Below are 54785 nucleotides of genomic sequence, written 5' to 3'. Positions count from 1 at the left end.
AGCGCCGCGCTAAGCAGTGCGGCGCAACCACACCCCTAGCACCAACCCGGCCACCAGTAACGCAGTCAGCGGTACGGTGCGCGCCGCGGCCCAGCCGCGCTCGCTGCGCAACATGGCCAGGCCGCGGCGGTAGATGGCGCGTTCGCGTACCCTGCCCAGCAGCGCCAACAACACTGCCGCGCCCGCCACAGCCTCCATGCCGCCGCGCCAGGCCAGGCAAGCCAGCACCAGTAAAGACAACTGTGTTCGTCGCCAGGCCAACACCGTACGCTCGGCCTGCAAACCGGCGTCGACAGTGCCGTCAGCCATGCCAACGCCCCCATAACAGCGGCACCAGTGCCGCGCAGGCCAGCGCGCAGGCCACGCTCAGCAGCGGTACCAGCCGTGGCAGCGGCAATGGCGCATCGCGACGCAGTGCGCGTTCCACCACCAGCCAGCGCCACCCAGCCCCAAGGCTTACCAGCAGGCTCGCCAGCAGCAACGCGAACTCCATGGCCAGGCGCCCGGACTGTGGCCAGGCATGCGCGGCAAAGGTTTCAAGGGCAATGGCACCACCCAGCAGTGCCAGGGCGGTGCGTAGCCATGCCAGAAAGGTGCGTTCATTGGCCAGGGTGAAGCGCGGGTCAGGTGGCTTGCCAGGCCCCAGCAACCAGCGCTCCCAGGCGCTGTAATGGTGATCGGAACTCATCGGCTGTCCTGTGTGTGGCCCTGGGTGCTCAACGCAGCCCTTGGCTGCGCAGCGCCCCAGGTGAGAAGTACGAAGCGCTGGTGCGCAGATCGAAGGTGAACGGCTTGGGTTGCTCGTTGGTCAGGCCCGACAGTTGGTAACGCCCGCTGCGCAGGTCGTAGATCACCTCCATGGCGTTGACCAGTGCCTGCCCGGTGACATGGTAGTAACTGTGCGCCTGGGCCGTGCGCCACAGCCGCCCTTGGTGGTCGAAGAAGTCTGCCTCGACGATAGCCCAGCTGTCCTCGTCCAGGTAATAGCGGCGGCTGGCATAGATGTGCTCGGCCCCAGGCTTGAGGGTACCGACCAGCTCCCATACCCGGTGCAATTCGTAGCGTGTTGGCTGCGGGTTGACGTGGCCTTGGCCGATCAGCGCGGTGTAGCTGAGCTGTGGCGAAGCCAGGCGATAACTGTTGTAGGGTACGTGCAGGGTTTTCTTGCCGACCAGGGTCCAGTGGTAAAGGTCGGGGGCACCGTTGAACATGTCGCGGCTGTCGGCGGTGCGCAGCCCGGCAGTGCCCGGGCTGATGTTGTCATAGGCCACTGCAGGCGCGCGCCTGACGCGCCGCTGGCTGCTGCTGTACAACCACGACAGGCGCGGCTGGGCGACCTGGTCGAGGGTTTCGTGCAACACCAAGGCATCACCTGCCAGGCGCGATGGCGCGGTCATGCGGTAGCTCAGGTAATACAGTACGTTGCTTGCCTGGCCGCCGGGCAGCACATCGGGCCGGGCGAAGGTTTGCTGCGCGCTGAACATGACGAAGCGACCATCACGACGCGGGGTGATGCTGTCCGACGCCAAGCTGTAACTGCCGTTGCGTGGCCGCGTCAGGTGGTTCCACAGTACCTGCAGGCCATTGCGTGGCAGCGGAAACGCCAGTACCCCGGCAAAACCCTGCACGCCGTTGCCGTCATTGACCAGATGGGCGCTGGCGGCGTTGTGCCTGGCCCACTCGCTCACCCGAGCGGGCACCGCGACACTGCGGTGCGACGGGTAGACCGGCAGGCGAAAAGAGCTGGGGTAACGCTCGAACAGCGCCACCTGGCCTGCCGTGAGCTGCTCGCGATAGTGCGGGTAGTTCTGCGCAGTGATGGTGTACAGCGGCTGCTCATCGGCGTAGGGGTCCAGTGGCGTGCCGTTGACCGCCAGCGAGACCTGCCCCGGTTGCAGCCCCCCGCTCCAGGCCGGTATGCGGCCATCACTGCTGGGTGCACGCTCGGCACCCACGGGTGTCAGCTGCGGGGGCAGTGGCGCGAGTGGCGTGGCGCCAAGGTGAAGGGCCAGCAGGCTGGCATTGACGAACAGAATGCTTCGCAGCAGGGCGACAGGTTTCATGGGTTTGGCCTCTTGTTGTTGTTGGCTGACCTGGCCGGGCGGGCTTGCCTTGGCACGCCCTTTCCGGGTGATACTAGGAGCCACGCTTCGAACCCCACAAATAACGTGTTCGGATACGTGCCATATCAGTTCGGCATACCCTTGGAACCGCTGCGATGACCCTCAAACAGCTCCGCTACCTGATCGCAATCGTCGAAGCCGGCAGTTTCTCCTCGGCCGCGCGTCGCGCCTACATCGCCCAGCCGGCGCTGAGCAGGCAGATCGGCCTGCTGGAGAGTGAACTGGAAATGCAGTTGCTCGACCGCCAGCACGACGGCATCGTTCTGACCGACGCCGGGCGGCAGCTTTACGAGGTGGCCCGCCAGGTGGTGCAGAAACTCGATTCGGTGAAGGACGAGCTCAAATCAAGCCGCGGTGACCCCAAGGGGCATGTCGCCATTTCCATTCCGGCCACTGCCGCAGACCTGCTGCTGCCGGAAATCCTCAAGCGTGCCGAACAGCGCTTCCCCGGTGTGACCTTGACCGTGTGGGATGGCCTGAGCCGCAACGGTGGCCAGGCCATCGAACTGGGCAAGGTTGACTTCGGCGTGGTGCCCAACGCCGAGGAGCTTGAACATGTCGAAGCCGAGGCGATCTTTACCGAGGCGCTGTACTGGGTCGGCCCTTCAGCAGCCGGCGCCGCCGACACCATTACCCTGGCTGAAGCCGCCGCCACGCGGCTGGTGCTGCCACCAAAGGCACTGCACCTGCGCCGGCGCATCGAACAGGCGGCCATGGAAGCCGGCGTGCCGTTGGCGGCCGCCTACGAGCAGCAGTCGGCACCCGGCATCGCCAGCCTGGTGCGCGCAGGGCTAGCGGCGACCATCAGCAACTGGCCGCCGCTGTGCGAGCTGCTGGAACCTACGCAGGCACGGCTCATCGTCGAGCCACGCATCAGCCGCACCATTGCCCTGGCGCACTCACGGCACAAGCCCCTGTCGTTTGCCGCAGGCTGCTTGCACGACCTGGTGCGCGGGCTGCTGATCGAACTGGTACTCGGCGGCCGTTGGCGTGGTGAGCTGATCGGCGGCGATGACGCGCCGCTCGGGTCGGTGCCGGGGGTTCAGCTGGCTGTCTGAGAGCGCGCCGGCACGCCATGCTCGACCGCAACCGGTTCACCCAGGCGCTTCAGGGTGCGCTGCGGGTTCAAGGTCACCAGGCCCGCCAGCCCGGCCACGACCAGTACGGCGCCACAGACCAGAAAGCCCTGGGCATACCCTGCAGGGTGCTCGGCGCCTGCGCCTTGCACCAGCACCCCGGTTATCACTGGCGCAGCCAGGCCGGCCAGCGAAGCGATACCGTTACCGATCGCAAGCACCCCGCCCCGCTGGGCCGTCGGGGTGAACTCGGCGAGCATGGCCGGCCCCACGGAGTACATGACCAGTGCCAGCCCGCCACTTAAAGTCAGTGCGCCAACCCGCACGGCGGTGCTCAGGCCTGGCAACATCAGCGACGCAGACAGCAGCCCGGCAAGTATCAGGCACAGCGAGACGAATACGCCGCGCGCCACGCGCGACGATACGCCACGGCGCATCAGGCGTTGTGACAACCAGGCCATCAACAGGCTCAACGGCGTGGTCACCACCACGAACATCACAAAGATCCGCCCCGTCTGCAGCGGGTCGATGCCCATACCGACCTGCAGATAACTGGGCACCCAGGTCAGCGTCAGGGCCAGCGACCAGTTGGCGGCGAAGTGGCAGAGGTAGTTGCCCATCACGCTGGGGTCACTCAGCAGCTTGCGATACGGTATGGCCGGCTCATCGCTCTTGAGCTGGCTGGCGCGCAGGCGCTCAAGGGTGCCCTCCTGCCCCAGCCGCCACCACAGCAGGCACCACACCAGGCCGATCAGCGAAAGGATGATGAAGTTGGTGCGCCAGCCGTAGTGCAGGCTGACCCAGGGGATCATCGCGCCAGCCACCAGCAGCCCCATGGCGCTACCGGCATGCAGCAGCGCCACAGGCAGGTTGCGACGGTCATTGGGGAACCACTTGTACAGCGCATGAGTGGCGACCGGCGATGCCGGCCCCTCACCGATGCCCAGCAGCACGCGGCAGGCAACGATGGCCCACAGTGAAGTGGCGAACAGCATCGGCAACTGGATCACCGCCCAGAACAGGCCCATGCCCAATAGCAGTGTGCGAGTGGGGCGCCGGTTGGCCATGAAGCCTCCGACCACGGCGGACAGGGCGAAAAACCAGTGCAAAGCACCGCCAATGAGCCCGAACTCGGTCGCCGTCAGGCCCAGTTCGGCACTCATCGGCACCGCGACCAGGCCGATCACCACCTTATCGAGAAAATTGACCAGCATCAGCAGGGCCAGCAGCACGGCCACCATCCAGGCCGTACGGGGGTTGGGCAGGGAAGCATCCACAGTCATGGCGATTACTCTTGTTATTGTTGTGGAATGTAACAAAAGGCCGCCGCAGAGGCGGCCCGAGGGTCACGCGGGCATCAGCACGCCTTTGGCGATGGTGTTGCGCTGAATTTCACTGGTACCGGTCAGGATGCGCATCATTCGGGTGGCACGGAAAATCCATTCCACCGGGTGGCCCTGCATCAACCCGGCACCGCCATGCACCTGCACGGCCTTGTCGGCAATGCGGAATGCGGCCTCGGAGACGAACAGCTTGCACATCGGCGCCTGGGTCCGGATATCGCCGCCGGCATCGTTCACCTGCGCCGTGGCGTAGACCATACTGCGTGCTGCATGCAGCTCGGTGGCAATGTCGGCGATCATATGGTTGACCGCCTGGAACATGGCGATCGGCTGGCCGAACTGCTTGCGGCTACGGGCATGCTCGATCGACAGGTTCAGGGCCAGGCCGGCCATACCCAGCAAGGTCGGGCAATGCAGCAGCCGGTTGAGGGTAATGCGCCCCATGGCCAGCTTGAACCCTTGGCCCTCCTCGCCAATCAGGTTGGCCGCTGGCACGCGCACCTCATCCAGCACGATGTCGCCATGAGCCCCACCACCGGACATCACCGCATAGTCGCTTTCGACACGCACGCCCGGCGCCTTGAGGTCGACGAAGAACGCCGAAATGCCCTGCGCGCCCTGCCCGGGCCCGGTCACGGCCAGCAACACCGCCAGGTCGGCGTAAGTGGCACCAGAGATGTAACGCTTGCTGCCGCTCAGCACGTAGTGATCACCGTCGCGGCGCGCCTGGGTGCGGATGGCAGTGGCGTCCGAACCTGCCTCGGCCTCGGTCAGGGCGAAGCACACGGCTTTCTCGGCGCGGCACACCGGCTGCAGGAAATGCTCCACCTGATAGGGGCTGGCCACTTTGAGCAGGTGGCCCACCCGCGGCGGCCCGGACAGCTCACCCAATACATGCGGGGCCAGCATCGAGCCGGTCAGTACCGTGGCTTCCTTCACGGCGCACAGGTCAGCCACGCTCAAACCTGCACCACCCATGGCCTCAGGCAGCATGAGGGTGTAAAGGCCCTGCTCGCTGGAGCGTTTCCATACTTGCCGTAAGACCGCCTGAGGGTGTGGGCGCGCCCAGTCCAGCTGCATTTCCTGCTCCAGCGGGCGAACCTGGTCGCGGACGAACCCTTCGATGGCTTCGATGATCTGCGCAGCTTTTGCACTCGGTTGATACATGGTCATGCTCCCTGATCAGATACGACGATCGCTGTGTTGCCAGTAGGCTTCCCGGACCAGGCGGCGGACCACCTTGCCATTGGGGTTTTTCGGCAGTTCGGTGACAAAATCCACGCCGCGCGGCTTCTTGAAACCGGCCAGTGCACGGCCGCAGCGCTCGATGAGCTCTGCAGCGTCAAGCTGTGCGCCAGGCTTGAGCACCACCACGGCGCGCACCGCTTCACCCCACTGCTCGTCAGGCACGCCGACCACTGCCACCTCGAACACTTCAGGGAAGCCGTAGATCACCTGCTCCACTTCGCTGGGGTACACGTTGAAGCCCCCGGAAATGATCATTTCCTTCTTGCGGTCGACGATGAACACGTAACCCTGCTCATCGACCGTGGCCAGGTCGCCGGTCAGGTAGTAGCCGTCGCGCATGACTTCGGCGGTGAGCGCCGGCGCGCGCCAGTAGCCCTGCATGATGTCCGGCCCCTTGACCACGATTTCGCCGATCTCGCCCGGTGCCACATCCTCGAATGCCTCGTTCACCACCCGCAGGTCGGTTTCGAAATAGCAGCGCCCGCAAGAGGCCAGGCGCTGGTAGTTGCCGTCTTCGATCAGGTGGTCCTGCTCGGTCAGTACCGTGACCAGCGAACAGGTTTCGCCGGCACCATAACCTTGCACGAGAATCGGCCCGAACAGTTCGATGGCCTTTTTTACCAGGGCCGGCGCCATGGGCGCGGCGCCATACATGACCAGCTTGAGGCTGGACAGGTCGAAGCGCTCGACGTCGGGGTAATTGACCAGCCGGTTGATCATGGCCGGCACCAGGAACAACCGCGTCACCCGCTCACGTTCGATGGCCTCCAGCAACAGGCGATCGTCGTAACGGTCGAGCAGCAGGTTGCAGGCGCCCACCGCCAGCAGCGGCATGATCTGCATGCCGCTGGCATGGGTGATCGGCCCCACATGGGCCATCACATCGTCAGGGCCTGAACGCCGCGTGGGGCTGGCGATGCTCTTGCGGACCAGCGCCTTGCGGTTGCCAAACGACAACATGGCCGCCTTGAGTACACCGGAGCTGCCGGAGGTGTAATGCAGCACTGCCAAGGCGTCGTCGGCAGGGTCCAGGCTACACGGTGCCTCGCTGCCGCGCTCAAGCAGCGCGGCATAACCCAGGTCACCGCCCTCGCCTTCCAGCGCGATCACCTGGCGCAACATCGGCAAGGCCGCGCGTCGTTCAGCCAGCGCCTGAGCGAAGGTGGCATCGGTGATCAGCGCAACGCTGCAGGAGTCTTCCAGCACCCGTACCACTTCATCCAGCGACAACCGCGCGTTGATCGGCACCTTGACCATCGCCGCCTTGTACAGCGCCACCTCTGCCTCTACCAGTTCCACGCGGTTGGCAGCCAGGATCGCCACATGTTCACCGGTGGCCACGCCCAATCCGCCCAGCCCCGAGGCCAGGCGGTTGCTGCGCTGCTCCAGCTCGGCATAGGTCAGGCGCGTCTGGCTGTCCGCCACGGCAGTGTGGTCCGGCCAGTAGCGGGCACTGCGGGTAATGATCTTTCCAAGGTTCACGTTGTTGTTCTCGTCGACAGGAAGACATCGACGATGCTAAACAGCCAGGCGCGGGCGGATGTAATACCAGTTTCCGATGCCGGCCATAACGAATTTGGCTGGCATCGGACAAACGCCTGAAACCGTTGGCGCATTGCCCTAGGCACTGGCGTTTACAGGCCAGTTTCACCAGATAGCAATGTCATAGGTCAGGTAGAGGCGATTGCTGTCCCTTCCGCGGGAATAGTCAGACCTGTAGACATAGTTGCGCAGCCGTACCCCCAGCCCTTTGAGTGCCCCGCCCTGCACCACATACGCAAGCTCGGCGTCACGCTCCCATTCACTCAACCCCTGCGCCCCGGAGCGGCCGTTGTCGCCGCTCAGGTAGCGTGTCATGAAGGTCAGCCCAGGCACGCCTGCGGCGGCAAAGTTGTAGGCATAGCTTGCCATCCAGGTCTTTTCTTCTTCCTCGATGAACTTGCCGATGCCAACGTTGCTGAACGAATACACCGTGGCACCACTGATGTACGGCAGGCCGGCTTCACCGTCCAGCACCTGATACCCGGCGCCGAAGGTGTGCCCTGAATGGGCGTAGGACACCTGTGCGCTGAACATGTCGTTGTCGATGCTGCCGCCGTACGCCGCGCCGCTGTCACGGCTGGTGAAATACCGCAGGTCGGTGGTCAGCACCCCGCCGGCCAGCGCAAGGTCATGTACCAGGCCGGCAAAGTCCTGGCGGTAGAAATGCTCGAGCTGACCGTGGAAGTAGCTCAAGCGCAAGTGCTTGCTGAACGCGTAGTCGGCGCCGGCGAAGCTGAAGTCGCCAGACTCGGCGCCGCCATAACCGTCCAGGTACAAGCCGGTACTGTTGGACGAGTCGCGTTGCTTGAACCGGTCCAGATGCCCGGCTGTGAGCGTCAGCCCATCGATATCGGTACTCGTCAGCTGCGTACCCTGGTAGGTCTGCGGCAGTACTCGGGCATCGTTGTAGACCAATACGGGGGTCTTGGGCAGCAAGGTACCGTGCTTGACCACCGTACTACCCAGGCGGGCCTTGGCCGTTACCCCGGCACTGGCGAACTCTTGGGCGGCGCGACCGTCGTCATGCACCGGCAACAGGCCCGTACCGCTGCGGCCACGGCCGGAGTCCAGCCTGACCCCCAAGAGCCCCATCGCATCGAGCCCCAGGCCCAGCGTGCCTTGGGTAAAGCCCGACTGATAGTCGAGCAGGAAGCCTTGCGCCCACTCGGTTCGCTCGCTTTTGGCGGTGGCGGCGGCGCGGGTGCTCATACCCTGCTCGTCGCGGAAATTCTCGTTGAAATAAACGTTGCGCAGTTGCAGTTTGAGCTTGCCGTCATCGACAAAACCGGCAGCGCCGGCAACAGGCAGGCAGCCGCAGAGCAGGCCACAGGCGGCCGCCGCACGCAGAGCAGTTGGGGACATGTTCGGTACTCTGTTGTTGTTTTTGAATGAGTAGAAAGCGGGCGCCCCGCGGCGCCCTGGGCGGATCAAACGAAGAAGGACAAGGCACCGGTGGCCAGGGCCAGCGCGGTGATCACCAGCGAGGTGAGCACCGCCCATTTGACGGTGGCCTTCTGAAAGTCGCCGATATCGCGGTCGACCATGCCCACCAGCAACAGGGTCGAGGCCACCAGAGGGCTCATCAGGTGCACCGGCTGGCCGAGCACCGAAGCGCGGGCGATCTCGACCGGGTCGATGCCGTAGGCGGCAGCCGCGTTGGCCAGGATAGGGACCACGCCAAAGTAGTAGGCATCATTGGACAGGACGAACGTCAGCGGCATGCTGGTGATCGCCACCACCAGCGGGAACCAGTGGCCCCAGGACTGCGGAATCCAGTCCACCAGTGTCTGCGCCAGCGCATCGACCATCTTCGTGCCGGAGAAGATGCCGGCGAAAATCCCTGCGGCAAACACCAGCAGCACGACCGTCATGGCGTTGCCGGAGTGGGCCAGGATGCGCTCTTTCTGCACCTCGAGTTGCGGGTAGTTGATCATCAAGGCAGCGACAAAACCGATCATGAACAGGATCGCTGCGTGCATCACGCCCAGGACCAGCGCGATCATCACCGCCACCACCAGCAACAGGTTGACGTAGGCAAGCCGCGGACGCTTGTGCGGCGTGTCCTCGAGAATCGCCTTGATGTAGCAATTGCCGCCACCGGATTCGAGCTTGATGTTGCCGATGCGTTTGCGTTCGGCACGGCCCAGCAGGAACGCGGTGAAGACTACCCAGGCAGCCCCACCGATCATGGTCGGCAACATCGGGATGAAGTACTCGGTCGCATCGAGCCCCAGCGCGGCGATGGCCCGTGTCGCCGGCCCGCCCCATGGGCTCAGGCCACTCATGATGCTCAGCGAAAGCATCGCCACCGTTGCCAGGATCATCGGGTTCATGCCGATGCGCTTGTACAGCGGCAACATGGCCGCACAGGTGATCATGTAGGTGGTAGTGCCATCACCATCGAGCGCCACCAGCAGCGAAAGCAGTGCAGTGCCGATGGCGATCTTGATCGGGTCGCCATTGACGCGTTTGAGAATCTTGCGGATCAGCGGATCGAACAGCCCTGCGTCGATCATCAGGCCAAAGAACAGAATGGCGAACAACAGCAGTGCAGCCGACGGGGCAACCATCTTCAGGCCGTCGAGCATCATCTTGCCGGTTGTCGGCGCAAACCCGCCGATCACGGCGAACACGATGGGGACTACGGTGAGCGCAACGATCGGCGACAGCCGTTTGCTCATGATGAGGTAGGTGAAGGTCACCACCATGATCAGGCCAAGCAATGCGAGCATGATTGGGTTCTCTTGTTTTTATTCTAAGGCGTGGCCATCTGGCGCGCAGGCGGCCCCCTGCCCCACTCGGCATCACAGTGATGCTGAGCGGGGTTCAAGTCAACGAAGGGTGTTAGGGGTGATGATCAGCCGTGATGACGGGGCTCTGCAGGCCAACTGGGCGCTGTTGGCGCGGCCTGCCCGGCGAGCGGCTCACGCTCTCCGTTCAGGGTGCGCATCAAGGTATCCCGCTCACAGGCATTTTCCGAAAGCGAGACCACCACGGTGGCAACTGCATTGCTGGCCAGGCTGGTCAGGGCGCGCGCCTCGGACATGAAACGATCGACGCCGATCAGCAGCGCCAAGCCTGCCAACGGGATGTCGTGGATGACGGTCAGGGTCGAGGCCAGGGCTACGAAGCCACTCCCGGTCACACCGGCAGCGCCCTTGGAAGACAGCAGCATGATGGCGAGCATGGTGATGGTCTGCCCCAAGGTCAGGTCGATGTTGCACGCCTGGGCGATGAAGATGGCCGCCAGTGACAGGTAGATCGCCGTGCCGTCCAGGTTGAAGGAGTAACCGGTGGGCAGCACCAACCCCACCACCCCTTTTTTGCAGCCCAGTTTTTCCAGTTTCTCCAGCATGCGCGGCAACACCGGCTCGGTAGAAGAAGTACCGAGCACCACCAGAAACTCCTCACGGAAATAACGCAGCAGTTTCCACAGGCTGAAACCATGCGCGCGGCAGATACCACCGAGTACGACGATGACGAAGAAGGCGCAGGCGATGTACAAGGTGCCTACCAGCTTCGCCAGGGCGCCAAGCGAGCTGATGCCGTACTGGCCTACGGTAAAGGCCAGTGCACCGAACGCACCGATCGGCGCGAAGCGCATCAGGTAGCCGAAAATGCGAAACACCATGGCCGAAGCGGATTCGAGCACATCCAGCACCGGCTTGCCCTTCTCACCCATCGACGACAGGGCAAAACCGCTGAGTACCGCGATGAACAGCACCGGCAGCACTTCGCCTTTGTTGAATGCGCCGATGAAGGTATCGGGAATGATCTGCATGAAAAAGTCGACCACGCTCAGTTTCGCCGCAGACGCCGCATACTGGCTGAGCCCCTCGGTGCTGAGGGTGGCGGGGTCGATGTTCATGCCCTCGCCGGGACGGAAGAGGTAGACCGCCGCAAGGCCGATGATCAGGCTGACAACGGTCAACCCCAGGAACAGGAGCAAGGTCTTGCTCATCAAGCGCCCCAGCGAGCGCTTGTCGGTCATGCCGGCAATCCCGGTGACGATGGTGCAGAATACGACAGGCGCGATCATCATCTTGATCAGCTTGATGAAGGCATCGCCCAGCGGTTTGAGCGCAACGGCCTGTTGCGCCCAGAAATGCCCGACCACTACGCCCAGCACGACGGCGCAGAGAATCTGGAAGTACAGTGATTTTGCGATCTTCATGAGGCATCACCCATTGTTGAAATTGTGCGGATGCGCTTTGTTGCCTGGGTTACCACGGTTTGACGCCAGGCCGGGTTTCAACCGGCCATACGCTGAAAACCAGGGGCGTATACAAAACCGGAGAACAGCCTGCGGGCAGTTCGTACCACCGAGGCCTGAATGGTCTGGCCATCAGGGCCACCGCGCGAAAGCGCGACATCGATACCGCCGCTGGGATGTTCCAGGCGTACTTGGGTGAGTGCTTCGGCAGCATCACCGAGCATGTCCATCACTACAGTGCCTGGGCTGACGCAGGCAGTTGCCAGCCCGATGGACCCTGTGATGGCCAGCGCCCGGTGGCAGTTGTGCGGCATGAAATACCGGACCTGCAGCGTACCGTCAAAGCGTGGTGCCGATATCAGCACGGGCTTTGGGATCACCATGCCGCTGACGTCGCCCAGGCCCATGGCCTTGCCCGCTTTCAGGCGCAGGGCTTCCAGGCGCTGCAGCAGGGCCGTGTTCGCATCCAGTTGCGCTGGGGTTTCCGACCCCGTTACACCCAGTTGCGCGGCATCGACGATCATCATGGGCATGGCCATGTCGATGCAGGTCACGAGAAGACCGTCGATCACATCCTTGGCCTGCCCCGTCGGGAACAGCTTGCCGGTCTTGCTACCCACGGCATCGAGGAAAGTCAGGTGAACCGGGGCGGCAGTGCCCGGCACGCCGTCGATCGCCGTACGCCCTTCGTAGCGCACGATGCCGCCGGGTGTCTCCACCAGCGAATTGACGAAAGTGTTGGTGTTGAGGTTGCGGATACGCACCAGGGTCTTGCCGTCATTGCCCTTGACCAGCCCTTGCTCGATGGCGAAAGGGCCCACGGCACACAGCATGTTGCCGCAGTTGGGGGCGGTATCGACGCGGCGCTGGGCAACCATCACTTGCACGAACAGGTAGTCGACGTCGGCGTCGGCATGCAGCGAAGGGCTGATGATGGCTACCTTGCTCGTCTGCGGGCTGCCACCGCCGATGCCGTCGATCTCAAGCTCGTGACCGGAGCCCATCAGGTTGATCAGCAGCTCGTCGCGCTCGACCACATTGGCTGGCAGATCCCACGCATGAAAGAACGGGCCTTTGGAGGTACCGCCGCGCATGAGCACACAAGGAATTCGTTGCATGACTACTGACTCTTGTTGATCAATTGGGGAAATTGATGTTCTGGACACAAGAGTGACAAAGATTGATAAATCGATCCAATGCAAATATCGTAGCTATTATTGCGTTTAACAAAACAATAAAGCGGTGAATCCCCTTAGGAACGCATCATGGAATATGAGCTGCAAGACATAAGATCTTTCGTGAAAATCGCCGAACTTGGCAGCTTTCACGAGGCGGCTGAGGTGCTGCACCTCTCACAACCTGCGTTGAGCCGGCGGATAAAAAAGCTCGAAGAGGGTCTGGGAACACCCCTGCTCGAGCGAACCACCCGTCGCGTGAGCCTGACCACCGTCGGCCGCGATTTTCTGCCCAAGGCCAGGCGCCTGCTGGATGATTTTGAAGATTCGATCCTGAGCATTCGTGAACTTGCAGAGCGCCAGACAGGCCAGGTGACCCTGGCCTGCATCCCAACCGCCGCGTTCTACTTCTTGCCCTCGGTGATTCGTGACTACAACGAGCAGTACCCGAAAATCCGTATTCGGCTGCTGGACCTCAGTGCCAACGAGGGGCTGGAGGCGGTGCTGCGCGGCGAAGCCGATTTCGGCATCAACATGATGAGCGGCCAGCATCCGGATATCGAGTTCGTGTCGCTGGTGCAGGAGCGTTTCGTGCTGGCATGCCGGCGCGACCACGAGCTGGCCGACCGCGCGTCGGTCACCTGGACAGAGCTTGCCGATTACCGGCTCATCGGCGTCGGCCGCCTCAGTGGCAACCGTATGTTGCTGGACCATGCGCTGTCCGGGCTTAGCTGGCGGCCGAAGTGGTTCTATGAGGTGCAGCACCTTTCCACCTCGCTGGGCATGGTCGAAGCCGGGCTGGGGGTGTCGGCCATGCCAAGCCTGGCCATGCCGGCTGCCGACCATCCAACGCTGGTGAGCATTCCGCTGATGGAGCCCGAGGTGACACGCACGCTCGGGCTGGTGTATCGACGTGGGGCCTCGCTTTCACCAGCGGCAGAGAAGTTTGTTTCCATTTTGCTGGAGAAGTGGCCGAACCGTTGATCGGTTGGGGTTACTCAAGAGTCAGGTTTTTAACGGATTGTCCGGGGGCGGGATATCGGGAGGTGGACGCCACAGCAATCCCCAAAGGCCAAAAATCAGAACGCCGGCACAACATCGCCGTGGTAGCGATCCAGGATGAACTGCTTCACCTGAGGCGAATTCAACAATGCCCCAAGCTTCTGTACAGCCGGGTCGTTAGCCTTGTCCCTGCGTACATACAGGTAGTTGGCGTACGGCGATTCCGAGCTTTCGATGAACAACGCATCCTTGTGCGGCTCAAGCTTGGCCTCCAGCGCGTAGTTGGCATTGATCAGCGCCAGGTCCACCTGACCAAGGACGCGCGGCAGCATGGCGGCTTCAAGTTCCTTGAACTTCAGATGCTTCGGATTGCTGGTGATGTCAGCGGCGGTCGCCATGATATTGCCAGGGTCCTTGAGCGTGATCAGCCCCTGCTTGGCAATCAGTAGCAGTGCGCGCCCGGAGTTGGTGGGGTCGTTGGGAATTGCAACGATGGCGCCGTCCTGCAACTCGGCCACAGATTTGACCTTGCTTGAGTAGGCCCCGAACGGTTCGATGTGTACAGCAACAACCGGTACCTGGTCGCTATTGGGCCGGTCTTTCTTGTACGCCTCGTAGTAGGGCTTGCTCTGGAAGTAGTTGGCATCCAGCCGGCCCTCGTCTACCTGGCGGTCAGGCTGGATATAGTCAGTGAAGACCTTTATATCCAGCTCGACCCCCTGCTTGGCCAGCTCAGGTTTGAGGAACTCCAGAATCTCGGCGTGAGGCACAGGCACCACAGCGATCTTGAGCGTTTCAGCCTGTGCAGTACCGAGCGTGGCAGCCAGCAGAGCCAGCGAAAGTGCAATGCGCTTCACGAGAGTTTTCCTTGGAATCGTTGGAGGGTGAACGATGAAAGATCGAGGTCGGTCGAGCCCCGGATGCACCACTGGGCGAATGCCTCGCCCAAGGCGGCGGAGTGTTTGAAACCATGGCCAGAGCACGCTGACACCACCAAGGTGTGCTTCAGCGCAGGGTGTTCGTCGATAATGAAGTGGCGATCTGCAGTGACGGTGTAGGCACAAACGGCAGACTTGACGACCTTGTCGGTCACCCCGGCGATACGGCCTTGTACTTGCAACTCGTACATCTCGCGCTCTTCTGCCACGCTCACGGTCCGGTCCAGCAGGTCGGGCAGCGACGCCGTGTGGTATTGGGCCGTGGCGATTTTCAGGCTGCCCTCACCCGGCAGCGCAGGGAAACCGTAATTGATTTTGTCGTCCCCGCGCCCATGGGTCAGGATGAACGTTGGCGATGCACCCTCAAGGCCCGCCTCGGCTTCGAGCTCGAACCAGAAAAGCTTCTGCCGGTAGACACGCAGCAAACGGTCGAACGGCTCGCCCAACAAACCACCCGCCCAGTTGCCGGCACTGAACACCAGTTTGCGGGCCTTTAACGTACGCAGGTTGGTGCAGACCGTGACGCCGCTTTCATCCGAGCTGATCTGAGTAACCGTTTCACCTGTGTGCAGCGTTGCCCCGTGTTGCACTGCCAGGCGCAACTGCGCGTCGATGCACCGTTCGGGGCGCACGAAGCCGCCACCGGGCTCGAAGTAGCCGATCGCATCGTCGCGCACGTTGGCAAATTGCGGGAAGCGCTGACGGATCTGTGCAGCGCCAAGCACTTCGTGCTCGATTCCGTAGGCTTGGGCCAGGCCTATGGTGCGCAGGGTGAAATCGCTTATATCGTCCGGATCGAAGTCGGGACTGGAGGTCAGTGCCAGCAAACCGGACTGCTCGAACAACGATTCGCCAGACAGCGCCTCAAGTTCACGCCAGATTTGCTGGGCCCTCTTCACGATGGGCACATACTGGGCACCCTCGCCAACGGAAAGCCGGGTAATGCGCGTATCACCATGGCTCGAGCCAAGGGTATGCGGTGGGTGGTAGCGATCGATCCCCACCACATCCACGCCCGCCTTGGCCAATTGATAAACGGTGGCGGCCCCCATGGCACCAAGCCCGATGACGACTACTTCGCAGTGCTCCACTGAGTATCGCTCGCTCAAAAAGGCGTTAGTTGAAAGCAGGCGGGCTCAGTAAACAAAGAATTAAAGGGTATATCGATATGCCCTTGAGTAGACCGTGTTCAACCTCAGCTTTCTTTCACTGGCTCGGGTGCCGTTGCGCGAGCGCGTTTAGCAGCATTACCGGACCGATCGCTTGCCATCCACAACAGCAGTGACAAGCCCACCGCCAGCACTGCAATCAGCGCACCCACCCAGCCCAGCGCCGCCAGCCCCAACTGCTCAATGGTGACGCCGCCAATCACAGCGCCCAACCCGATGCCCGCGTTCGCCGCAGAGACGTTCAGCGTGCCGGCAAGGGCCTGCGCTTTGGCGCCTGCGATCATCACGCGCACCTGGCAAACAGGGAACAACGCGGTATACGCAATACCCCACGCGGCCAGGGCCACAACCAGCAGCCACAGCGTATCGACCGCGGGTGGTGCACCCGCCATGCCGGCGCCCAGCACCGTCAACAACACGATGGTCGCGCCAAGCGGGCTGCGGTCGACCAGCCGCCCGCCGATGGCGTTGCCGATCATGCCCACCGCACCGAAGCCCATCAGCCACCAGCCGACCTGCGCGCTGGGCACATGGGCAAGGCGCTCGAGCATGTCAGCCAGGTAGGTGTATGCGCTGAACATGGCAGTAAACACCACCACCGAGAGCGCGACGTGGAAGACGAACTTCGGATCCCGCAGGATGACCGTCTGGCGTTCGCCGCCCGCCCTTTTGGGGGCCTCTGGCAACTGTGGCAGGAACACCCACATCAGCAGCGCAATGACCAGGCAAAGGCCCGAGATCAACCAGAAGGTGCCCCGCCAGCCGAGCGCATCGGCTGCCAGTGTGCCCAAGGGAATGCCGAACACGAACGCCGCCGTGATGCCCAGATAGACCCGGGCGACCGCCTTGCCTTCATTGCCTTTACCCGCCAGTTGGGCTGCCGATTCACTGGCGGTGCCCCAGAACACGGGAAGCGTCGCAGCAGCCAGGATGCGCGACAATGCCATGGTCCAAAAGTCAGTAGCGACCGCCGACAGCGCATTGGATGCGGCGAAGATCAGCAGGACCCCGAGAAACACCTTTTTGCGATCCCAGTGGGATATCGCAGCGGTGAGAAACGGCCCGACAAGCATCACGGTAAAGGCGAACACGGTGACCAACTGACCCGCTTTGGGCACAGTAATACCCAGATCCCGGGCGAGCCCGGGCAAGATGCCGAGAATGATGAATTCGGTGGTCAGCACCGCGAACGCCGCCATCGTGAGGATCAGAATGCTGGTGCCTGCACGGGCATCTGCTGCCCCCGACAGGGACGCAGGGTTGGCATGCATGAGCGAATACTCCAGAACAGGAAAATGGAGCAGGAGGTTATACTGGAATAAAATTATCATCTTGGGTATTTAAGCAAGGATACTTAAGAAATTTATTCAACAGTTGGAGGCGCCATTGCTCAGTGAACAACGCTTGAAGGGCATTGCGGTTTTCATTTGCGTGGCAGAGGCCGGAAGCTTCACTGCTGCGGCCGAACGCATGAGCCTGACCACCTCCGCAGTCAGCAAAAGCGTGGCGCGGCTGGAGCAGCGCCTGAACATGAAGCTCTTCGCACGCACCACACGGCGCCTGGCACTGACCGATACGGGGGCCAATTACTACCAGACCTGCAAGCAGATCCTGGCCAGCCTGGAAGAGGCCGAAATGCAAATGCACAGTGCCCAGACCGAGCCCTGCGGCCGGGTGCGCATTGACCTGCCGGCGTCATACGGCAAACTGCGGGTACTACCGCTACTCATCGAGTTCATTGCCGAGCATGAACTGCTGATGCCACACATCACGCTCACGGACCGCTTCGTCGATCCCATCGAGCATGACATCGACATCCTGGTGCGCATTGGCGGGCCGCAGACCTGGCCCCAGGGTGTAGAGCGGCGGCTGATTGGCATCCAGCAGCACATCTTTTGCGCAGCACCGGGTTATCTGCAACGACGGGGAGTGCCTGAAACGGAGCGCGACCTTCATGAGCACGGGTGCGTGCTTTACGGCAGGACCGACGGCGGTGTGTATCCGCTGCACTTCCCGGGCGCTCATGCCAGTGACAGCGAGCAGCGCGTGGTCTCGGGCCGTATTGCAATCGGCAACGCAGAAGGCCAGCTTGCCATGGTGCTGGCCGGGCTGGGGGTGGCCCAATTGCCCTCCTGGCTGGTGCAGGAACATCTTGACGCTGGCACGCTGGTCCAGATCCTGCCTGAGCTGAGCACCATCGGCCTGCCTATCAACGTTGCATGGCTGAAAAGCCGGCAGTCGCTTCCTAAAGTAGCCGCATTGGTCGATGTGATCTGCGCCAGGCTGAGCCAGCAAGCAGCAGCCAAAGCCGGCTAGAGGGGTTGCTCAGCGCTTTGCTCCCCTTCTGCAGGCTGGGTGGTCGAGAGCTCCAGCGCCCCCCTGAGCAAGGCATTGAGCATCGCGCCTGCCTCGCCACCCCGCCCATCCAACAGCCTCAGCGGAATTCCCTTCAGTGCAGTGGACGACTCGGCCAGGCCATCACCCAGCAGCGCCAATGGGCAGGCGATATCCATCTGCAAGGCGCGCAGACGATCTGCCAGGCCACTGCTCACTGGGGGCTGCACCAGAACCACCAGCGCGGCAGGCGCAATGGCTGCACACAGCAGTGGCAACTCCTCAAGTGGTTGTTCGCTGCTCAGCACGTCGATACGCTGCTGCTCACCGCTCAGCAGCAAGCCGTGGCACAGCAGTTCAAGCTCAGCACTGCCCCCGGTACCGGCCAACAGCACGCGCGGGGCGCTGGCCTGGTTCAACTGCAGGCGCAACAGCAACCGGGCGCGCAGAAAGGCATCGAGAAACAGCCACTGGCTACGCTGGCCGTAAGAGCTGCCCGACTGTAATGTGCGCCACACAGGCATCAGTACGTCGAGCAACACCGTGGTTTTGGGGAACAGGGTGAACAGCTGCCCGTGAATACCCTCGAGCGCCTGGCCATCGAACGTCTGGGTTGCACGTAGCACGGCAGCACGCCACGCGGCAAAGCCATCAGCAGCCGGTTCAACCGTTTGCTCGTATGCGTCTCGCCGTCTGGCCAGCATTTCGCTGACTTTGCCGATCGGCAGGCCACTGGCGGTCCAGCGCAGTATGTCGCGGATGTGCTGGACATCCTGTGCGGTGTACAGGCGATGGCCGCCCTCGGTGCGCTGCGGGCGGATCAGGCCATGACGACGCTCCCAGGCACGCAAGGTCACCGGGTTGACCCCGGTCAGGCTGACAACGTCACGCATTGGCAACAGGTCGGTGAAGGTCGCTTCGTTCATTGCGGCGGGTCATCAGGACGGTTACACATACTAAACCTATAGCTGCATGCAGGCTAAGCTGCGCATAAGCATACGCAACCACTTCGAGGAGGCCCCATGATCGACGCAAAACTCCTGCAATTGATGGTCGAGGCGTCCAACGACGGCATCGTCATTGCCGAGCAGGAAGGAAACGACAGCATCCTCATCTACGTCAACCCCGCCTTCGAGCGCCTGACCGGCTACGCGGCCGATGACATCCTCTATCAGGATTGCCGCTTCCTGCAGGGCCAGGACCATGACCAGGAAGCGCTGGATGCCATTCGCCAGGCCATCCTGGACGGGCGCCCGTGCTGCCAGGTGCTGCGCAATTACCGCAAGGACGGCAGCCTGTTCTGGAATGAACTGTCGATTTCGCCGATACGAAACGAGGCCGATCAATTGACGTATTACATTGGCATACAGCGTGATGTCACGGCCCAGGTGTTCGCCGAGGAGAGAGTACGAGAGCTGGAAGCGGAGGTCGCCCAATTGCGGCGACAACTGGATGACAGGGACAGCTGACACCCCCGCGCAAAACTGTACAAAATTATGACCCTGTATAGCTTTATGCAGCGGGATCGACTATACCTGTACAAGAAACCATTTTTGTACAGGGCCGCGCATGTCCAGCTACCTGCAAACCTTCGCCGAACGCTTTGCCAGCCTCGATGCGGACAACCTCGACCGCCTGGGTGACTTGTACAGCGAGGATGTCACCTTCCGCGACCCACTGCACAAGATCGACGGGCTGAGCGACCTGCGTGCCTACTTCGCTGAGCTCTACGCCAACACCCAGGAGGTGCGTTACGCCTTCGAGGGTACCGACGAGGTCCAACCGGGCCACGGTTACATTCGCTGGACCCTGCATTTTCGCCACCCACGCCTGGCCAACGGGCGCCTGATCAGCCTGCAGGGTTGCAGCCACCTTCGCTGGCACGAACGCGTGCACTTTCATCAAGACTACTTCGACGCCGGTGCACTGCTTTACGAGCATGTGCCAGTAGTAGGCAGCGCTGTGCGTTGGCTCAAGGGGCGGCTGGCATGAGCCGCTGCTGGCTGACCGGTGCCAGCAGCGGCATCGGCGCCGCGCTGGCGCAACAGCTGCTGGAACAGGGCCATCAGGTTGCGCTGGGTGGCCGGCAGGCCGAAAACCTGGCGCCGCTGACCGCGCAGTTTCCACAGCAGACGTTGCTGGCCATCGGCGATATCAGTGACCCTCGGCAGGTCGCTGATGTTGCCGCGCACATCGAACGCAACTGGGGCGCGCTCGACCTGGTGATTCTCAATGCAGGCACCTGTGAATACCTGGAGCCGGGCCATTTCGACCCAGAGCTGGTCGAGCGCGTGGTGCGCACCAACCTGATCGGCGTCAGTCACTGCCTGCACGCTGCCCTGCCCTTGCTGCGCCGTGGCCAACGCCCGCACCTGGTGGTGATCGGCAGCTCGGTGTCCTGGCTGGCGCTGCCCCGTGCCGGGGCCTACGGTGCCTCCAAAGCGGCCGTGCGCTACCTGATCGAGTCGCTGCGCATCGATCTGGTCAACGAGGGCATCGATGTCACGCTAATCAGCCCTGGCTTTGTCGATACGCCATTGACCCGCCGCAATGACTTCCCCATGCCCCAGATCTGGAGTGCAGAACGCGCCGCCAGGCACATTGCCGTGCGTTTGCCCAAGCGCCCGCTAGAAATCAACTTCCCCGGCGTATTCACTCTGGTACTGCGCCTGCTGGGCGCAATGCCGGTGCGCTGGCGACTGAAGCTAGGCCAGCGCCTGGCACGCAAGCAACAGGACTGAAACAGACATGCGCATCGCAATCATCGGCAGCGGTATTGCCGGCCTCACCTGTGCCTATCTGCTCTCTCGGCGGCATGAAGTCACTGTGTTCGAGGCCGCCGACTGGGTCGGTGGCCACACCCATACCGTCGATGTCCAATGGGGTGGCCGGCAGTACGCAGTGGATACCGGTTTTATCGTATTCAACGACTGGACCTACCCGCACTTCATCCGCCTGCTCGACCAGCTCAAGGTTGCCTCCAGGCCCACCGAAATGAGCTTTTCGGTGCATGACCCGCGTAGCGGTTTCGAATACAACGGCCATGACCTCAACACGCTGTTCGCCCAGCGCAGCAACCTGTTATCGCCAGGCTTCTGGGGCATGCTGCGCGATATCCTGCGCTTCAACCGCAAGGTCCTTGCCGACCTGGACAGCCAGCGTATCGACGAAGCCACCACCCTGGGTGGCTACCTGCAGACGCAGGGCTATGGCCAGCGCTTCATCGACCACTACATCGTGCCGATGGGCTCGGCTATCTGGTCGATGTCACGCGCCGACATGCTCGGTTTTCCGCTGCAGTTCTTCGTGCGCTTTTGCCGTAACCACGGCCTTCTCTCGGTGAGCAACCGCCCGCAATGGCGGGTGATCGAGGGTGGTTCACGTAGTTACCTGGCGCCGTTGTGCAAGCCATTCGCCGAGCGCATCCGCCTTAACTGCCCGGTTGACCGTGTCAGCCGTGACGAAGGCGGCGTGACCGTGTTCAGCGCGGCCGGCAGCGAGCGCTTCGATAATGTGGTGTTCGCCTGCCACAGCGACCAGGCTTTGGCCTTGCTGGAGGCGCCAAGTGCCGATGAGCGCGCAATACTCGGCGCCATCACCTACGCCAGCAACGACGTGGTGCTGCACACCGACACCCGCCTGCTGCCAACCCGGCGCAAAGCCTGGGCCAGTTGGAACTACCGCCTCGGCGGCCCGCAGCAGGCACCGGCCGCGCTGACCTACGCGATGAACATCCTGCAAGGTATCGAAGCGCCGGTGACCTTCTGCGTGAGCCTGAACCAGACCGCACTGGTGGACCCGACGCAGATCCTCGCCCGCTTCAACTACGCGCACCCGCAATACAGCCTCGTCGCCCTCGCAGCCCAGGCCCGACAAGCTGAATTGCAGGGCCGACAGCACAGCTACTTCTGCGGCGCCTACTGGGCCAACGGCTTCCACGAGGACGGCGTGGTCAGCGCCTTGAAAGTGGCTGAGTTTTTTGGGGAAGGCTTGTGATCAGCAGCCTGTGCCACGGCTGGGTCAGCCATAGGCGCCTGACACCACGCCAGCATGCCTTCCGCTATCGGATCGGCATGTTCTACCTGGACCTGGACGAGCAACCCCGCCTGCTCAGCCTCAGCCGCTGGCTGGGGCGGTCGCGACTGGCGCCGCTGAGCTGGCGCGAAAGCGATTACCTGCCGGCGCTGACCCGCAATGGCATGCCATTGGCCCAGGCCGCTCGGCAATTGGTCGGCCAGGCCACCGGGCAAACGCCTGAAGGCGCCGTGCACCTGCTAACCCAGCCGCGCTGCTGGGGCCTTTCGTTCAACCCGGTGAGTGTCTACTTCTGCCACGACCCCGCCGGCCAGTTGCAGGCGATCCTGCTGGAGGTGCGCAACACGCCATGGCGCGAGCGCTTTCACTACGTGTTGCCGGTGCAAGACGGCCTGTCTACCGGGTTTTGCGTGGCCAAGGCGTTCCATGTGTCGCCGTTCATGCCCCTGGACATGGAGTACCGCCTGCGTTTTCTGCTCGATGCGCGGCGCGTACACGTGCACATGGAGAACTGGCGCGAGGGGCAAAAGGTGTTCGATGCCGACCTCGCGCTGCAACGCGGGCCGCTGGATTGCGCCGCTCTGCACCGCCATATCCTGAGTTTCCCCTGGATGAGCCTGCGCACCGTAGCAGCCATCTACTGGCAGGCCTTGCAGCTGCTGCTCAAGCGCACGCCCATCCACGACCATAGCGCCAGCCTGGGTAACCTGAGCCTGGGCCAAGCCGCCTCCAAGGAGTTAGATGATGACCGAGCCCACCCTGAGCGTTAGCAAGTCCACCGGCCTGACACCACTGCTTGGCAACCTGGCCAGGACGGCCGTGCTGGCCCAGTTGCGCCGCTTGGCCCGCGGCAGTTTGCGGGTGATCTGCAACGATCGTCAGTGGACCTTCGGTGAAGCCGGCAGTGCTCTGCACGCCCAGGTCGAAATCGTTGACGAGGCCGCCTGGAGCCTGGTCGCCAGTAACGGCTCGATCGGCGCCGGGGAAGGCTATATCCATGGCTACTGGCGCACCCCCGACCTGGCCGCAGTCACCCGTGTGTTCGTCGCCAACCTTGAGGTGCTCGATGCCATGGAGGGCGGGCTGGCACGCTTGGCACGCCCGGCCCTGCACCTGCTGCACCGGTTCAACCGCAATAGCCGACGCGGTTCACGGCGCAACATCCTGGCCCATTACGACCTGGGCAACGCCTTGTTCGAACGCCTGCTCGACCCAACCATGATGTACTCGGCGGCGCAGTTCGAGAGCGCCGAGCAAACCCTGGAGCAGGCGCAACTGAACAAGCTTGAACGCATCTGCCAGAAGCTCGAGCTCAAACCCCACGAACACCTGCTGGAAATCGGCACCGGCTGGGGCAGCCTGGCCATCCATGCTGCCACCCGGTATGGCTGCCGAGTCACCACCACGACGCTGTCCGAGGCGCAGTACGCCCACACCCTGCAACGGGTGCAAGCGCTGGGCCTTACGCAACGCATCACGGTGCTGCGCGAGGACTACCGCGACCTGAGCGGGCGCTTCGACAAGCTGGTTTCGATCGAGATGATCGAGGCCGTCGGCCACCGTTACCTGCCCACTTACTTCCGCCAGTGTGCCGCACTGCTCAAGGAGGATGGCCTGATGCTGCTGCAGGCCATCACCATTCGCGATCAACGTTACGCCCAGGCGCGGCGCTCGGTGGATTTCATCCAGCGCTACATATTCCCAGGCGGTGCGCTGCCATCACTGAGCGTGCTGCTGGACACCGCCAGCCGCAAGACGGGGTTGAACCTGGTGCATATGGAGGACTTTGGCCAGGACTATGCGCGCACCTTGCGCCATTGGCGCGATAACCTGCGCCAGGCGCGCACGGCACTCAAGGACCTGGGTTACGACGAAACCTTCCAGCGCCTGTGGGAGTTCTACCTGTGCTACTGCCAGGGCGGCTTCGAGGAACGTGCCATTGGCGTGGCGCAACTGCTGTGGGCCGCGCCGCAAGCCCGTCGGGCGCCTTTGCCAGGTGCCTGAACATGTCACGTACCTGGCTTATCGCCAATGCAGTGTGGTTGCAGGCTGGCTGGTGGGTGTGTGTACTCGGTGCCCACACGCCCTGGCTGCTTGCCCTGGTGCCGATAGGCTTGGCGCTGCACCTGGGTTATTGCCATGAGCGGCGCGCAGAACTGCGTGCGCTGCTGGCGATAGGGCTTGCAGGTTGTCTGCTGGACAGCCTGCTGGGGGCACTGGGGGTATTTGCTTTTGCCCAATGGCCGCTGCCCGGCTGGCTGGCCCTGATGTGGCTGGTGCTGGCAAGCGGGTTGCGCCACAGCCTGGCCTGGGCTGCCCGCCCGCTGTGGCTAGGAGGGCTGCTTGGACTGTTCGGTGGGCCGTTGGCCTACCTGGCGGGGGCGCGGCTGGCCGGGGTGGAACTACCGATGGGTCCCCTGCCTACTGCCCTGCTGCTGGCACCGATCTGGGCGGTGGCATTTCCGTTGATGCTACGGCTCGCGAGAGCGGCCTGAGTCACGGCAAGGCCTTTGGCAGGCGGCGGAAAAACAAGGTGATCTGCCCGACCTCCACACCCAGTTTGCGCATGCTCGAACGGTTGATCAGGGTGTCCTCATCCATCAGGTACATCCAGTCATCGATGTCCATTTCCCAATGCCGGCCGTCGACCGGCAGGTCCAGGCGGTAGCGCCAGTGCAGGGCGTTGCCCGCCACCTCGCCGCGGGCTTCGCCGATCACATCGCCCGCACGACCACGCCAGCGCCCTGGGCCGTCCGGGGTCAGGGTCCAGATGCGCCGCTGGCGCGTACCGTCGCTGTACACGAAGTGCTCGTCAAGAATCAGCCGGTCACCTTCGCGGCGGCTGTCGATGCGCACATCGAAGCGCTTGACCACTTCCCCCGAGCGATTCTGGAACATGCCCCAGGCCTGCACCGGCACGGAGAAGAACGTGACCAGGTCCAGCGCCGGCTTTTCACCGGCGTAATGGTCGACCTCGACATTGCCGCAACTGCCCAGCAGCAGGCAGCCGACCAATAGCAACACTCTTCGCATGTTCAATCTCCTTGATCATTACCGGCCAGGCCGAGCAGGCGCTGGCGCAATTCGGGGTCCCGGGCCCGCGGGTCCAGCCAGATGGCAAAAAATGCCCTGGCAAACGCCGGGTCGGCGATTTCGCGACGCAGTTGACCATCGACATAGAACCGGGAGCCCTGCCCCGGCAGGTACACCCCGGTGATGCGCATGCCCGGGCGCACATCGACGAACGCCTCGTTCATCGCTTGCTCCCAACGCTCAAGCGTGGCCTCGGGCAAAGGGCGGTCGCTCAGACGACGCATTTCATCCAGACTGGCCTGCACCAGCGCCTCGCGTGACAACCTCCGGTGGTAGAGAAGGTCCAGGGCAAAAGGCTCACTCCAGCCCTGCGGCGAGCCTGCGCTCCACAAACGGGCGGTGTAGACACGCAGGCCAAACCAGGTGAACTCACCGCTGCCGACGCTGCGCGCCTCGGGCACCGCTGGCCGCCAGTCCGCCACGGCGGGTGGCATGACGGCAAGCGCAACGGCAAGCACGAACAGGTTGAGGGCTGTGACAGTGCTTCGCATGGCCATACTCTGGAGACCGGAATACTCAAATATTGTACAAGTATATTTTCATGTACAACTTTATGTAGAGATATCGAGTCTTTCACGCAAAATAATGACGGACGGCAATCGTTCGGTTATCGAACGGTAGCGCGTTTTCTGGCATTGACGGTCCTTGCTTCACTGCTCACCATGCCACGGCCTTGCGGGTGCTCACTGCCTTGAGCCAAACCCGCGGGCCAGAAGCATCCAGCAGCTCATTACAATTTCAAGAAACAGGTACATCGGCCATGCCTCCTATCCCCCATGCTTCCATGGGCAGCAAGATTCGCGACGCCTTTGCTGTCGGCAAGACGCGCTGGGGCATGCTCGCCCTGGTGTTCTTCGCCACCACACTGAACTACATCGACCGCGCCGCCCTCGGCATCATGCAGCCCATGCTGGCCAAGGACATGAGCTGGACGGCAATGGACTACGCCAACATCAACTTCTGGTTCCAGGTGGGTTACGCCATCGGCTTCCTGTTGCAGGGCCGGTTGATCGACAAAATCGGCGTAAAACGTGCATTTTTCATGGCGGTCCTGCTCTGGAGCCTGGCCACCGGTGCCCATGGCCTGGCCACATCGGCCGCAGGTTTCATGGTCTGCCGCTTCATCCTCGGCCTGACCGAAGCCGCCAATTATCCGGCTTGTGTGAAGACCACACGGCTGTGGTTCCCCGCGGGTGAAAGGGCCATTGCCACCGGGCTGTTCAACGCCGGTACCAACGTTGGCGCGATGATCACCCCGGCGCTGCTGCCAGTGATCCTGGCGGCCTGGGGCTGGCAGGCCGCCTTTATCGCCATGGGTTGCCTGGGCCTGGTCTGGGTGGTGTTCTGGGGCTTGAAATACTTCAACCCTGAAGAGCACCCGACTGTGCGCCAGAGCGAACTGGAGTACATCCAGCGCGAAGCCGAGCCTGAGGCGGTACGTGTGCCCTTCAGCCGCATCCTGCGCATGCGCGGCACCTGGGCCTTCGCCGTGGCATTCGCGATCACCGCACCGGTGTTCTGGTTCTACCTGTACTGGCTGCCACCTTTTCTCAACCAGCAGTACAACCTGGGCATCAGCGTGACCCAGATGGGCATCCCGCTGATCCTGATCTGGCTCACGGCCGACTTCGGCAGCATTGGCGGCGGCATCCTTTCGTCCTGGCTGATAGGCCGTGGCGTACGCGCCATACGGGCACGCCTGATATCGATGCTGATCTTCGCCTGCACCATGATCAGCGTGACCTTCGCCGCCAACGCCAGTGGCCTGTGGGTAGCGGTGCTTGCCATTGCCGTGGCGGTCGGCGCGCACCAGGCCTGGACGGCGAACATATGGAGCCTGCTGATGGATTACACGCCCAAGCACCTGATAAGCACGGTGTTCGGCTTTGGCAGCATGTGTGCGGCCATTGGCGGCATGTTCATGACGCAGATCGTCGGCACCGTGCTGACGGTTACCAATAACAACTACGCAGTGCTGTTCACCATGATCCCGGCGATGTATTTCATTGCACTGGTGTGGTTGTACTTCATGGCGCCGCGCAAGGTTGAAGCGCAGTAAGCGTCAGTTGCCCCCTTCCTGGAAGGGGGCCCGCCGGCGAATGGGGCGCAAAGCGCCCCCGCCATGAATCAGCCTTCGGTCGCTTCGCGCTTCATCCGTGCCCGGCGGGCCAGGATGTTGAGCACTTCGATCGCCGTAGAGAAGGCCATCGCTGCATACACATAACCTTTTGGCACATGGGCACCGAAACCTTCGGCGATCAGGGTCATGCCGATCATGATCAGGAAGCCCAGGGCCAACATGACCACGGTCGGGTTGTCGTTGATGAAGTTCGCCAACGGGTCAGCGGCCACCATCATGACGATCACGGCAGTGATCACGGCAATGATCATGATCGGCAGGTGCTCGGTCATGCCCACAGCGGTGATGATGCTGTCAACCGAGAACACGATGTCCAGCAGCAGGATCTGGAAGATCGCGGCCGCGAAGCCCAGGGTAACCGTGGAGGACACCTTGGCTTCTTCCTTGGCGCCGTGCGGGTCGACGTTTTCGTGGATTTCCTTGGTCGCTTTCCACAGCAGGAACAGGCCACCGGCAATCAGGATCACGTCCTTCCAGGAGAAGGCATTACCGAACACTTCGAATACCGGGTCGGTCAGCTGAACGATCCACGCCACCGTGCTGAGCAGCGCCAAACGCATGATCAAGGCCATGCTGATACCGATACGGCGTGCCTTGGAACGGTATTCGACCGGTAATTTGTTGGTCAGGATCGAGATGAAGATCAGGTTATCGATGCCCAGTACGACTTCCATGGCCACCAGTGTGGCAAGGGCTACCCAGGCGGTGGGGCTTGCGGCGAGTTCCAGCAAATATTCCATTTTTCAGTCCTGCAACGTTTCTGGGTCAGATGTCCTGGGTTTTGTCTTGCTGGTCGGCGTCCTTGGGCTTCTGCCCTTCGGTGCCGATAGCGTCGCTCAGCGCCTGCTGCGCCGCTTCGTTGGTGTCATCGATGGCCTGCTTGGCCGATTTGGCGGCCTGGTCGAGCATCTGCTGGGCAGATTTCTCGGCCTGGTCGCAGCCTGCCAGGCTCATCAGTGCCAAGGCTAGCACCAAGGGTGTGCCAATGGATTTGAATTGCAGCATGGGGTCCTCGCTTGTCGATATCCCGACGGCGCGCAATGCGCCTGATGGCGTCGAATTCTAAAGATGCCGATACATCAGGAAAATTCGTATTTTCAGCGGTTATACTTCGGTTTTTACGAATCGGGAACGCGGTGATGCTCAACTATCGACAGCTTCACTATTTCTGGGCCGTGGCCAAGACCGGCAGCATCGCCCGCGCCAGTGAGCAACTGAACCTGACCCCGCAGACCATCAGCGGTCAGATCAGCCTGTTCGAGCAGACCTACGGCCTGGAGCTGTTCCAACGGGTCGGGCGGCAGCTGGAGCTGACCGAAACCGGTCGCCAGACCTTGGTCTACGCCGAGCAGATGTTCCAGATCGGCGGTGAACTGGAGGCCATGCTGCGCGCCGGCCCGCAGGAGCAGATCCTGTTTCGCGTGGGGGTTGCCGACGTGGTGCCCAAATCGATCGTCTATCGCCTGCTCGCGCCCACCATGGAGCTGAACGATGTGCTGCGCATCAACTGCCGTGAGGACAAACTCGAACGCCTGCTGGCAGACCTGGCGATCCAGCGCCTGGACCTGGTGATATCCGACAGCCCGATGCCCAACCACCTGGATATCAAGGGTTACAGCCAGAAGCTCGGGGAATGCGGCTTGAGCTTCTTTGCTACAAAAGCCTTGGCCCAACGCCACGCTGGCGTCTTTCCTGGCTGCCTGCACGATGCACCATTGCTGATCCCGGGCCAGGAAACGGTAGTGCGCAGCCGGCTGCTGCGCTGGCTTGGCGAGCAGCAGGTGCAACCGCGGATAATCGGCGAATTCGACGACAGCGCCTTGATGCAGGCATTCGGCCAGTCGGGCAGCGGTATCTTCGTGGCTCCCAGTGTGATTGCCGAGGAAGTGTGCCGCCAGTACGGGGTGGAGCTGATCGGGCAGACCGAGGCGGTGCACGAGTCGTTCTATGCCATTTCGGTTGAGCGCAAGGTCAAGCACCCCGGGATCGTGGCCATTACCGAGGGGGCGCGTCGGGAGCTGTTCCATTGGTGAGCGCAAACAGGCCGGGACGACCCTACCAAGGTCTATGGTAAAGTCACGCCCTTTCAAGATACCGAGATAGCGCAGCACATGTCCCCCCTCCTTCGCGTCCTCAACCGCACCAGCCTGGTGACCCAGATCGTCATCGGCCTGATCGCCGGTATTGTCCTGGCCTTGCTTGCGCCAGCCATCGCCCTCGACCTGGGCTTTCTCGGCAAGGTGTTCGTCAGCGCCCTGAAAGCAGTCGCGCCGGTGCTGGTGTTCATTCTGGTCATGGCCTCGATCGCCAACCATCGCCATGGCCAGGAAACCCACATCCGCCCGATTCTCTGGCTGTACCTGCTGGGCACCTTCTCGGCTGCGGTGGTGGCCGTTGTCGCCAGCATGCTGTTCCCTTCGCAACTTGCCCTGAGCGCCAGCGATGTCACCCTGAGCGCGCCTGGCGGCATTGGTGAAGTGCTGCAAAACCTGGTGCTGAGCGCCGTCGACAACCCGATCAACGCCCTGCTCAACGCCAATTTCATTGGTGTGCTGACCTGGGCCATTGGTTTGGGCGTGGCGCTGCGCCATGCCGGTGAAACCACCCGAACCGTGGTCGAGGACCTGTCCAATGGCGTAACCCTGATCGTGCGGGTAGTCATCCGCTTCGCCCCGCTGGGCATTTTCGGCCTGGTCAGTTCGACACTCGCCCAGTCTGGCCTCGATGCCCTGCTTGGCTACCTGCACCTGCTGGGGGTGCTGATCGGCTGCATGCTGTTCGTGGCGCTGGTGATGAACCCGCTGATCGTGTTCTGCAAGATCCGCCGCAACCCTTACCCATTGACGCTGCTGTGCCTGCGCGAAAGTGGTATCACGGCCTTCTTCACCCGCAGCTCGGCGGCCAACATTCCGGTCAACCTGGCACTGTCCGAGCGCCTGGGCCTGCATGAGGACACCTATTCGGTGTCGATCCCGCTGGGTGCGACCATCAATATGGCGGGCGCGGCCATCACAATCACCGTGCTGACCCTGGCAGCCGTGCACACGCTGGGCATCCCGGTAGACCTGCCTACTGCGGTGCTGCTGAGCATGGTGGCGGCGGTCTGCGCCTGTGGTGCGTCGGGCGTGGCTGGCGGTTCGCTGCTGCTGATCCCGCTGGCATGCAGCCTGTTCGGCATTCCAAGCGAGATTGCCATGCAGGTGGTTGCTGTGGGCTTCATCATTGGCGTGCTGCAGGATTCGGCAGAGACTGCGCTGAATTCTTCGACCGATGTGCTGTTCACGGCGGCGGCCTGCCAGGCGCAAGAACGCCGTAGTGCTTGAGATAGCCAGGGCCGCGTAGCGGCCCATTCGCCGGCAAGCCGGCGCCCACAGACTGGCGATGAACTCAAGGCATGTGCAGTGCCCGTGAAAGCGGTTGTGTTGCTTGATTTCAAACCTTGACGCCATCCATATCGTGGGCGCCGGCTTGCCGGCGATGGGGCAGTGATTGCTTAAGCCAGGCGCTTTACCTACGCTAGTGGCCTTTTCCTCGCAATGAGACTTGGCCATGTCAGAAAATCAAACCGCAGACGAAGGCCGCTTCAGCAGTACCGAGATCCGCATTCTCGGCGCGCTGATCGAAAAACAGGCCACCAGCCCTGAAAGTTACCCACTGACCCTCAATGCCCTGGTGCTGGCCTGCAACCAGAAGACCAGCCGTGAGCCGGTGATGAACCTGTCCCAGGGCCAGGTCGGCCAGGCGCTGCGTGCCCTGGAAAGCCAGGGCATGACCCGGCTGCAGATGGGCAGCCGCGCAGACCGTTGGGAACAGCGGGTGGACAAGGCACTGGAGCTGGTACCGGCCCAGCTGATACTGATGGGCCTGATGTTCCTGCGTGGGCCGCAAACCCTCAACGAGCTGTTGACCCGCAGCAACCGCTTGCACGACTTCGATGACACCGAACAGATCCAGCACCAGCTGGAGCGCCTGATCTCGCGTGGTTTGGCACTGCATCTGCCACGCCAGGCCGGGCAGCGCGAAGACCGCTACACCCATGCACTGGGGGATCCGGCAGAAATCGAGGCGATTCTTGCCGCTCGCCAGCAGGAAGGTGGGGCGCGCAACAGTGGCGGCAATGTGTCGGAAGAAAGGATCGAAGCCCTGGAGGCCCGGATTGCCGCGCTGGAGGCGCGCCTGGCCGAGCTTGAAGGCTAAGCCACTCAGTGTTCCGGTTCAGGGAAGTTGCGGCAGCTTTTGCGCTCGGCCATTTCCCGCTCACTGGGGCGCTGGTCGACGAACACGGTACGGCCGTCTGCGTAGATTTCCAGGTAACCCCAGTGCAGATCCTGCTCCTGCTGCCCGGGCTGGGGTGGCACTAGCCACCAGGGTTCGCGGCTGATCAGGGTCATGGCTTGAATTCCCGAGGGTGTCGGCAGTAAGCATAGACACCCCCGGGTTTCAGGTTTACGCCGGCGCCGAGGTGCGGATCAGGTGATCGAAGGCCGCCAGCGATGCCTTGGCACCCTCGCCCACCGCAATGACGATCTGCTTGTACGGCACGGTGGTCACATCACCGGCTGCGAACACGCCCGGGATGCTGGTCGCACCTTTGGCATCGACGATGATCTCGCCACGCGGCGACAGCTCGATCGTCCCCTTGAGCCAGTCGGTGTTGGGCAACAGGCCGATCTGCACGAAGATACCTTCCAGCGCCAGCTCATGCTGCTCGTCGGTGGTGCGGTCCTTGTAGCACAAGCCGGTCACCTTCTCACCATTGCCCACCACCTCGGTGGTCAGCGCGCTGGTTATCACCTTGACGTTCGGCATGCTGTGAAGCTTGCGCTGCAGCACGGCATCGGCACGCAGCTGGCTGTCGAACTCGATCAACGTCACCTGCGCGACGATGCCGGCCAGGTCAATGGCTGCTTCCACGCCGGAGTTGCCGCCACCGATCACCGCCACACGCTTGCCCTTGAACAGCGGGCCATCGCAGTGCGGGCAGTAGGCCACGCCACGGGCGCGGTATTCCTGTTCACCCGGCACGTTCATTTCGCGCCAGCGGGCGCCGGTGGCGAGGATCACGGTCTTGGCTTTGAGCGAGGCGCCGCCGGCCAGGCGTACTTCGTGCAGGCCGCCGTCGGTGGCCGGAATCAGTGCTTCGCCGCGCTGCAGGTTCATGATGTCGACGTCGTACTGCTTGACGTGCTCTTCCAGTGCAGTTGCCAGTTTCGGCCCTTCGGTTTCCTGCACCGAGATGAAGTTCTCGATGGCCATGGTATCGAGCACCTGGCCGCCGAAACGCTCGGCAGCGACACCGGTACGGATGCCTTTGCGTGCTGCGTAGATGGCAGCCGCAGCACCGGCGGGGCCGCCGCCGACCACCAGCACGTCAAAGGCGTCCTTGGCATTGATCTTCTCGGCCTGGCGGGCGCCGGCGTTGGTGTCGATCTTGCCGAGGATTTCTTCAAGGCCCATGCGCCCCTGGCCGAACACTTCGCCGTTCAGGTAGATGCTGGGCACGGCCATGATCTTGCGCGACTCGACTTCGTCCTGGAACAGCGCACCGTCGATGGCCACGTGGCGTACGTTCGGGTTGAGCACCGCCATCAGGTTCAGCGCCTGGACCACGTCCGGGCAGTTCTGGCACGACAGCGAGAAGTAGGTCTCGAAGGTGAACTCGCCTTCCAGGGCCTGGATCTGCTCGATCACTTCGGCGCTGGCCTTGGAGGGGTGGCCGCCGACTTGCAGCAGCGCCAGCACCAGGGAGGTGAATTCGTGGCCCATGGGGATGCCGGCAAAACGCAGGCTGATGTCAGCGCCCGGGCGGTTGAGCGAGAACGACGGGCGACGGGCGTCGGTACCGTCCGCGCTCAAGGTAATGAGGTTCGACAGGCTGGCAATTTCCACCAGCAGGTCGTGCAATTCGCGGGACTTCGCGCCGTCGTCGAGGGAAGCAACGATCTCGATCGGCTGGGTGACCCGCTCCAGGTAGGTTTTCAGTTGCGATTTAAGCGTGGCGTCCAACATACGGGCGATTCCTTTTTCAATCTTCGGATACAAAAACGCCCAGGCAATAGCGCCCGGGCGTTTGGCGGGGCAGTGAGTACTTCAGCTTTGGCGGCTGCTCACCGCCCACGACTGGCGCACGGTCTTAGATTTTGCCGACCAGGTCCAGGGATGGCGCGAGGGTAGCTTCGCCTTCTTTCCACTTGGCCGGGCAGACTTCACCTGGGTGAGCGGCGATGTACTGGGCAGCCTTGACCTTGCGCAGCAGCTCGCTGGCGTCGCGGCCTACACCACCGTCGTTGATTTCGACGATCTTGATCTGGCCTTCCGGGTTGATCACGAAAGTACCGCGGTCGGCCATACCGGCTTCTTCGATCAGCACGTCGAAGTTGCGCGAGATGACGTGGGTCGGGTCACCGATCAGCGGGTACTTGATCTTGCTGATGGTGTCGGAAGTGTCGTGCCAGGCTTTGTGGGTGAAGTGGGTGTCGGTGGACACACCGTAGATTTCCACGCCCAGCTTCTGGAACTCGGCGTAGTTGTCAGCAAGGTCACCCAGCTCGGTCGGGCAGACGAAAGTGAAGTCGGCCGGGTAGAAGAACACGACAGACCACTTGCCCTTCAGGTCGGCTTCGCTTACCTGAACGAATTCGCCGTTGTGGAAGGCGGTGGCGTTGAACGGTTTGACCTGGCTGTTGATGATAGGCATGAGAGACGCTCCTTCATGGGGTTGAAATCAGTTGACGGAGAGAATCCTAACCGCTGGTCGCCACGAAGGCTCATTGGCAAACCTCATGCTTGCGATTGGTTTTGGCTATAAGCGAGGTTTATTAATAGAAGGGATTGGGCTGAGCAAAGGATTGCGCAAGCATTCAACAGCCTTATCGCTGGCGAACCAGCACACACAGGTACGGCGCCGAGCTTGAGAGCTGGGCCGTACCTGTGAGAGCCGGCTTGCCGGCGATAGGGTCAGTGAGGTTTAGCGCGTAACGGTCCGCATGGTGACGAACTCTTCCGCCGCCGTCGGGTGCACGCCAATGGTCTCGTCGAACTGCTGCTTGGTAGCGCCAGCCTTCAGGGCAACACCCAACCCCTGAATGATCTCGCCGGCATCAGGGCCGACCATGTGGCAGCCCAGCACCTTGTCGGTCTCGGCGTCCACCACCAGCTTCATCAGGGTCTTTTCCTGGATGTCGGTGAGGGTCAGTTTCATGGCGCGGAAGCGGCTCTCGAAGACCTGCACCTTGTGCCCAGCTTCCAGCGCCTGCTCTTCAGTCAGGCCCACGGTACCGATCGGCGGCTGGCTGAACACCGCGGTGGGGATGTTCTGGTAATCCACCGGGCGGTACTGCTCGGGTTTGAACAGGCGCCGCGCCACGGCCATGCCTTCGGCCAGGGCGACCGGGGTGAGCTGCACGCGGCCAATCACATCGCCAATGGCCAGGATCGACGGGGCGGTGGTCTGGTACTGCTCGTCGACGCGGATATAACCGCGGCCGTCCAGCTCCACACCGGTGTTTTCCAGGCCCAGGTTGTCGAGCATCGGGCGTCGGCCGGTGGCGTAGAACACACAATCGGTGAGCAGCTCGCGGCCATCCTTGAGCGTGGCCTTCAGGCTGCCGTCCTCAAGCTGCTCGATGCGCTGGATATCGGCATTGAACTGCAAGTCCATGCCGCGTTTTTCCAGTTCTTCCTTCAGGTGGGTACGCACCGAGCCGTCGAAACCGCGCAGGAACATCTCGCCGCGGTACAGTAACGTGGTGGCGGCGCCCAGGCCCTGGAAAATGCCGGCGAACTCGACCGCGATGTAGCCGCCCCCCACCACCAGCACCCGGCGTGGCAGTTCTTTGAGGTAGAACGCCTCGTTGGAGGTGATGGCCAGTTCCTTGCCCGGGATGTCCGGCACCTGTGGCCAGCCACCGGTGGCGATGAGGATGTGCCCGGCGCTGTAGCGCTGGCCTTGCACTTCCACTTCGTTGGCGCCGGTGATGCGTGCATGGCCTTCCAGCAAGGTCACGCCGCTGTTGACCAGCAGGTTGCGATAGATGCCGTTGAGGCGCTCGATTTCGCGGTTCTTGTTGGCGATCAGGGTACCCCAGTCGAAGTGGCCCTCTTCCAGGGACCAGCCGTAGCCGGCAGCCTGCTCCAGCTCATCGGCGACGTGGGCGCCATACACCAGCAACTTCTTGGGCACGCAACCGACGTTGACGCAGGTACCACCCAGGTAGCGGCTCTCGGCCACCGCCACTTTTGCACCAAAGCCCGCGGCGAAGCGTGCCGCTCGCACACCACCGGACCCGGCACCAATCACGAACAGATCAAAATCGTAGGCCATGTATTCAGTCTCCTTGGCTGGCGCTCAGCATACCGCCGTTGGCCGCCACAAACAAAAAAGCCACCCCGAAGGGTGGCTCGTCGACCTGCAGTGGCTAATCAGTAAGCCTTACCGGTCTTGTAGTAGTTCTCGAAGCAGAAGTTGGTGGCGTCGATGTAGCCTTCTGCGCCGCCGCAGTCGAAACGCTGGCCCTTGAACTTGTAGGCGATCACGCAGCCGTTCTGTGCCTGCTGCATCAGTGCGTCGGTGATCTGGATCTCGCCGCCTTTGCCCGGTGGGGTGTTGCGGATGATATCGAAGATATCCGGGGTCAGGATGTAGCGGCCGATGATCGCCAGGTTCGATGGCGCGTCTTCCGGCGCAGGCTTTTCGACCATGTTGGTCACACGGAAGATGTCGTCGCGGATCATGTCGCCGGCAATCACGCCGTACTTGTTGGTTTCCTGCGGGTCGACTTCCTGGATGGCGATGATCGAGCAGCGGAACTGGTTGTACAGTTTGACCATCTGGGTCAGTACGCCGTCACCTTCCGGGTTTACACACAGGTCATCCGCCAGCACCACGGCAAACGGCTCGTCACCGATCAGCGGCTGGCCGGTCAGGATGGCGTGGCCCAGGCCTTTCATTTCGGTCTGGCGGGTGTAGGAGAACGAGCACTCGTTAAGCAGGCGGCGGATGCCGACCAGGTATTTTTCCTTGTCGGTGCCCTTGATCTGGTTTTCCAGCTCGTAGCTGATGTCGAAGTGGTCTTCCAGGGCGCGCTTACCGCGGCCGGTGACGATGGAAATCTCGTTCAGGCCAGCGTCCAGGGCCTCTTCAACGCCATACTGGATCAGTGGCTTGTTGACCACTGGCAGCATTTCCTTGGGCATGGCTTTGGTAGCAGGCAGGAAGCGAGTGCCGTAACCGGCTGCCGGGAACAAGCATTTCTTGATCATAAACGTCCTTAAACAAAGGCAGAGCCTGTGGAATTCGGCGCAGTCTAATCAGGCGGCTGTCACCTTACAATGCCCCGCCTGCGGCCGACCGATGCCATGATAGAGATAACCCAGTGTAGATAGTTCCAAGGGATCGTAAATATTACGGCCATCAAATATCACCGGCATGCGCATCAACCCGCGCACACGGCTGAAATCCGGTTGGCGGAACTGCTTCCATTCAGTCACCAGGGCCAGTGCATCGGCACCCTCCACGCAGGCGTAGGGGTCATCGGTCAGTTTCAGTTGGCCACTGGCCAGCGCCTGCGCATAGCGCTCGGCAACCCCGGCCAGCGCCACCGGGTCACAGGCCTGCACGCGTGTCCCTGCGGCCAGCAAGGCATCGAGCAGCACCAGGCTGGGGGCCTCGCGCAGGTCATCGGTGCCCGGTTTGAAAGCCAGCCCCCATACCGCCACGGTACGCCCGCGCATGAACCCACCGAAATGCTGCTGCAACGCAGTGAACAACAGGGTCTTCTGCTGATCGTTGCGGGCTTGCACTGCCCGCAGGATGGCAGGCTGATAACCTTGCTGCTCGGCGGTGCGGACCAACGCGCGGATATCCTTCGGGAAGCATGACCCCCCATAACCACAGCCGGCATAGATGAAATGGCTGCCGATGCGTCGGTCGCTACCGATACCGTGGCGCACCTGTTCGATGTCCACCCCCAAGTGTGCGCACAGCCCGGCCAATTCATTGATGAACGATATCTTGGTCGCCAGGAAGGCATTGGCTGCGTACTTGCTGAATTCGGCCGCACGCGGGGACATCACCAGGATACGTTCGCGATTGCGCACAAAAGGCGCGTAGAGGCGTTGCAAGGACTGCCGTGCTGCCTCGTTGTCCGTGCCGATGATGACGCGGTCCGGGCGCATGAAATCGTCGATGGCGCTGCCTTCCTTGAGAAACTCCGGGTTGCTCGCCACCTCGACGGTAAAACCGGCGCTGCGGTCGCGCAGGCCCTGCATCACGTGCCGGGCCACGCGCTCTGCGGTGCCGACCGGCACGGTCGACTTGTTGACCACCAGGCAACTGCGCGGCAAATGGCGGCCAAGGCTGTCGGCCACGGCCAGCACGTGCTGCAGGTCGGCCGAGCCGTCTTCCAGGCTGGGCGTGCCGACCGCGATGAACACCACCTGAGCCTTGGCCAGCGAAGGCTGCCACTGGTCGCTGAAGCTCAGCAGCCCTTGGCCGATCCCAGATTGCAACAGTGCCTGCAGCCCCGGTTCATGGATCGGACACTGGCCCTGACGCAGTTGTGCCAGGCGGTGCGGGTCGCGCTCCAGGCACACCACCCGGTTGCCCATCCCGGCGAAACAGGCTGCCGTCACCAACCCTACATACCCTGCCCCGATCACACAGAGGTCCATGGCCGCGCTCCTTGAGTGAGATAGCGGACATTGCTACCCCGCAGGGGTTGCAAAGCGGTGACGGCGGAATGACAGAACCGTGAGGCCAACGGTGAGCGCGTCAGCTACCGGTTCCCTGCCCGATCAGCACTCCCTCGACCTTCTGCCCATACAGGTTGACCCCGTCGTTGGCATGGAACTTCAGCCGGGTCTTCTCGACAGAGCCCTCCACCAGCCGAGGGTCCTGCGGCCGTTCGTGACGATTGACCCAGGCTGCCACATCCCACGCCTGCTGATCACTCAGGCTGCCTGGCCGGCCCAGCGGCATGTTGTGCTTGATGAAGGAGGCCGCGGTGTTGATCCGGTGCATGCCGGCACCCCAGTTGTAGGAATCCTTGCCCCACAAGGGCGGCATCACGTATTCGCCGGCCACTTTCTGCCCTTCACCATTGTCCCCGTGACAGATGGCGCACTGCTCGCGGTAGACCTGCTGGCCGCGCTTGAAGTCGTAGCCACCCTGGGGTTGTGGTACTTCAGGGTAGCCACGCCCGGCGATCTCCACACCGGTAGGCGCTTTGGTGGACAGCCAGTAGGCATAGGCCGACAGCGCAGTCATCTGCGGGCTGTCGGCGGCCGGGGGCTTGCCGTTCATGCTGAACTGGAAGCAGCCCTGGATACGTTCGGCGTAGGTGTTGACCTTGTCGTTCTTCTTGCGATACGCCGGGTACATAGGGTACGCACCCCACATCGGCGCGGAGTTTGCCAGGCGGCCCTGGTCGAGGTGGCAGTTACTGCAGTTCATGCCATTACCCACCGCCTCGGGCATCAGTCGGCGGGTGTCGACGAACAGCGCATGGCCCTCGCGTACCATTTTGCCGAAGGCGTTGTCCGGCAGCTCACTCTCCGCGGGAGGCGCGAACTGCGCTGAGGCCTGGGCAGCAGGAACGTTCAACTGCGACTGGTCTTCCATGGCGATGGGCGCCGCAACGGCGTGCCCCATGGCCGACAGCAGCAACGCTGGCATCAATGCTTTCATGGCTTTCATGGCTTTCATGGCTTGACCTCCTGGCTGGCAGGTTTGGCAAAGAATTCTGCGATTGCCTGGACCTCTTGATCGGTCATGGCCTTGGCCACACCAACCATCAGCTGATTGGGGTCGTTGCTGCGGCTGCCGTCGCGCCAGCCGTTGAGTTGCGCCACCAGGTAGCTGGCAGGCTGCCCTGCCAGGGGCGGAAAGTGCTCGCCGACACCACTGCCACCGGGGCCATGGCATTGCACACAACCGGGGATGTTGCGGCTCCAGTCGCCGTAAAGGGCCAGCCGGGTGGTGGGGTCGTCTGCGATTTGCTGGCGGCGCAAGCCGGGGGCCGGCTCGCCAGGCAGGCTGGCCAGGTAGTCGCTGACGGCCGTGATCTCATCCTCGGTCAAGGCTTTGGCCAGCGGCTCCATCACCGCCTGTTTGCGGCTGCCGGCACGCCAGTCATGCAACTGCTTGCTCAGGTAGCCGGCCGGCAGGCCGGCCAGGCGGGGGAACCCAGCGGCGGCTATGCCCTTGCCGTCCGGGCCATGGCAGCCCAGGCATGCCATGGCGGCAGGGTTGGCGCCACCCTGGGTGAAGATTTTCTGGCCATCGGCGGCGTGCGCCATGGGCCAGGCCAGGATCAGCAGGCTGCCGACCAGGACTCGACTCAACGGGGTCATCACGAATCTCCATTTCTTTTGTTATAAGCTTAGGCTTAAAACACATAAGCAAATGGATACTAGCCCCGCCAGAGAGTTGCCAACAACGCCAACCCGACCAACCGATGGCAATTGGCCTGTTAAGCGCGTTTTACTTGAGCCAGATCAACCACCAGAGATGCACTTGGTCGCCGCCGTACGCACATCACCCAGGCGCAGCGGGAAGTTGTTCAAGCGTTCATGCAGCTTGATGCTGCTGCCGCTGCCACGTTCCTCGATGTCCACCAGCGCCGCTGGCCCGGCGCCGGCAGTCAACTTTTGCGGCACGATCAACCGCAGGCCATCGTCGCGCTGCTCTTCGACCAAGGGATCACGGGTGTTCGCCAGCTCCGCCTTGACACAGTCGGCATACTCGCGGGGCGTCTTGCCAGAGATCACATCCATCGTTTCGTGCGACTGCTCCAGCTCGGAAACGCTGACACAACCACCCAGCGTCAGGGACAACGCCGCCACCATCCACTTCATTTGGCACACCTCACCTATCAGGAATGCATGAGACCACGGCCAGGCACTTTTGCTCCGTGCTTCGGCAGATTTATCTAGCCCCATGCCATCAGGCGCGCCAGCCAATCCCGACATCGTGGTATCGTTCGCGTTTGCAGAACCCGACTTTGCGGAGCACCCCATGAAATTCGTACACCAGCGCGAGCATCTCAACGAGGACGACATCGTTGTCGTCGAGTGCTCTCAACGCTGCAACATCCGCCTGATGAACGACGCCAACTTCCGCAGCTTCAAAAATGGCGGCCGACACACTTACCACGGCGGCCACTTCGAGCGGTTCCCGGCCAAGATCACGGTACCCAGCACCGGTTTCTGGAACATCACCATCGACACCGTCACCACCCGTCCCATCTCGGTAACGCGCAAGCCGACCTTGACCCACAAGATCAAGATCATCCGTCGTTCGTCGTCCAAACTCAGATAAGACCGCCATGACCCAGAACATCAAGTACGTCATCAAATACAAGCTCGACGGCGAACGCCGCTGGGATTTCGCCGTCATGCCCGATGCCTCGCACGAGCAGGCACTCGATGCCCTGCGCAAGATCCACGGCGACGACGCCGACAAGATCAGCGACATCCAGGTCAGCAAGGCACTGTAAAACCGCAGGGAGGACTGCATGAGCAACTGGCCCGACCATCGTATTCTCGATCTGCTGGGCATCGAGTTGCCCATCCTCCAGGCGCCCATGGCCGGCGCCAGCGGCTCGCCCCTGGCAATCGCCGTGGCCAAAGCCGGTGGCCTGGGCGCCCTGCCCTGCGCCATGCTCACGGGCGAGCAGGTGCGCGGCGAGATTGCAGCCTTTCGCAGCGCTTGCCCGGGCGCCCCGCTTAACCTGAATTTTTTCTGCCACCAGCCGCCCACCCCAGACATCGACCGCGAAACGCGCTGGAAGCTGGCACTCAAACCGTATTACACAGAAGTTGGCGCCGACTTCGAGGCTCCCACTCCGGTTTCCAACCGTGCACCGTTCGACGAGCACAGCTGCCGGCTGGTCGAACAATTGCGCCCTGAGGTGGTGAGTTTCCACTTCGGCCTGCCTGAGGCTGCATTGCTGCAGCGGGTAAAAGCAGCCGGGGCCAAGGTGCTGTCCAGTGCCACCACGGTGGAAGAAGCGCTGTGGCTGGAGGCCAAGGGTTGCGACGCGATCATTGCCATGGGCAGTGAAGCCGGCGGCCATCGCGGCATGTTCCTCAGCGAAGACATCAACAGCCAGATCGGCACCTTCGCCCTGGTGCCGCAGGTTGCCGATGCAGTGGGCGTGCCGGTGATCGCCGCTGGCGGCATCGCTGACCACCGTGGCCTGGTTGCAGCACTGGCCCTGGGCGCCAGCGCCGTGCAAATCGGCACGGCCTACCTGTTCTGCCCCCAAGCCAAGGTGTCTGCGGCCCATCGACGCGCGCTGGACAGTGCACCGGCCAGCGACACGGCCCTGACCAACCTGTTCACCGGGCGCCCGGCACGCGGCATCAACAACCGCGTCATGCGCGAGCTGGGGCCAATGAGTGAACTGGCGCCACGCTTCCCCCTGGCAGGCGGCGCGCTGATGCCGTTGCGGGCAATCACCGACCCGCAAGGCAACAGCGACTTCAGCAACTTGTGGGCGGGGCAAGCGTTGCGGCTGGGCAAGGCAATGCCGGCTGAACAGTTGACCCGGGAGATTGCAGAGAGGGCGTTGGCGCTGGTTGGGCGTTAGGAATTTATCTAGGGCACCGGCTGTGCCGGTGATCACCGGCAAGCCGGCTCCTACAAGGATTGCAAGCCAGACAGCACCTTCCGGCTTGGGGCCTATCGCTATATAGTTACCGCTATAACGATAACCTGCACTCCTAGGGAGCTGTTTTCATGCGTATCCGCCTGCCCCACCTCACCGCCACTGCCCTCGCCTGCCTGCTATCACTCAACAGCGCCTGGGCAGACGAGGTGCAGGTTGCGGTCGCGGCAAACTTCACCGCGCCGATCCAGGCCATCGCCAAGGACTTCGAGAAAGACACCGGCCACAAGCTGATCGCCGCCTATGGCGCCACGGGGCAGTTCTACGCACAGATCAAGAACGGCGCACCGTTCGAGGTGTTCCTCGCCGCCGATGACAGAACCCCGGCCAAGCTGGAGCAGGAAAAGGACATCGTCCCCGGCTCGCGCTTCACCTACGCCATCGGCACCCTTGCGCTGTGGTCGGCCAAGGAAGGCTATGTTGACGCCCAAGGTGAGGTACTGAAGAAAAACCAGTACAAGCACCTGTCCATCGCCAACCCGAAGACGGCACCCTACGGCCTGGCCGCCACTCAGGTGCTGGCCAAGCTTGGCCTGGCCGAAGCCACCCAGGGCAAGATCGTCGAAGGCCAGAACATCACCCAGGCCTTCCAGTTCGTCTCCACCGGCAATGCCGAGCTGGGCTTCGTCGCCCTGTCGCAGATCTACAAAGACGGCAAAGTCACCAGTGGTTCGGCCTGGGTCGTACCGCCCGAACTGCACGACCCTATCCGCCAGGACGCCGTCATTCTCAACAAGGGCAAAGACAACCCGGCGGCCAAGGCACTGGTTGAATACCTCAAAGGCCCAAAGGCTGCTGCGCTGATCAAATCCTATGGTTATGAACGCTGATGCCCCTGGACGCCAGTGACCTGGGTGCCATCTGGCTGACGGTGAAACTGGCCAGCCTGACCACCCTGATCTTGCTGCTCATCGGCACGCCTATCGCCTGGTGGCTGGCGCGCACGCGCTCTTGGCTGCGCGGGCCGGTGGGTGCGGTGGTGGCGCTACCACTGGTGCTGCCGCCGACGGTGATCGGTTTTTACCTGCTGATCGCCCTCGGCCCGCAGGGCTGGATAGGCCAGGCCACCGAGGCGCTGGGCCTGGGAAGCGTGGTATTCAGTTTCACTGGCCTGGTAATCGGCTCGACGGTGTACTCCCTGCCGTTCGTGGTGCAACCACTGCAGAACGCCTTCTCAGCAATCGGCCAGCGCCCGCTGGAAGTTGCCGCCACCTTGCGCGCCAGCCCGTGGGACACCTTCGTGCATGTGGTGCTGCCGCTGGCGCGGCCTGGCTTCATCACCGCCAGCATCCTTGGCTTTGCCCACACCGTAGGCGAGTTTGGCGTGGTGCTGATGATTGGCGGCAACATCCCCGACAAGACCCGCGTGGTCTCGGTGCAGATCTTCGATCACGTCGAGGCCATGGAGTATACGCAAGCCCACTGGCTGGCAGGTGCCATGCTGGTGTTCTCGTTCCTGGTGCTGCTCCTGCTGTACGCGGGGCGCCGTGGCAAGCCTGGCTGGAGCTGAAATGACCGGATCGATTGTGGCGCGCCTCAAGCTTGGGCGTGACGACTTTACCCTGGATGTCGACCTGCAACTGCCAGGGCGCGGCATCAGCGCGCTGTTCGGCCATTCCGGATCGGGCAAAACCTCGTGCCTGCGCTGCCTGGCCGGGCTGGAACGGGCTGCGAGCGCGTACATCGAGGTCAACGGTGAAGTCTGGGAAGACAGCACACGTGGCCACTTCCTGGCGCCGCACCTGCGCCCGGTCGGCTACGTGTTCCAGGAGGCCAGCCTGTTCCCGCACTTGTCGGTGCGCGGCAACCTGGAGTTCGGCTGGTGGCGAATCGCACCAGGCCAGCGCAAGGTCAGCCTCGACCAGGCCTGCCAGCTGCTGGGCATCGGCCACCTGCTCGAGCGCAGGCCCGCAACCCTGTCCGGCGGCGAGGCCCAGCGTGTGGGCATCGCCCGGGCGCTGCTCAGCAGCCCGCGCCTGTTGTTAATGGATGAGCCCCTGGCCGCACTGGACGGGCCGCGCAAGCGTGAGATCCTGCCCTACCTGGAGCGCCTGCACGAGGAACTGGACATCCCGCTGGTGTACGTCAGCCATGCCCAGGATGAAGTGGCGCGGTTGGCCGATCACCTGGTGCTGCTGGAGCAAGGCAAGGCCACGGCCAGTGGCCCGATTGGCCAGACGCTCGCCCGCCTGGACCTGTCGCTGGCTCAGGGCGACGATGCCGGCGTGGTGTTCGAGGGCCTTGTGGTTGGCCACGACCCGCAGTACGGCCTGCTGGACCTGCGCCTGGCTGGCCACGAAGCGCCTTTACTACGCATTGCCCACCCGGCACACAGCATGGGCAGCGCCTTGCGCGTGAAGGTTCAGGCCCGCGATGTCAGCCTCACGCTAACGGCAGATGGTACCTCCAGTATCCTCAACCGGCTGGCGGTGCGCGTACGCGAAGTGCACCCGGCGGATAACCCGGCGCATGTGCTGGTAAGCCTGGATGCCGGCGGCAATGCCCTGCTGGCGCGCATCACCCGCTTCTCGGCGGACCAGCTCGGCCTGCACCCGGGGCAGGCTTTGTTTGCGCAAATAAAGTCGGTAGCGCTATTGGGCTGAGCATCGCTCGCACGGCCGCTGTCCATTGATCAGTGACCTGAACGAGGCCTGCCGCCCATGCCTGACTGCAACTTGCCCGCCAGCCTGCATTACGTTGACGATAGCCAGCCCGGCCTGAGCCGGCGCCGCTGGCGTGACCGTTTCATCTATTTGGATGCCCAAGGCCAACGTGTGCGCGACAGTGAAACGCTGGCGCGCATCGCCGCCCTGGTGATCCCGCCGGCCTACACCGACGTGTGGATCTGCGCCGACCCGCAAGGCCACCTGCAAGCCACAGGGCGCGATGCGCGTGGCCGCAAGCAGTACCGCTACCACGCCCAGTGGCGCGAGCTGCGCGATCAACACAAATATGGGCGCATGCTGGCCTTTGCCCAGGCATTGCCCAAGCTTCGCGCACAGCTGGAGACACACCTGGCGCGCCCGGGGCTGGACCGGGAGAAGGTAATGGCACTGGTGGTCAGCCTGCTGGACCACACACTGATCCGCATCGGCAACGAGCGCTACCTGCGCGACAACAAATCCTACGGCCTGACCACGCTGCGCAACCGCCACGTCAAGGTCGAGGGCAGCACCATCCGCTTCCAGTTCCGCGGCAAGCGCGGCGTGGAACACAATGTCACCCTGCGCGACCGACGCCTGGCCAACCTGCTCAAACGCTGCATGGAGCTGCCGGGGCAGGCGCTATTCCAGTATCTGGACGAAGAAGGCCAGCGGCACAGCATTGGGTCCAGTGAGATCAACCAGTTCCTGCAACAACTGACCGGGGCCGATTTCACTGCCAAGGATTACCGCACCTGGGCAGGTAGCAGCCTGGCGCTGAGCCTGCTCAGGCCGCTGGCCTGGGAGCCCGAGAGCGAGGCAAAGCGCCAGGTTGCGAGTATCGTCAAGCAGGTGGCCGCGCGCCTGGGCAATACCCCAGCCGTGTGCAGGCGCTGCTACATCCACCCTGCAGTGCTGGAGCATTACGCCTTGGGGCGCCTGGCAGAGCTGCCTGGCAGCCGTGTGCGCAAAGGCCTTGATCCCGAAGAGGTAGCGTTGCTGTTGTTTCTGCAGGCACTGGAGCAAGCGCAAGCCAATTGAGCGAGCCTATGCCTGCAATCATGCAGAGAAATTTCCCATTAAGGCCGAAGCCCCCTATCCTTGCCACCGAGCACCTTCGCCGGGACGCTTACCGCGTTTTACAACGGCACCTGCAACTAAAGACACACAACAGAATTTGTCTGACGGGGAATTAATATCCGCCGAAAGCGTCTTTAATGAGAAGGAAGAGGGACAGGCTCCCACCACTGCGGCACTTGCCGGGTGGATTTTGATATCACCAAGGAGAACTACATGCTGATACTCACCCGTAAGGTTGGCGAAAGCATCGTCATCAACGATGACATCAAAGTCACCATTCTGGGCGTGAAGGGGATGCAGGTGAGGATTGGCATCGATGCACCAAAGGATGTCCAGGTGCACCGGGAAGAAATCTTCAAGCGTATCCAGGCCGGCAGCCCGGCCCCGGAAAAGCACGACGACCAACACTGATTGCGACACTTCAAGCCGCACGGACGCGCTTGATCGATTGGGTACACACACCGCAGCCCGAGCCTCAGGCGCCAAGCAGCTCGCGCACTTTGGCGATCAACTTGTCCACGTCGAACGGTTTGTCGAACGCCGCAGCGAACAGCTCCGGGCGTCCCTGGCTGGCCTGCGCGCCGCTCATGAGGATCACGGGCAGGTCGGGCAGCTGCAACTCTTTGCGGATCGCCAGCACCAGCTCTTCGCCGTTGAGCACCGGCATCATGTAATCGGTGATCACCAGATCCACGCGTTTTTCCTGCAACGCTTCCAGGGCCTTGCGCCCATTGCTCGCCTTTTCCACCAAAAAGCCTTCGTCCTCCAGGGCAAAGCCCAGGATATCGGCGATCAGGTATTCGTCATCGACGATCAGGATAGTGTTCATCAACAGGCCCTTCACCCACTGCCTTGGGGCACCGGAGTACCCGAGAGCACACCGGATGAGCCCTCGAAAGCCTTGTGCAGGTGGATGCCCTGCGGCCCGATACGCAACTCATGCAGCGCGGGGTCGTGATGGCTGTCACGCACCTTGAGCACTGACAACATGCTCCGCAGTTGCGAATCCAGTTCGACAAAACGCATCAGCAAGAGGTTATCGACGATGCTCGACAGGTCGGGGGCCGGGGCGGTGATTTCCGAGCCGAAGAGGTCGCGCATCTCCCAGGTGAGCATGACGCTGATATCGCGTGCGCGCAGCTCGCCAGTCAAGGCGCGGAAGAACGCGTTGAGCCGTGCCGGATCAGTTGCCAGGCGGCTGAATGCGCCCAGGCTGTCTATCAGGACACGCTTGCTGCCCTGCTGCTGAACTTGTTCCAGCAGGCGCGCACCAACCTGGTCGAGCAAACCCTCGGTAGTCGGCTGCCAGCTCAATTGCAAAGCACCTTGCCGTTCCAGCGCGGCGAAATCGTAACCCAAGGAGGTGGCCTTCAGGCGTAACCTTGCAGGTGTTTCATAGAAGCCAAAATGCAGCGCGGGGCTCTGAGCAGTTGCTGCGCCAAGAAAGGCCAGGCCCAGTGACGTCTTGCCAACGCCCGAGGGGCCCATCAACAAACTGACCGAGCCACTGGCCAGCCCGCCCCCCAGCATTTCATCCAGCGTGGATACGCCCGTGGTCACCTGGCTCAGCGTGGCCGAGCCCAGCTGGCTGGGGTGGCTGTACACCGCCTCCAGGCGCGGATACACATGGATCCCGGCCTCGTCGATCAGGCATTCATGGCGCCCGGACAGCGCCCCACTACCCCGCGTTTTGCGCAGTTGCACATGGCGCACGGCGCGGCTGCCCAGCAGTTGTTCGCCCAGTTCGATCACGCCATCGACCATGGTGTGCTCGGGGCTGCCTTCATCGAGCCGGGCACTGGTCAGCAGCAGCACGGTACAGCCGGCAAAAGCGGCATGCCCCTGCAATTCGGAAACGAACTTTTTGGTGTCCAGTGCCGTTTCCGCGCGGACCCGGGCGTTGAGCACGCCGTCAACGATCAGCAGGCTGGCTTGCTGCCGGCCGATTTCCTGGCGGAGCAATTTGACCACCGCATCGAGCCCCTCTTGTTCAAGGGTATCGAAGGCGCTGACGAATTGGACCTGGTCACCGATCAGCGTCGAGTCGAAGAACCTCAAGGTCGCTAGGTACTGAAAAAGCCGTTCATGGGACTCGCTGAGCAAGGTGGCAACCAATACTCGGCCGCCGTTGCGCACATGACCACAGGCCAATTGGTTGGCGAGAATGGTCTTGCCGGCGCCAGGCGGCCCCTGAACGATATATGAGCCACCTGCGACCAGGCCGCCCTTGAGTAGGGCATCGAGCCCTTCGATCCCCGTCAACAGCCGCTTGAGTGCCTGAACCATGAGGATTACCTGTGGAGTTGAGGGGCCGCAGCGCGCTCCGACGTCGGCAGGTAAAGGCGTATGCAGGTGCCTTTGCCGACCGTGCTCTGCACAGTGATTGCGCCGTTGCTTTGCTTGGCAAAGCCGTAGGCCTGACTGAGCCCAAGGCCTGTACCCTTGCCAAAAGGCTTGGTGGTGAAAAATGGCTCGAAGATGCGTGGCAGCACTTGGGGGTCGATGCCAGCACCGGTGTCGCGCACTTCAAAGCACACGAACGGGCCGTGCAGCCCGTCCACTTCGCCCGTCAGCACCACAGCATCAAGCGCAATGCAGATCGCACCCCGCTCGCCAATTGCATCGCGGGCATTGAACAGCAAATTGAGCAATACCATCTGCAACTGCCCGGCATCCACTTCGATCACGGGCAAGTCAGGTTGCAGGTGCTCCTGCAACTCGACATCGCTCGGCAAGGCGTGCTCCAGCAAACTGCGCGTCGAAGCCAGCACCGTGGCGGGTGCGACCATCGTGACCTCCATCTGCCGATGCCGAGCGAACGTCAGCAGTTGCTGAGTCAGCTGGGTACCACGCCGGCCCGCATCCACGATGTGCTCCAACATAAGCTGCACACGCGCCGGGTCCTGGCTATTGAGTGCCAACTTGGCCGAACTCATGATGATAGTGAGCAGGTTGTTGAAATCATGCGCCAACCCACCGGTCAACTGGCCCAGCGCCTCGAGCTTTTGCGCCTGGAACAGTTGGGCGCGGATGGCGTCCAGTTGCAGTGCCGATTCGCGCCGGTCTGTAATGTCGCGCGTGACCTTGGCCAGGCCAATGATGTGCCCCAGATCATCGCGGATCACATCGAGGGCGGCCAACGCCCAGAATTGCGTACCGTCCTTGCGTACCCGCCAGCCCTCATCCTGCGCCACGCCCAGTTCAAGGGCTTGCTTGAGCAAATAGTCAGGACGCCCTTCGGCACAGTCCTGGGGGGTGAAGAACAGCGAGAAATGCCGGCCTATAACCTCGTCAGCACGGTAACCCTTGATCCGCTCGGCGCCTGCATTCCACGACACCACATGGCCAGAAGGGTCGAGCATGTAGATGGCATAGTCCACCACAGCCTGCACCAACTGCTCGTAGCGGTTGGCGGTCATTACAGGCGAGGCGATGCAGTCGGCTGAAACCATGCAAACTCCACAGGCACAGCGGTTGGGCGGCAATGAGTTCGGCCAGGGTAGCCCCCAAGCATGGGCGGACGATGCACCCGTCAGCACGGTGAGGACAGGCTTGGGACATGGATGCAGCACTCATTGGATCCAGTCAGGAACGGCACAGTGGCCTAATGACAGTAAGGTGTCAATCGCCTGTGCCAAAGCCACCCCACTTCTTAGATCATAGGCGCTATAGTTGACTCAACTATAACAATGGGTTATAAAGCGCGCTTGATTGCCAGGGCCTTCTGCTTAGAAGCGTGCCGGCATCAAGCGTGCGAGTGTGGTGGAATTGGTATACACAGCAGACTTAAAATCTGTCGGCGTGAGCCTTGCGGGTTCGAGTCCCGCCACTCGCACCATACTTCCAGGAAAGGCGCCCTTGCGGCGCCTTTTTGCTGCCCGGCGGAAATTCGCCATGCAGCTGCTAAAGTGGAGCTTGTCTGCATCCACTGGAATGCCACCATGCGCTACTCCCTGTTCGCTGGCCAACGCGACGTGATCATCCTGATCGCCCGCGTGCTATTGATGATCCTCTTCGTCATTTCCGGCTGGGCGAAGCTGACCGGCTTCGAGGGCACGGTCGGCTACATGACCTCGCTGGGCGCCCCCGCGCCCATGGTTGCCGCAGCGATCGCCGTGATCATGGAGCTCTTCGTCGCCATCATCCTGATCCTCGGCTTCTACACCCGTCCGCTGGCCTTCCTGTTCGCCCTGTTCGTGCTGGGCACCGCGCTGATCGGACATCCATTCTGGAACATGGTCGACCCTGAACGGGCCGCCAACATGACCCAGTTCCTAAAGAACCTGAGCATTGTTGGCGGCTTGCTGCTCCTGGCGGTGAGCGGCCCGGGGCGCTTCTCGCTGGACGGGCGCTGAGTCAGTCGTCCAGGTCGTCGTGCCAGGCTGGGTGGTCGCACTCGTCGTCATCGAGGTCATCCAGTAACGCATCGTCCTGCTCGACTTCATCCTCGGCACCCTGAGCGTCCGCTTCGGGTTCGAAGCCGTCGTAGAGGAATTCGTGGTCGAGCAGGTGATCGTGTTCGGGCTCGTGCAGGTCGTCTTCGTCGCGCATGATCGCTCCTGGGAAAGTGGCACGCCTATATAGGCGCATCAGTAGCCCTGGTCAATGGATGGGGGTTAATGCTGACTTAACCGGTAGCCTTCATCCTGCAAGCTCTCCCTTCAAACGTGACTTGCCCGCCTTAATGGCGGGCTTTTTTTGCACTGCCCTTCATCAGTGACAGACTTCTTCGATGGAACTTCTCCCCCACCTGCCACGCTCGCAAACCTTGCAGGACCCGGAATTTTCAAGGAGAAATCTCATGGCAGTAAACATCGACAGTCTCATCATTACCACTCCGGTGCCGAAATCCGCCTCCAACCCGGTCGCCTTGGAAGTCACTGGCGCACAGGCATTGGCTAGCCTGACCCACGTTGTTGCACGCCAGAGTGACGGCTCGATACGCATGACCGCGCCGACCAAGGGTGCTTCCAGCAAAAGTACTCACCGAACACGCTGCGAATGGAAAGAAGCCGTGTATTGGTCACTGGGCAGCGCAGCGCGCCACCGCAATCACCAGACAATGACCCTGGAGAAGGTAAATCTGGCGCGAAAGGTGGTAATTGCCCAGTTGCATGTGAAAGACAATAACAGCCCGCCAATCAAGGTGTTCTGGAACAAAGGCAAAATCACTGTCGGCTTTCGTTCAGATTTTAACCAGGCCACGCCAGTCAACAGCACCGTGCTGGCCGAGGTGCCGCTGGGTACGCGTTTCGATGTGAGCATCGAGGTGAGCGAAAGTGGCGCTTGCATGGTCAGTGCAAGCAGCAATGGCCGCAGCGGCACCACGACCGCACTGCAACTGGCGCCATCCTGGGCGACGCAGACGCTGAATTTTCACGGCGGCGTCTACAACCAGGTGGACTACAGCGATGACACGCCGGCAGAGGATGCCTCGGTGTGCGTAATCAGCGTACTTGAGCTGAGCCATGAGTGAGCCAGCCATGACAGGCTGCGAACAAGCTCTTCACGAATTTATGACAAGTGCATAGGCACACTGACATTGCTTCGTACGTTCTTTAGGCCCGCCACTTGTTGGCGGGTTTTCTTTTTCTGGTGCCTTGGGGGTCGCACGACTGGCCGGGCTCGCGCGCCAAAAACTACTGACGGGGCTCAGACCGGAGCGTCAAGAACAGTCACCCTCACACCCGTAGCCAAAACCTCGTACTCTGTTTCAGAAATCTTTTTCACATCCCCCCCAGCCTGCATTTCGAAATGCTTCAAACCCTCATGCCGAACCATGCCGTGCGGCGAGCGCTCAACGGTTTCATCTTGATAAATGTTGATCACGTACCGCACGTTGTCCGTGCCGACACCGATGATTTTTCCGACATATTTATCTGCCATGTCCGCATCTCCTTCATTACCTCACCGTAGCGGGTGCTTGTTGATCAAGCCACCCTGCTGAGGGATGCAGCCGACTTTCAGACAATCGGATGCCGCGGCGCCCAACAAGCTCACGCACGACCCTTGGTCAACTTTTTGTACTAATCAGTACATTCCATGGGTAAAATCCACTCCGACTGGCAATTGCCCTACAAACCTACGATCTGGTCATGGAGTGTATTGAGACGATGCAAACGGATTCAAATCGCCTGATGACCGCTCTGGAGCACAAGATGCTGCTTGAGAATTTCAGCATCAGCGCTACCCGGATTGAGGAGCAACTGAAATACATCGTTTGCGGGCAATCCACATCAGGCGAGCTAGAGGTGCTGCTTGGCCCATATGAGAATTGCGAGAGCCGGGGTGACCTGAGATTGCTCAGGTGGGTGTTTGTCTACACTGAGGGGGCCCTGGGCCTGAGCGACCCTCAGGTACTTACGGTGGCAATCGACGCAAAGGGCTGCGTAACTGATTTTGCCCTCGTCTAGCGTGCTGACCTGATCGGAGAATCCCTTTCCTCTTGGAATAACGCACTTACCCACTCGACAAATACGCGCACATTGGGGGACAGGCGCCGGCGATCCGGAAACAGCACGGAAACGGTCTTCGGCTCGACTGGAACATCCGGCAGAACCTCCACCAGGCGCCCGCTATCGATGTATCGCTGCAACGCCGGGCGCAACCCCTGCACCATCCCGATCCCCGCCAGCGCGCAGCAGAGTAACGCCCCGGCATTGTCGACGACGATGGCGCTGCGCATCTTTACACTGATCATTTTACCGTTGCCCCTGAATCGCCAAGGCATGATCTGGCGGCGCTGCTCAACCATGAAGTTGACTGCCAGGTGCGCCTGTAAATCATCCAGCGTGCCGGGTAAACCATGTTTCTTTACGTAGGCGGGAGCCGCGCAGGTCACCAAAGCAACCTCGCCGATACGTTTGGCAACCAGGCTCGAATCATCCAGATCACCGAGCCGCACGGAACAATCGATGCCTTGCGCGATAAGGTCGTTCAGATTGTCAGAGGTTGCCAGAGATATTTCCAGGCCAGGGTAGCGATCCATGAACTCGGGCAATCGCGGGATTATCACCGCCTGGCCGAGTACGGTCTGCATGTCGATCCTGAGCTTGCCTCGCGGCGGGCGGGTCGGCGAAAACCAGTCCAGCGTGTCCGCTAGCTCAGCGAGTAATTTCAGGCTTCGTTCATAGAACTCATCGCCAGCGGGCGTGGTGTTCACCCTGCGCGTGGTGCGGTGTAACAGCTGAACGCCCAATTCGTGCTCAAGATTCTGGATGAGCTTGGAGAGTGCCGGGCGATGCACATTGAGCGCCTCGGCCGCTTTGGTATAGCTGCCATGCTCAACAACTGCCACGAACATTTGCATGGCTTCGATCAGGTTCATCGCGATCTTCCAGTTACCTGTGCATTGGGCCAGACGTACTCTGCACTAAGGACGATAGCGAAGCCAGGCGCCTCTCTCATACACCAAAACAAAATATGCCATCACTGCTTGGTAGCAAGCAGCGATGGCATACCGCAGCCTGGCTGACGGCCGCAGGATGCTATTCAGTCAACCACGACGACGATCTTGCCGATCTGCGCATTCGACTCCATTCGGCGGTGTGCTGCCGCAATTTCATTGAGCGGGAAGACCTGGTCGATGACGGGCTTGAGCTGACCACCTGCCAAGCCTTTGCCAACGAATGCCTTGGCATTGGCCAGCTTTTGAATATCTGTGGTGATTTCGAACAGCTCGTAGCCGCGCACGGTCAGGTGTTTGCCAAGAATGTCGAAGACCGGAACCGGGATATCGCGATGATCGAGAGCGCCGTACTGGAAGAAGATCCCGGTATTGGCCATGGATTTGATCAACTTGGTTGCCTCGGGGCCACCAACGGGGTCGAAAACAATACGCGCGCCTTCGCCCTCGGTGATCGCGGCCACCTCGGCAATCAAATCCTCTTCCTGGGTGGCGATTACATATTTTGCACCAACATCCAGCAACGCCTGGCGCTTGGCACTTGTGCGAGTAAGGGCCACCGGGATGGCGCCTAGCATGTTGGCGATCTGGATCGCTGCCAGGCCGACACTGCTCGACGCAGCCGGGATGAGCACGGTTTCGCCAGCCTTTAGATTGCCGTACTCAACCAGGGCGCCGTATGCAGTGACAAACATCATCCAACTGGCCGCTGCCTCTACGAAGCTGAGGTTGGACGGATGCTTGACGACAGCATGCGCGGGCGCATTGACCACCTCGCCATACATGCCGTAATCAGCGAACGAGAATGACGGCACGACGCTAACTACATCACCTGGAACAACGTCGCTGACGTCACTACCAACCGCGCGGACAATCCCGGCCGCTTCATAGCCGAGCTTCGCCGGGAACTGCGGATCAATCACGTACTGCCCAGTGCGGTACATGATTTCCGCACGGTTCAAGCCGATAGCTTTTACTTCGATCTGAACCTCGCCGCTTTTCGGCGCGGGTACAGCGACTTCATCGAGAATCAGAACATCAGCGTCACCGGTACGGTGAAAGTGAACGACCTTGGGCATGGCACACCTCATTAACGGCTAGGGATAACGGTTCCTTCTGGAAGTCGCGCCCATGCTACCCACCCGTTTGCCTGGGATAGAGAGCTGTTCGGCTCATAAATTGGTACTCAACAAGAACCAATCCCTGGCCGGTCGGCGAATAGAAAGGGCACGCAGGGCGCATCGAAAGTGAGCCGACCGGCCGTGACCTGCTCATTGAAACACTGCTTGAACGCCGCAAGCTCCAGGGCGTGCGCAACTTTCGGCTCATCACCGACGGCTCGGGCCTGCGAATGAGAAGATCACCAAGCGAGTTTATCGTCGCGTCAGCGAGGTGGTCAGCCCAACCAAGTAACGGTCTGATGCGGAAACGATGCCTTGTGATGCGGAAACGATCAGGTTTTCTAGCGCGCAAAGAAAAACCCCGCAGACGTTAATCTGCGGGGCTTTCGAATGTGGAGGCCGAGGTCGGAATCGAACCGGCGTAGACGGATTTGCAA

General features: G+C 61.9%; 59 protein-coding genes and 1 tRNA gene. 26 read left to right on the top strand and 34 right to left on the bottom strand.

The genetic code is table 11. The features are described 5' to 3' along the window. Window positions 1-9: 9 nt before the first annotated feature. The 3 genes from BLX42_RS07995 to BLX42_RS07985 are packed head-to-tail and all read right to left on the bottom strand — an operon-like array spanning window position 10 to window position 2063. Window positions 10-309: a DUF202 domain-containing protein gene (locus BLX42_RS07995; RefSeq protein WP_161871522.1), complete on the bottom strand. Its 300-nt coding sequence runs from the start codon at window positions 307-309 to the stop codon at window positions 10-12. Continuing rightward, window positions 302-688, bottom strand: coding sequence for a YidH family protein (locus tag BLX42_RS07990; protein ID WP_012314999.1), 387 nt, complete (start codon window positions 686-688; stop codon window positions 302-304). The genes BLX42_RS07995 and BLX42_RS07990 overlap by 8 nt, the downstream gene beginning before the upstream one ends. Before the next feature lie 28 nt (window positions 689-716). Continuing rightward, entirely contained in the window at window positions 717-2063 is a 1347-nt protein-coding gene (locus BLX42_RS07985; protein ID WP_161871521.1) for a DUF1329 domain-containing protein, read from the bottom strand. A 155-nt stretch (window positions 2064-2218) separates the two neighbouring features. Here BLX42_RS07985 and BLX42_RS07980 point away from each other — a divergent pair, with 155 nt between their 5' ends. Beyond that, entirely contained in the window at window positions 2219-3181 is a 963-nt protein-coding gene (locus tag BLX42_RS07980) for a LysR family transcriptional regulator (protein WP_115274421.1), read from the top strand. Here the strand turns inward: BLX42_RS07980 and BLX42_RS07975 are convergent. The 7 genes from BLX42_RS07975 to BLX42_RS07945 form a co-directional block, all read right to left on the bottom strand. Next, entirely contained in the window at window positions 3166-4440 is a 1275-nt protein-coding gene (locus BLX42_RS07975; protein WP_177011253.1) for an MFS transporter, read from the bottom strand. The genes BLX42_RS07980 and BLX42_RS07975 overlap by 16 nt on opposite strands. 105 nt (window positions 4441-4545) lie before the next feature. Beyond that, the gene (locus BLX42_RS07970) at window positions 4546-5709 is read right to left on the bottom strand and encodes an acyl-CoA dehydrogenase family protein (protein WP_161871519.1); all 1164 of its coding nucleotides are present in this window, start codon (window positions 5707-5709) and stop codon (window positions 4546-4548) included. Between the two features lie 15 nt (window positions 5710-5724). Then, window positions 5725-7272, bottom strand: coding sequence for an AMP-binding protein (locus BLX42_RS07965; RefSeq protein ID WP_161871518.1), 1548 nt, complete (start codon window positions 7270-7272; stop codon window positions 5725-5727). A gap of 165 nt (window positions 7273-7437) precedes the next feature. Beyond that, window positions 7438-8694: an OprD family porin gene (locus tag BLX42_RS07960; RefSeq protein ID WP_125924024.1), complete on the bottom strand. Its 1257-nt coding sequence runs from the start codon at window positions 8692-8694 to the stop codon at window positions 7438-7440. 65 nt (window positions 8695-8759) lie between these two features. Continuing rightward, window positions 8760-10064, bottom strand: a complete 1305-nt coding sequence (locus BLX42_RS07955) for a CitMHS family transporter (protein ID WP_161871517.1) — start codon at window positions 10062-10064, stop codon at window positions 8760-8762. Window positions 10065-10189: 125 nt separating this feature from the next. Beyond that, window positions 10190-11506 (bottom strand): dicarboxylate/amino acid:cation symporter, encoded by a 1317-nt coding sequence (locus BLX42_RS07950; protein ID WP_161871516.1) that lies wholly within the window; start codon window positions 11504-11506, stop codon window positions 10190-10192. Between the two features lie 77 nt (window positions 11507-11583). After that, window positions 11584-12663, bottom strand: coding sequence for a 4-oxalomesaconate tautomerase (locus tag BLX42_RS07945; RefSeq protein WP_161871515.1), 1080 nt, complete (start codon window positions 12661-12663; stop codon window positions 11584-11586). Window positions 12664-12810: 147 nt separating this feature from the next. On the opposite strand from BLX42_RS07945, the gene BLX42_RS07940 reads away from it, so the two are divergent. Then, window positions 12811-13704 (top strand): LysR family transcriptional regulator, encoded by an 894-nt coding sequence (locus BLX42_RS07940; RefSeq protein ID WP_012315010.1) that lies wholly within the window; start codon window positions 12811-12813, stop codon window positions 13702-13704. A gap of 95 nt (window positions 13705-13799) precedes the next feature. On the opposite strand, the gene BLX42_RS07935 is transcribed toward BLX42_RS07940, so the two are convergent. From BLX42_RS07935 to BLX42_RS07925, 3 genes are all read right to left on the bottom strand, one after another. After that, window positions 13800-14579 (bottom strand): MetQ/NlpA family ABC transporter substrate-binding protein, encoded by a 780-nt coding sequence (locus BLX42_RS07935; RefSeq protein WP_046785757.1) that lies wholly within the window; start codon window positions 14577-14579, stop codon window positions 13800-13802. Then, on the bottom strand, window positions 14576-15751 hold the full coding sequence (gene solA, locus BLX42_RS07930; protein WP_177011252.1) for an N-methyl-L-tryptophan oxidase: 1176 nt from the start codon (window positions 15749-15751) through the stop codon (window positions 14576-14578). The genes BLX42_RS07935 and solA overlap by 4 nt, the downstream gene beginning before the upstream one ends. A gap of 104 nt (window positions 15752-15855) precedes the next feature. Next, the gene (locus tag BLX42_RS07925; RefSeq protein ID WP_161871513.1) at window positions 15856-17100 is read right to left on the bottom strand and encodes an MFS transporter; all 1245 of its coding nucleotides are present in this window, start codon (window positions 17098-17100) and stop codon (window positions 15856-15858) included. 115 nt (window positions 17101-17215) lie between these two features. On the opposite strand from BLX42_RS07925, the gene BLX42_RS07920 reads away from it, so the two are divergent. After that, window positions 17216-18145 carry a LysR family transcriptional regulator gene (locus tag BLX42_RS07920; RefSeq protein ID WP_115275514.1) on the top strand — a complete coding sequence of 310 codons (930 nt, stop codon included), beginning with the start codon at window positions 17216-17218 and terminating at the stop codon, window positions 18143-18145. On the opposite strand, the gene BLX42_RS07915 is transcribed toward BLX42_RS07920, so the two are convergent. Then, entirely contained in the window at window positions 18142-19089 is a 948-nt protein-coding gene (locus BLX42_RS07915) for a MerR family transcriptional regulator (RefSeq protein WP_161871512.1), read from the bottom strand. The two genes, BLX42_RS07920 and BLX42_RS07915, sit on opposite strands and share 4 nt — an antisense overlap. 96 nt (window positions 19090-19185) lie before the next feature. Here BLX42_RS07915 and BLX42_RS07910 point away from each other — a divergent pair, with 96 nt between their 5' ends. The 7 genes from BLX42_RS07910 (at window position 19186) to BLX42_RS07880 (ending at window position 24693) form a co-directional block, all read left to right on the top strand. Continuing rightward, window positions 19186-19632 carry a PAS domain S-box protein gene (locus BLX42_RS07910; protein WP_046785752.1) on the top strand — a complete coding sequence of 149 codons (447 nt, stop codon included), beginning with the start codon at window positions 19186-19188 and terminating at the stop codon, window positions 19630-19632. Between the two features lie 100 nt (window positions 19633-19732). Next, the gene (locus tag BLX42_RS07905) at window positions 19733-20155 is read left to right on the top strand and encodes a nuclear transport factor 2 family protein (RefSeq protein ID WP_046785751.1); all 423 of its coding nucleotides are present in this window, start codon (window positions 19733-19735) and stop codon (window positions 20153-20155) included. Next, window positions 20152-20904, top strand: a complete 753-nt coding sequence (locus BLX42_RS07900) for an SDR family oxidoreductase (RefSeq protein WP_125924013.1) — start codon at window positions 20152-20154, stop codon at window positions 20902-20904. Before BLX42_RS07905 ends, BLX42_RS07900 begins: the two co-directional genes overlap by 4 nt. A 7-nt stretch (window positions 20905-20911) precedes the next feature. After that, window positions 20912-22159, top strand: a complete 1248-nt coding sequence (locus BLX42_RS07895) for an NAD(P)/FAD-dependent oxidoreductase (protein ID WP_161871511.1) — start codon at window positions 20912-20914, stop codon at window positions 22157-22159. After that, on the top strand, window positions 22156-22968 hold the full coding sequence (locus tag BLX42_RS07890; protein WP_161871510.1) for a DUF1365 domain-containing protein: 813 nt from the start codon (window positions 22156-22158) through the stop codon (window positions 22966-22968). Before BLX42_RS07895 ends, BLX42_RS07890 begins: the two co-directional genes overlap by 4 nt. Next, window positions 22943-24202, top strand: coding sequence for a cyclopropane-fatty-acyl-phospholipid synthase family protein (locus BLX42_RS07885; protein ID WP_161871509.1), 1260 nt, complete (start codon window positions 22943-22945; stop codon window positions 24200-24202). The genes BLX42_RS07890 and BLX42_RS07885 overlap by 26 nt, the downstream gene beginning before the upstream one ends. Before the next feature lie 2 nt (window positions 24203-24204). Then, entirely contained in the window at window positions 24205-24693 is a 489-nt protein-coding gene (locus BLX42_RS07880) for a DUF2878 domain-containing protein (protein ID WP_125924005.1), read from the top strand. Window position 24694: 1 nt separating this feature from the next. Here the strand turns inward: BLX42_RS07880 and BLX42_RS07875 are convergent, their stop codons facing one another. Both BLX42_RS07875 and BLX42_RS07870 read right to left on the bottom strand, forming a co-directional pair. Next, window positions 24695-25231 carry a DUF3833 domain-containing protein gene (locus BLX42_RS07875; RefSeq protein WP_125924004.1) on the bottom strand — a complete coding sequence of 179 codons (537 nt, stop codon included), beginning with the start codon at window positions 25229-25231 and terminating at the stop codon, window positions 24695-24697. Window positions 25232-25233: 2 nt separating this feature from the next. Then, on the bottom strand, window positions 25234-25788 hold the full coding sequence (locus tag BLX42_RS07870) for a chalcone isomerase family protein (protein ID WP_046785744.1): 555 nt from the start codon (window positions 25786-25788) through the stop codon (window positions 25234-25236). Window positions 25789-26051: 263 nt separating this feature from the next. On the opposite strand from BLX42_RS07870, the gene BLX42_RS07865 reads away from it, so the two are divergent. After that, the gene (locus tag BLX42_RS07865) at window positions 26052-27350 is read left to right on the top strand and encodes an MFS transporter (RefSeq protein WP_046785743.1); all 1299 of its coding nucleotides are present in this window, start codon (window positions 26052-26054) and stop codon (window positions 27348-27350) included. 68 nt (window positions 27351-27418) lie between these two features. On the opposite strand, the gene BLX42_RS07860 is transcribed toward BLX42_RS07865, so the two are convergent. Both BLX42_RS07860 and BLX42_RS07855 read right to left on the bottom strand, forming a co-directional pair. Beyond that, entirely contained in the window at window positions 27419-28171 is a 753-nt protein-coding gene (locus BLX42_RS07860) for a TerC family protein (RefSeq protein WP_012315026.1), read from the bottom strand. A gap of 25 nt (window positions 28172-28196) precedes the next feature. Further along, on the bottom strand, window positions 28197-28436 hold the full coding sequence (locus BLX42_RS07855; protein ID WP_012315027.1) for a hypothetical protein: 240 nt from the start codon (window positions 28434-28436) through the stop codon (window positions 28197-28199). A gap of 134 nt (window positions 28437-28570) precedes the next feature. Between BLX42_RS07855 and nhaR the strand changes: the two genes are divergently transcribed. The 3 genes from nhaR (at window position 28571) to BLX42_RS07840 (ending at window position 31628) form a co-directional block, all read left to right on the top strand. Next, window positions 28571-29464: a transcriptional activator NhaR gene (nhaR, locus tag BLX42_RS07850; RefSeq protein WP_161871508.1), complete on the top strand. Its 894-nt coding sequence runs from the start codon at window positions 28571-28573 to the stop codon at window positions 29462-29464. A gap of 78 nt (window positions 29465-29542) precedes the next feature. Then, window positions 29543-30754, top strand: a complete 1212-nt coding sequence (gene sstT, locus BLX42_RS07845; RefSeq protein ID WP_125923997.1) for a serine/threonine transporter SstT — start codon at window positions 29543-29545, stop codon at window positions 30752-30754. 226 nt (window positions 30755-30980) lie between these two features. Further along, window positions 30981-31628, top strand: coding sequence for a YceH family protein (locus BLX42_RS07840; protein WP_115274404.1), 648 nt, complete (start codon window positions 30981-30983; stop codon window positions 31626-31628). A gap of 5 nt (window positions 31629-31633) precedes the next feature. Here BLX42_RS07840 and BLX42_RS07835 read toward each other — a convergent pair whose 3' ends face one another. From BLX42_RS07835 to BLX42_RS07795, 9 genes are all read right to left on the bottom strand, one after another. Then, complete coding sequence (locus BLX42_RS07835; RefSeq protein ID WP_046785739.1) at window positions 31634-31822, bottom strand: hypothetical protein; 189 nt, start codon at window positions 31820-31822, stop codon at window positions 31634-31636. Between the two features lie 55 nt (window positions 31823-31877). Further along, the gene (gene ahpF / locus BLX42_RS07830; protein ID WP_161871507.1) at window positions 31878-33440 is read right to left on the bottom strand and encodes an alkyl hydroperoxide reductase subunit F; all 1563 of its coding nucleotides are present in this window, start codon (window positions 33438-33440) and stop codon (window positions 31878-31880) included. Between the two features lie 124 nt (window positions 33441-33564). Continuing rightward, window positions 33565-34128, bottom strand: coding sequence for an alkyl hydroperoxide reductase subunit C (ahpC, locus tag BLX42_RS07825; protein ID WP_012315033.1), 564 nt, complete (start codon window positions 34126-34128; stop codon window positions 33565-33567). A gap of 270 nt (window positions 34129-34398) precedes the next feature. Next, on the bottom strand, window positions 34399-35754 hold the full coding sequence (gene gorA, locus BLX42_RS07820; RefSeq protein ID WP_161871506.1) for a glutathione-disulfide reductase: 1356 nt from the start codon (window positions 35752-35754) through the stop codon (window positions 34399-34401). A gap of 98 nt (window positions 35755-35852) precedes the next feature. Continuing rightward, window positions 35853-36692: a UTP--glucose-1-phosphate uridylyltransferase GalU gene (gene galU, locus BLX42_RS07815; RefSeq protein ID WP_012315035.1), complete on the bottom strand. Its 840-nt coding sequence runs from the start codon at window positions 36690-36692 to the stop codon at window positions 35853-35855. A 48-nt stretch (window positions 36693-36740) separates the two neighbouring features. Next, window positions 36741-38102 (bottom strand): UDP-glucose/GDP-mannose dehydrogenase family protein, encoded by a 1362-nt coding sequence (locus BLX42_RS07810; protein ID WP_161871505.1) that lies wholly within the window; start codon window positions 38100-38102, stop codon window positions 36741-36743. Window positions 38103-38202: 100 nt separating this feature from the next. Then, entirely contained in the window at window positions 38203-39117 is a 915-nt protein-coding gene (locus tag BLX42_RS07805; RefSeq protein ID WP_119689064.1) for a c-type cytochrome, read from the bottom strand. Between the two features lie 14 nt (window positions 39118-39131). Beyond that, window positions 39132-39782, bottom strand: coding sequence for a cytochrome c (locus BLX42_RS07800; RefSeq protein ID WP_161871504.1), 651 nt, complete (start codon window positions 39780-39782; stop codon window positions 39132-39134). Window positions 39783-39926: 144 nt separating this feature from the next. Next, complete coding sequence (locus BLX42_RS07795; protein WP_039602624.1) at window positions 39927-40286, bottom strand: hypothetical protein; 360 nt, start codon at window positions 40284-40286, stop codon at window positions 39927-39929. Window positions 40287-40446: 160 nt separating this feature from the next. Between BLX42_RS07795 and BLX42_RS07790 the strand changes: the two genes are divergently transcribed. The 8 genes from BLX42_RS07790 to csrA all read left to right on the top strand — a co-directional run bounded on the left by BLX42_RS07790 (window position 40447) and on the right by csrA (window position 46233). Next, on the top strand, window positions 40447-40749 hold the full coding sequence (locus tag BLX42_RS07790; protein ID WP_046785735.1) for a DUF1883 domain-containing protein: 303 nt from the start codon (window positions 40447-40449) through the stop codon (window positions 40747-40749). A gap of 7 nt (window positions 40750-40756) precedes the next feature. Next, a complete protein-coding gene (locus BLX42_RS26525; protein WP_012315041.1) occupies window positions 40757-40927 on the top strand; it encodes a hypothetical protein in 171 nt (56 codons plus the stop codon). A gap of 18 nt (window positions 40928-40945) precedes the next feature. Continuing rightward, a complete protein-coding gene (locus BLX42_RS07785; RefSeq protein ID WP_125923988.1) occupies window positions 40946-42022 on the top strand; it encodes a nitronate monooxygenase family protein in 1077 nt (358 codons plus the stop codon). A gap of 149 nt (window positions 42023-42171) precedes the next feature. Then, entirely contained in the window at window positions 42172-42930 is a 759-nt protein-coding gene (gene modA / locus BLX42_RS07780; protein ID WP_161871503.1) for a molybdate ABC transporter substrate-binding protein, read from the top strand. Beyond that, on the top strand, window positions 42930-43610 hold the full coding sequence (gene modB, locus BLX42_RS07775) for a molybdate ABC transporter permease subunit (protein ID WP_161871502.1): 681 nt from the start codon (window positions 42930-42932) through the stop codon (window positions 43608-43610). The genes modA and modB overlap by 1 nt, the downstream gene beginning before the upstream one ends. A gap of 1 nt (window position 43611) precedes the next feature. Beyond that, window positions 43612-44703 (top strand): molybdenum ABC transporter ATP-binding protein, encoded by a 1092-nt coding sequence (gene modC / locus BLX42_RS07770; RefSeq protein WP_161871501.1) that lies wholly within the window; start codon window positions 43612-43614, stop codon window positions 44701-44703. A 57-nt stretch (window positions 44704-44760) separates the two neighbouring features. After that, the gene (locus tag BLX42_RS07765) at window positions 44761-45783 is read left to right on the top strand and encodes a DNA topoisomerase IB (RefSeq protein WP_046785731.1); all 1023 of its coding nucleotides are present in this window, start codon (window positions 44761-44763) and stop codon (window positions 45781-45783) included. 252 nt (window positions 45784-46035) lie between these two features. Then, entirely contained in the window at window positions 46036-46233 is a 198-nt protein-coding gene (gene csrA, locus BLX42_RS07760) for a carbon storage regulator CsrA (protein WP_012315047.1), read from the top strand. A 64-nt stretch (window positions 46234-46297) separates the two neighbouring features. On the opposite strand, the gene BLX42_RS07755 is transcribed toward csrA, so the two are convergent. From BLX42_RS07755 to BLX42_RS07745, 3 genes are read right to left on the bottom strand one after another with little or no spacing between them, the layout of a single operon-like run. Beyond that, the gene (locus tag BLX42_RS07755; RefSeq protein ID WP_012315048.1) at window positions 46298-46651 is read right to left on the bottom strand and encodes a response regulator; all 354 of its coding nucleotides are present in this window, start codon (window positions 46649-46651) and stop codon (window positions 46298-46300) included. 11 nt (window positions 46652-46662) lie between these two features. Beyond that, the gene (locus BLX42_RS07750; RefSeq protein ID WP_161871500.1) at window positions 46663-48108 is read right to left on the bottom strand and encodes an ATPase domain-containing protein; all 1446 of its coding nucleotides are present in this window, start codon (window positions 48106-48108) and stop codon (window positions 46663-46665) included. A 5-nt stretch (window positions 48109-48113) separates the two neighbouring features. Next, window positions 48114-49274, bottom strand: coding sequence for a nitrogen regulation protein NR(II) (locus BLX42_RS07745; protein ID WP_161871499.1), 1161 nt, complete (start codon window positions 49272-49274; stop codon window positions 48114-48116). 301 nt (window positions 49275-49575) lie between these two features. On the opposite strand from BLX42_RS07745, the gene BLX42_RS07740 reads away from it, so the two are divergent. Both BLX42_RS07740 and BLX42_RS07735 read left to right on the top strand, forming a co-directional pair. Beyond that, window positions 49576-49660 (top strand) — tRNA-Leu (locus BLX42_RS07740). 103 nt (window positions 49661-49763) lie between these two features. Next, window positions 49764-50177, top strand: coding sequence for a DoxX family protein (locus BLX42_RS07735; RefSeq protein WP_161871498.1), 414 nt, complete (start codon window positions 49764-49766; stop codon window positions 50175-50177). A gap of 1 nt (window position 50178) precedes the next feature. Here the strand turns inward: BLX42_RS07735 and BLX42_RS07730 are convergent, their stop codons facing one another. Beyond that, entirely contained in the window at window positions 50179-50373 is a 195-nt protein-coding gene (locus BLX42_RS07730) for a hypothetical protein (RefSeq protein WP_046785728.1), read from the bottom strand. A gap of 250 nt (window positions 50374-50623) precedes the next feature. On the opposite strand from BLX42_RS07730, the gene BLX42_RS07725 reads away from it, so the two are divergent. After that, a complete protein-coding gene (locus BLX42_RS07725) occupies window positions 50624-51298 on the top strand; it encodes a polysaccharide lyase family 7 protein (protein ID WP_125923980.1) in 675 nt (224 codons plus the stop codon). Between the two features lie 176 nt (window positions 51299-51474). On the opposite strand, the gene BLX42_RS07720 is transcribed toward BLX42_RS07725, so the two are convergent. Further along, the gene (locus BLX42_RS07720) at window positions 51475-51708 is read right to left on the bottom strand and encodes a hypothetical protein (protein WP_046785726.1); all 234 of its coding nucleotides are present in this window, start codon (window positions 51706-51708) and stop codon (window positions 51475-51477) included. Between the two features lie 209 nt (window positions 51709-51917). On the opposite strand from BLX42_RS07720, the gene BLX42_RS07715 reads away from it, so the two are divergent. Continuing rightward, the gene (locus tag BLX42_RS07715; RefSeq protein WP_161871497.1) at window positions 51918-52235 is read left to right on the top strand and encodes a hypothetical protein; all 318 of its coding nucleotides are present in this window, start codon (window positions 51918-51920) and stop codon (window positions 52233-52235) included. On the opposite strand, the gene BLX42_RS07710 is transcribed toward BLX42_RS07715, so the two are convergent. Continuing rightward, window positions 52232-53149, bottom strand: coding sequence for a LysR family transcriptional regulator (locus BLX42_RS07710; protein ID WP_161871496.1), 918 nt, complete (start codon window positions 53147-53149; stop codon window positions 52232-52234). The genes BLX42_RS07715 and BLX42_RS07710 overlap by 4 nt on opposite strands. A 164-nt stretch (window positions 53150-53313) precedes the next feature. After that, the gene (locus BLX42_RS07705; RefSeq protein ID WP_119687348.1) at window positions 53314-54306 is read right to left on the bottom strand and encodes a zinc-dependent alcohol dehydrogenase family protein; all 993 of its coding nucleotides are present in this window, start codon (window positions 54304-54306) and stop codon (window positions 53314-53316) included. Between the last annotated feature and the right edge of the window lie 479 nt (window positions 54307-54785).

The sequence above is a fragment of the Pseudomonas sp. SG-MS2 genome (assembly GCF_009933855.1).
GTDB classification, from domain to species: domain Bacteria; phylum Pseudomonadota; class Gammaproteobacteria; order Pseudomonadales; family Pseudomonadaceae; genus Aquipseudomonas; species Aquipseudomonas putida_E.
Note: the sequence above shows the minus strand (reverse complement) of the source record. Positions and strands in the feature narration are given on the sequence as shown.

Bases quoted from the DNA above. Each gene is read 5' to 3' on its own strand.
- BLX42_RS26525 (WP_012315041.1), top strand. From the start codon at position 40,757: ATGACCCAGAACATCAAGTACGTCATCAAATACAAGCTCGACGGCGAA.
- BLX42_RS07960 (WP_125924024.1), bottom strand. From the start codon at position 8,694: ATGTCCCCAACTGCTCTGCGTGCGGCGGCCGCCTGTGGCCTGCTCTGC.
- BLX42_RS07875 (WP_125924004.1), bottom strand. From the start codon at position 25,231: ATGCGAAGAGTGTTGCTATTGGTCGGCTGCCTGCTGCTGGGCAGTTGC.
- ahpF (WP_161871507.1), bottom strand. From the start codon at position 33,440: ATGTTGGACGCCACGCTTAAATCGCAACTGAAAACCTACCTGGAGCGG.
- BLX42_RS07790 (WP_046785735.1), top strand. From the start codon at position 40,447: ATGAAATTCGTACACCAGCGCGAGCATCTCAACGAGGACGACATCGTT.
- BLX42_RS07835 (WP_046785739.1), bottom strand. From the start codon at position 31,822: ATGACCCTGATCAGCCGCGAACCCTGGTGGCTAGTGCCACCCCAGCCC.
- BLX42_RS07975 (WP_177011253.1), bottom strand. From the start codon at position 4,440: ATGGTGGCCGTGCTGCTGGCCCTGCTGATGCTGGTCAATTTTCTCGAT.
- BLX42_RS07860 (WP_012315026.1), bottom strand. From the start codon at position 28,171: ATGGAATATTTGCTGGAACTCGCCGCAAGCCCCACCGCCTGGGTAGCC.
- BLX42_RS07785 (WP_125923988.1), top strand. From the start codon at position 40,946: ATGAGCAACTGGCCCGACCATCGTATTCTCGATCTGCTGGGCATCGAG.
- BLX42_RS07800 (WP_161871504.1), bottom strand. From the start codon at position 39,782: ATGACCCCGTTGAGTCGAGTCCTGGTCGGCAGCCTGCTGATCCTGGCC.
- sstT (WP_125923997.1), top strand. From the start codon at position 29,543: ATGTCCCCCCTCCTTCGCGTCCTCAACCGCACCAGCCTGGTGACCCAG.
- BLX42_RS07725 (WP_125923980.1), top strand. From the start codon at position 50,624: ATGGCAGTAAACATCGACAGTCTCATCATTACCACTCCGGTGCCGAAA.
- BLX42_RS07795 (WP_039602624.1), bottom strand. From the start codon at position 40,286: ATGAAGTGGATGGTGGCGGCGTTGTCCCTGACGCTGGGTGGTTGTGTC.
- BLX42_RS07730 (WP_046785728.1), bottom strand. From the start codon at position 50,373: ATGCGCGACGAAGACGACCTGCACGAGCCCGAACACGATCACCTGCTC.
- BLX42_RS07995 (WP_161871522.1), bottom strand. From the start codon at position 309: ATGGCTGACGGCACTGTCGACGCCGGTTTGCAGGCCGAGCGTACGGTG.
- BLX42_RS07950 (WP_161871516.1), bottom strand. From the start codon at position 11,506: ATGAAGATCGCAAAATCACTGTACTTCCAGATTCTCTGCGCCGTCGTG.
- BLX42_RS07750 (WP_161871500.1), bottom strand. From the start codon at position 48,108: ATGGTTCAGGCACTCAAGCGGCTGTTGACGGGGATCGAAGGGCTCGAT.
- BLX42_RS07755 (WP_012315048.1), bottom strand. From the start codon at position 46,651: ATGAACACTATCCTGATCGTCGATGACGAATACCTGATCGCCGATATC.
- BLX42_RS07745 (WP_161871499.1), bottom strand. From the start codon at position 49,274: ATGGTTTCAGCCGACTGCATCGCCTCGCCTGTAATGACCGCCAACCGC.
- modC (WP_161871501.1), top strand. From the start codon at position 43,612: ATGACCGGATCGATTGTGGCGCGCCTCAAGCTTGGGCGTGACGACTTT.
- BLX42_RS07980 (WP_115274421.1), top strand. From the start codon at position 2,219: ATGACCCTCAAACAGCTCCGCTACCTGATCGCAATCGTCGAAGCCGGC.
- nhaR (WP_161871508.1), top strand. From the start codon at position 28,571: ATGCTCAACTATCGACAGCTTCACTATTTCTGGGCCGTGGCCAAGACC.
- BLX42_RS07710 (WP_161871496.1), bottom strand. From the start codon at position 53,149: ATGAACCTGATCGAAGCCATGCAAATGTTCGTGGCAGTTGTTGAGCAT.
- ahpC (WP_012315033.1), bottom strand. From the start codon at position 34,128: ATGCCTATCATCAACAGCCAGGTCAAACCGTTCAACGCCACCGCCTTC.
- BLX42_RS07985 (WP_161871521.1), bottom strand. From the start codon at position 2,063: ATGAAACCTGTCGCCCTGCTGCGAAGCATTCTGTTCGTCAATGCCAGC.
- BLX42_RS07940 (WP_012315010.1), top strand. From the start codon at position 12,811: ATGGAATATGAGCTGCAAGACATAAGATCTTTCGTGAAAATCGCCGAA.
- csrA (WP_012315047.1), top strand. From the start codon at position 46,036: ATGCTGATACTCACCCGTAAGGTTGGCGAAAGCATCGTCATCAACGAT.
- BLX42_RS07905 (WP_046785751.1), top strand. From the start codon at position 19,733: ATGTCCAGCTACCTGCAAACCTTCGCCGAACGCTTTGCCAGCCTCGAT.
- gorA (WP_161871506.1), bottom strand. From the start codon at position 35,754: ATGGCCTACGATTTTGATCTGTTCGTGATTGGTGCCGGGTCCGGTGGT.
- BLX42_RS07910 (WP_046785752.1), top strand. From the start codon at position 19,186: ATGATCGACGCAAAACTCCTGCAATTGATGGTCGAGGCGTCCAACGAC.
- modA (WP_161871503.1), top strand. From the start codon at position 42,172: ATGCGTATCCGCCTGCCCCACCTCACCGCCACTGCCCTCGCCTGCCTG.
- BLX42_RS07955 (WP_161871517.1), bottom strand. From the start codon at position 10,064: ATGCTCGCATTGCTTGGCCTGATCATGGTGGTGACCTTCACCTACCTC.
- BLX42_RS07805 (WP_119689064.1), bottom strand. From the start codon at position 39,117: ATGAAAGCATTGATGCCAGCGTTGCTGCTGTCGGCCATGGGGCACGCC.
- BLX42_RS07970 (WP_161871519.1), bottom strand. From the start codon at position 5,709: ATGTATCAACCGAGTGCAAAAGCTGCGCAGATCATCGAAGCCATCGAA.
- BLX42_RS07765 (WP_046785731.1), top strand. From the start codon at position 44,761: ATGCCTGACTGCAACTTGCCCGCCAGCCTGCATTACGTTGACGATAGC.
- BLX42_RS07705 (WP_119687348.1), bottom strand. From the start codon at position 54,306: ATGCCCAAGGTCGTTCACTTTCACCGTACCGGTGACGCTGATGTTCTG.
- BLX42_RS07715 (WP_161871497.1), top strand. From the start codon at position 51,918: ATGGAGTGTATTGAGACGATGCAAACGGATTCAAATCGCCTGATGACC.
- BLX42_RS07865 (WP_046785743.1), top strand. From the start codon at position 26,052: ATGCCTCCTATCCCCCATGCTTCCATGGGCAGCAAGATTCGCGACGCC.
- BLX42_RS07735 (WP_161871498.1), top strand. From the start codon at position 49,764: ATGCGCTACTCCCTGTTCGCTGGCCAACGCGACGTGATCATCCTGATC.
- BLX42_RS07870 (WP_046785744.1), bottom strand. From the start codon at position 25,788: ATGGCCATGCGAAGCACTGTCACAGCCCTCAACCTGTTCGTGCTTGCC.
- BLX42_RS07810 (WP_161871505.1), bottom strand. From the start codon at position 38,102: ATGGACCTCTGTGTGATCGGGGCAGGGTATGTAGGGTTGGTGACGGCA.
- BLX42_RS07895 (WP_161871511.1), top strand. From the start codon at position 20,912: ATGCGCATCGCAATCATCGGCAGCGGTATTGCCGGCCTCACCTGTGCC.
- BLX42_RS07915 (WP_161871512.1), bottom strand. From the start codon at position 19,089: ATGAACGAAGCGACCTTCACCGACCTGTTGCCAATGCGTGACGTTGTC.
- BLX42_RS07880 (WP_125924005.1), top strand. From the start codon at position 24,205: ATGTCACGTACCTGGCTTATCGCCAATGCAGTGTGGTTGCAGGCTGGC.
- BLX42_RS07990 (WP_012314999.1), bottom strand. From the start codon at position 688: ATGAGTTCCGATCACCATTACAGCGCCTGGGAGCGCTGGTTGCTGGGG.
- BLX42_RS07840 (WP_115274404.1), top strand. From the start codon at position 30,981: ATGTCAGAAAATCAAACCGCAGACGAAGGCCGCTTCAGCAGTACCGAG.
- BLX42_RS07720 (WP_046785726.1), bottom strand. From the start codon at position 51,708: ATGGCAGATAAATATGTCGGAAAAATCATCGGTGTCGGCACGGACAAC.
- BLX42_RS07855 (WP_012315027.1), bottom strand. From the start codon at position 28,436: ATGCTGCAATTCAAATCCATTGGCACACCCTTGGTGCTAGCCTTGGCA.
- BLX42_RS07885 (WP_161871509.1), top strand. From the start codon at position 22,943: ATGACCGAGCCCACCCTGAGCGTTAGCAAGTCCACCGGCCTGACACCA.
- galU (WP_012315035.1), bottom strand. From the start codon at position 36,692: ATGATCAAGAAATGCTTGTTCCCGGCAGCCGGTTACGGCACTCGCTTC.
- BLX42_RS07925 (WP_161871513.1), bottom strand. From the start codon at position 17,100: ATGCATGCCAACCCTGCGTCCCTGTCGGGGGCAGCAGATGCCCGTGCA.
- BLX42_RS07900 (WP_125924013.1), top strand. From the start codon at position 20,152: ATGAGCCGCTGCTGGCTGACCGGTGCCAGCAGCGGCATCGGCGCCGCG.
- modB (WP_161871502.1), top strand. From the start codon at position 42,930: ATGCCCCTGGACGCCAGTGACCTGGGTGCCATCTGGCTGACGGTGAAA.
- BLX42_RS07945 (WP_161871515.1), bottom strand. From the start codon at position 12,663: ATGCAACGAATTCCTTGTGTGCTCATGCGCGGCGGTACCTCCAAAGGC.